Origin of the sequence: Dactylosporangium sp. NPDC051541 (genome assembly GCF_044454505.1) — a bacterium.
Taxonomy (GTDB): domain Bacteria; phylum Actinomycetota; class Actinomycetes; order Mycobacteriales; family Micromonosporaceae; genus Dactylosporangium.
In genome coordinates, this window is record NZ_JBITDU010000015.1 from 137750 (window position 1) to 194549 (window position 56800).

Sequence of the window (56800 nt, forward strand, 5' to 3'; positions counted from 1 at the left end):
CCTACTCCCCTGCGGGGTTGGCGGAAGTCCGATCGAGGTACGTCAACACCGCCGCCACCCGCCGATCCTGCTGATGCGACCCGGCCGGCAGCCCGAGCTTCGCGAACACCGTGTTGATCGAATTGCTGACCGATTTCTCAGTGATATTCAATTCCCCGGCGATGGCGCTGTTGGACCGCCCGAGCGCCATGAGCCGCAGCACGTCATGCTCACGCGGCGTCAGCCCGCCGAGCTCGTCGCGAACCTCGAACAGCTGCCCGACCACATTCGGATCGATAACGGTCCCCCCACCCGCCACCTGCCGCACCGCGTCGGCGAACTGCTGCACCTCCCCAACTCGATCCTTCAACAGGTACCCGACACCGCCCGCACGATCCGACAACAACTCCCGCGCATACAGCCGCTCCACATACTGCGACAACACCAACACCGGCAACCCAGGAACCACCTGCCGAGCCGCCACCGCCGCCCGCAACCCCTCATGCGTGAACGTAGGCGGCAGCCGAACATCGATAACCGAAACATCCGGCCGCACCGCAACAAGCTTCTTAGCCAGTCCCTCCCCCGATGCCAAGCTCTCAACAACCTCAAACCCAAACGCCGCAAGCATCCGACTCATCCCGTCCCGCAGCAGAGCCTGATCCTCAGCAATCAACACCCGCATGACAGCCCCACCGCCTCGACCACCCCGACGACCTTGACGACTTCGACGACCCCGAACGCGGCAAGCACACGACACTCCGCACAGCCTCAACCAACTCGACAACTTCGACAGCCTCACACGCGGCAAGCATCCGACTTACCCCGCCCCGCAGCAGGCCCGGCAGTCCGCGATCAGGACCCGCATGACAGCTCCATCGTGAGGACCGTCGGGCCGCCGGGCGGGCTCGAGACGGCCAGGGCCCCGTCGAACGCCGACAGCCGCCGCTGGATGCCCTGCAGCCCGGTGCCGAGCGATGGGTCGGCGCCCCCGTGCCCGTCGTCCGACACGTCGATCGTCAGCCGCTCGCCGCGGTCGACCACGCTGATGCCGATCCGCCGCGCACCGCTGTGCTTGATGGCGTTGACAAGCGACTCGGCGATCACGAAGTAGGCCGCGGACTCCACCGCCAGTTTCAGTCGTCGCTTCAGCCGCAGGTCCAGGTCCACCGGCACCCGGCTCGTCAGCCGAAGCGCCTCGACCGCCGCGCCCAGGCCGCGGTCGGCCAGCACCGGCGGGTGGATGCCGCGCACCAGGTGGCGCAGCTCGGTCAGCGCCGTCGCGGTGTCGGCCCGCGCCTCCGCCAGCAGCACCTTCGCGTTGTCCACGTTGGTGTCGATGATGTGCTCCGCCATTCCGAGGCTCATCGTGACCGAGATCAGCCGGGCCTGGGCGCCGTCGTGCAGGTCCCGCTCGATGCGCTGCAGCTCCGCCGCCGAGGCGTCGACGGCGCTGGTCCGGGTCGACGTGACCCACTCCAGCCGCGCCTCCAGGTTTTGCCGTCGCTGCTCCAGCAGGTTGACCGACAGAACCGCCTGCCATCGGACCAGAAGCCGCGCGACCCTGGGCAGCACCAGGGCCAGCCCGATGCCGACCGGCACGAGCACCCAGGTCAGCAGCCCGGAACGACCGGTGAGCTCGAACACCGCCGGATCGAACGAGGTCGGCTTCGGCAGCAACACGAGGAGCAGGGGAGCCGCGACGAACTGGATCGCGCAGAGCCACCCGGCCACGACCGCGACGAACGAGCTGAGGCCGAGCGGGAACTGGACGAGCAACCAGGCCATATCCCGCCAGGTCTGGGGTTCCTTCACGGTCATCCGCAGCCAGGCGAGACCGAATCCCGGCGGCGGATCTTTGTAGTAGTTCACGGTCCTCCAACGGCTCGTCCCGAACCGGCCATACTGCACCTGCGCCAGCCATCGCGCCGACAGGATTACACCGGCCAGCAGCAGCAGGCCCAGCCCGCCGGCGAGGCTCAGCGGCCCCGACAGCAGGAACAGCACCAGGAGCGGCGGCGCGGCCAGTCCCAGCGCGGCGCCGACCGCAAGCGATCGCACATCCTGGATGTGCGCCAAAACGCGACTTCTCATCGCATCGAAGGTAGGCGGCGGGGCGGCGGTCGACCAGGGTGCCTGCACCCCGGTCGAATTCAGGTGTCAGCACCCTGGGTCCAAACCCGCCGCCCCCTGCATGCTCGTCCCCAAATCCCGACCGAGATGGAGAGCGCGGATGCGACGAGCACTTGGCGTGGTGACGGGCCTGGCGGCCGGCCTCGCCGCGGCACTGGCCCCGATCAGTCCGGCGGATGCGGAAAACGGGGGTGGGGGCGGGATCGATGTCGCGTTCATCGGCGACGGCGGCGTGGAGCTGCACGGCACCGTGATCACCCCGCCGGGCGCACAGGGCCGCCACCCAGCGATGGTCATGTTGGAGGGCGCGGGTAACCGCGGCCGCGACTACCTGCGCACGGAGGCGGAGGCATACGCCCGCCGCGGCGTCGTCACGCTGATCTACGACAAACGCAAGACCGGATACTCACTGATCCACCGGGACTACTCGGTGCTCGCCGACGACGCCCTCGCGGGCCTGCGGCTCCTGCGCGACCGACCGGACGTAGACCCGGTGCGCCTGGGGATGTGGGCTCTATCCGAGGGTGCCTGGGTCGCGCCGATCGCCGCGAACCGCTCAAATGACGTCAAGTTCCTGATCACGGTGGGCGGCGTGGGCACCACCCCCGACGCTCAGACCGCGTGGGGCTACAACGAGTACCTCCGCCACGCCGGGGTCACGGCCGCGGCCTCGAGTGCGCTGCGCACGGACGTGCTGCCGGCTGCGATCGCGGCGGGCCTCTTCCCGGAGCACGACTTCGACGCGACGCCGGAGTGGCGCCGAGTGCGCCAACCGGTCCTGGCCGAATGGGGCGAACTCGACCGCGACAGCGTGCCCGCTCAGAGCCAGAAGATCATCGGGGAGGCGCTGACGGCGGGCGGGAATGGGCAGTACAAGACCCGAATCGTCCCCGGCCTGAACCACAACCTGCACGTCACCGCCGCAGAGGGCTTCGACCGCCAGCCCCAGGTGCCGGACGACTACGGCAGCGTCGAGACGACCTGGATCGAGACCGGCCAGATGACCGGCTCGAACGTCACTCCCGCGTCGAACTCGTCGGCGGAAACGATCGTCACGGCCCCGTGGTACCACCGGCCGTGGCCCCTGGTCGCCATGACGGTACTGCTCCTAGCCGGCTTCCTGGTGGCCCCCGTCCGCCGACGGACCTCGGTGAGGTACACCAGGAGCCGCTCTTCATCGAGGGCGGCGGCGAGCAGCCTGACCGCGACCGGACGCATCCGACCAGTGTGGCCGCTGCGGACCCTGGCCGTCACCGGGCCGGTGGTTGTTGCGGGCACGCTGCTCTACCTGATGTTCCTGCTCGCCACCGCCGGTAAGGTAATCGGCCCACTCCTGCTCGGCCGGCCGCTCCCCTGGCTGGCCCTGGAACTGCTCACCGTCGCCACCGCCGCGGCGGGCATCACCGCGGCCGTCTCATGGTGGCGCAACGGCCGGCCCGAGCGCAGCCGCGTACGCCTCGGCGTGGCCGTCGCCGCCGCCGTCCTGCTGGTGCCGTGGGTCGCGTCCTGGGGCCTACTGTCGCCGTGACCATCACCTCGGTGCAGCTTCCCGCAAAGCGCGAAGTCCGACGCGCGGAGCCCGACGCGCGAAGCCCGACGCCCGACGCGTGAGCACACGCACGAAGCGCGGAGCCCGACACGCGAAGTCCGACGCGCGGAGCCCGACGCGCGAAGCCCGACGCCCGACGCGTGAGCACACGCACGAAGCGCGAGGTCCGACGCGAGAAGTGCGACGCGCGAAACCCAATGCGTGGAATTTGGAGCGTGAAGGCGGTGCGGGAGGCGGAGAACGCCATGATGAACGACCAGGGCGGTACCGCGCCGCGTGGTGCTCCGGGTCCAGCCGCACGCCCCGCTGCGCGTACAGCTCGTTGAGGACCTAAGCGCGGCGGAGGTCGTGGCCAGAATGCTTACCGTTTGGTCATCGCCGCCGCGGTCGTTGTTGGTGTCGTCCTTGGTGTCCCGGGGCTGCCGAGGCTATGACCATCACTCTGGTGTGGGCCGGCGTGGGTGCGGCGTATGTGCCTTGGCATGAGCGTCGCGGCCTTGGGTTCTGTTGGTGCCGGGGGCGTGTCTGGGCTTGTTTGGCGTCGTGACCCGATCGCTTTGGCGCTGTCTGGCGGGTTGGCGAGCGTTCCGCCTCGGTTTGGACCGTGCCGTCTCGTCCTGGTGGTGCTACGGGTCGCTGGTGCTGTGGGCGCTGGTGCCGTAGTCGCGGTGCTGTGTGGGGGCGTTGGGGATGTGGCGGCTTGAGCTTTGCTCTGGTTGGTCCGGCTGGTCTGGGTGGTTGGGCTTGGGGAGCGAGTTGAGCCCCCTGGGTTGTCAGGCGGACGGGGTCCAGTGGGGGTTGCGGCCCAGGTAGCGGAGCAGGGTTTCGGTGGGGGTGTCGGTTGGGGTGGGTGGGAGTACTGCGGCGTAGGCGCCCCAGGCTCGTAGTGGTTCGACTAGTTCTTGGGCGACCTTGAGGAGGTCGGCGGAGAGGGCGTCGGTCAGCGGGGAAGGCTGGTTGGTTGCGCGGGCGATGTCCCAGGCGTGGACCGCGGCGTCCAAGGCGCATGCTCCGGCGGCCAGCCAAGGGGAGAGCTCGCCCTGCGGGAGCGGGGTTGGGACTGACTGGGCGTCGTGCGGGACGGTTGACCAGGCTGCCTCCGCCGTCTTTAGGGCCTCCTCCACGAAGCCGGCGGGGAGGTCGCCCGTCGGGGCGAACGGGTCGAAGGTTGGGCCGCCGGTTCCGGTGATCGCGGCGGCGTAGCCGAGTTGGTCGCCGGCTGCGTGCTGGAGGACCTGCGCGACGTTCCACTGGCTGCATGGGGTTGAGCGTGCTGAGTCCTTGGGTTGGAGGGGGGCGGTGACGGTGCGGAGGGCTCGGTGAGCTTCTTTCAGGACCTGCCAGGTCGATGTCATGGCTTCACTCTATCAGAACGGAATGCTCCATTCCAATAGAGTGTCTCAATTAAGGAGAGGAGGGGCGGCGGGGTCGCGGTCGTTGGGGTGGCTGTGTGTGGGCTTGACGGCTGGTCGCGTGGCGGTTCGCGGGTGTCCTGCTCGGTCCGGTGGGGTTGAGTGGTGGCACGATCAGGGCATGACCGTTGCATCGGATCTCGTCACCCTCGCCGAGATCGAAGCGGCCCGGGAACTGCTGGCCGGCGTGACCCGCCTGACGCCGGTCGAACCGTCCCGGCCCCTGACCGCCAAGCTCGGCGGGCCCACGTGGCTCAAGTGCGAAAACCTGCAGCGCGCGGGGTCGTTCAAAGTTCGCGGCGCCTACGTGCGGCTGTCCCGGCTCTCCGCTGATGAGCGCGGGCGCGGGGTGGTGGCCGCCTCGGCCGGCAACCACGCCCAAGGGGTCGCCCTAGCCGCCAGCCTGCTCGGGATCAGCAGCACCGTCTACATGCCGATCGGTGCGCCGCTGCCGAAGATCGCGGCGACCCGGGGCTACGGCGCGGCCGTGGAGTTTGCCGGGTCGACCGTCGACGAAGCCCTGGTCGCCGCGCAAGAGTTCGCGGAGCGTACCGGGGCCGTGCTCATCCACCCGTTCGACCACCCCGACGTGATCGCCGGGCAGGGGACCGTGGGGCTGGAGATCCTCGAGCAGGTGCCCGAGGTCAAGACCGTGATCACCGGGGCCGGGGGTGGTGGGCTGATCTCCGGGCTGGCCGTGGCGATCAAGACGCTGCGGCCGGACGTACGGGTCATCGGGGTCCAGGCGGCCGGGGCCGCCGCGTTTCCGAAGTCGCTGGCCCAAGGTAAGCCGGTGCGGCTGGAACGCTTCGGGACGATCGCCGACGGCATCGCGGTCGGGCGGCCCGGTGACATCACGTTCGCGCACGTGGCGAAGCTCGTCGACGAGGTCGTGACGGTGAGCGAGGAGGACATCTCCCGGGCGCTGCTCATGCTGCTGGAGCGCGGGAAGATGGTCGTCGAGCCGGCCGGGATCGTCGGCGTCGCGGCCCTGCTCGCCGGGGCGGTGCAGGTGGAGACGCCGGCGGTGGCGGTGCTCTCCGGCGGCAACATCGACCCGATGCTCATGGTGCGGGTGATCGAGCACGGGCTGGCCGCGGCCGGGCGATACCTGACGTTCACCGTGCGGTGCGGGGATCGGCCCGGGCACTTGGCGAAGCTGCTGTCGTACATCGCGGAGATGGGGGCCAACGTCGTCGACGTCGCCCATCGGCGTCAGGACCCGCGTCTCCAGTTGGGCGAGGTTGAGCTTGGTCTGTCTGTGGAGACGCGGGGTTCCGAGCACTCCGACCGGCTCGTGAACGCGCTGCGCTCAGCCGGTTATACGGTCACGTTCGGCGTGTGACGCTTCGGAATTTCAAGTGGCAACCGGGCACTCATTCGGGTGCCGGGCACCGTCGCAGGGGTGCAGGGGGCGCGGAGCCCCCTGCCCGGGGCGGGAGCGAAGCGGCCTCGGAATCCCCTGCTTCTGCTGTTGTTTCCGGCTTTTGCCCCTCCGGCGTCACCCGCCGAAAGGCTCGAGGGCGAGATCAGCCGCCGAAGGGCTCGAAGGGCGAGATGCCACCGAAGGGCTCGAAGGCGAGATCAGCGCCGAAGAGGCCCGAAGGAGAGATCAGCCGCCGAAGGGCTCGAAGGCGACGATCTTCACCTTGATCGCGGCGCCGCTCGGGGCCGTGTAGGTGACGGTGTCGCCGCGTTTCGCGCCGAGGATCGCCTTGCCCAGCGCGGACTCGGGGCTGTAGACGGTCAGGTCGGTCGTCGCGGCGATCTCCCGCGAGCCGAGGAGGAACTTCTCGGTGTCGTCCTCGTCGTCGTCGAACTGGATCGTGACGACCATGCCGGGCGCCACCGCGTCGGAGTTGGGCGCGTCACCGACGACCGCCTTGCGGAGGAACTCCTTGAGGTACAAGATCCGGCCCTCGGCCTTGCCCTGTTCCTCGCGGGCGGCGTGGTAGCCGCCGTTCTCGCGCAGGTCGCCCTCTTCACGGCGGGCGTTGATCTCGGCGGCGATCGCCGGGCGGTTGGCGATGTGCTCGTCAAGCTCGGCCTGCAACCGGTCATAGGCGTCCTGCGACAGCCAGGTGGTGGCCTGGTTGTCGTCGGTGGTCGACACTGAAGATCTCCTTACGGGCACGCCGGTCAAACCACCAAAGTACCAGTGACCCGCATCACCGCGGCCACTTCAATTTGGGGGCGCGTTTGTCTATTTGTGCACGGGCCCGCAGGCCGGGACCTCGACAGTGACCGGACGGTCACTCGTTGCGAGCCGATATGTGACGTACGCCTCGGCCCCGTCCGGCACGTCGACCTGAGCCAGCCCGACCTCCTCGCCCGCGGCCGAGCGGGCCCGGACGCTGCAGGTCGCCCGCTGGTCGGCGGCCTTGCGCACCACGAAGTCGACGGTGATCCCGTCGTCGGTGACGTTGTAGAAGCGCTGGACCTGCGGCTCGTAGTCCTGCGGACCGTACTGCGTGTAGAGCTGCCAGGCGATCGCCAGCCCGGCCACGGCCACGACGGCGGCGAGGACAATCGTCAGAACGCGGCGGCGCGGCTGCGGCTCCCGGCGGCGCCCGTAGCGCCCCGGCGGGTATTTGTTTGTGGCGTGCGTCTCGTTCGCAGCGGTCACGGGAGTGCGTCCTCGTCGTTTTTTGTCAGAGGTACCGACCACAATAGGGTCGTTACGTTCCGCCGCTTCGCGGTGGGTCTCTCTGGAGGGGAAAAGCTCGTGACCGAGCAGTTGCGGTTGATGGCGGTGCACGCCCATCCTGACGACGAGTCGAGCAAGGGTGCGGCCGCCATGGCGATGTACTCGGCCGAGGGGGTCGACGTCCTGGTCGTGACCTGCACCGGGGGTGAGCGCGGCAGCGTGCTCAACCCGAAGCTCGACCGGCCGGAGGTCTGGGAGAACATCGCCGAGATCCGCCGGGCCGAGATGGACCGGGCCCGCGAGATCCTCGGCGTCCGCCAGGCCTGGCTGGGCTTCGTCGACTCCGGCCTGCCCGAGGGCGACCCGCTGCCGCCGCTGCCCGAGGGCTGCTTCGGCCTCATGGACCCCGAGGTCGCCGCCGAGCCGCTGGTCAAGCTCATCCGCGAGTTCAAGCCGCACGTCATCACGACCTATGACGAGAACGGCGGCTACCCGCACCCCGACCACGTCATGACGCACAAGATCAGCATGGTCGCCTTCGACGCCGCCGCCGACCCGGAGCGCTATCCGGAGGCCGGCGCGCCCTGGCAGCCGCTGAAGCTGTACTACAACATGGGCTGGTCGATGAAGCGGATGACCATGTTCCACGAGGCCATGCTGGAGCTGACCGGCGAGTCGCCGTATACCGAGTGGCTCAAGGAGATGCAGGAGCGCCGCGAGGCCCGGGCCGGGCAGGACGACGGCCAGGAGTGGCCCGACCCGGACAAGCGCGTCACCACCAAGGTGCCGTGCGGCGACTTCTTCGAGGCCCGCGACGACGCGCTGCGCGCGCACGCGACGCAGGTCGATCCGGACGGGTTCTGGTTCGGGGTGCCGCTCGACCTGCAGCAGAAGCTCTGGCCCACCGAGGACTTCGAGCTGGTCAAATCCTTCGTCGACACCACCACGCCGGAAGATGATCTCTTCGCGGGCGTAAGGTAGGCGTATGAGCGCGTTGGACGTTCTGGCCGAGAACAACTTCGGCGACACCCGCTCCGGGGGCCTGGCCGGCCCCATGGGGCTGCTCATCATCGTGCTCCTGGGCATCGCGACGGTGTTCCTGATCCGCAACATGACCATGCGGATCCGCCGCCTGCCGGCCGAGTTCCCCGACCCCGACGCCCCCAAGGATGTCGCCAACAAGGACGGCGCTCCTCCGTCTGAGTAGTCGGACACGTTGATCTGAGTTAGAAACGCATCGCTGGCCACTGTTGTCCCAATCCCGTGTGGCTTAGCCTTCACGAGGTGCGCGTTCGATTTCGCCATGCGCGCACCCCTGGGGGCAGGGAAGGGGGCACGTGGTGATCGCCTTGGCGCGTGCCCACCGCGAGCTGCCGTCCCGGCTGGTCGTCCTCATGGTCACGGTCGCCGGCCTGATCGTCACGGCCGCGCTCATGGCCGCTTCGAGCCTGCCCGAGGGTACCGTCGCGGCCGCATTGAATCGGTTCAGTATCGACGGACTGCCCGCGGTGCCGACGGCCGTGCTCACCGGCGCCGCCGTCGCGATGGTCTCCCAGCTGGCCCGGCTGCGGGTCCGCGCCGGTGGCGGCCTGGCCCGGCTGGCCTGGGGCGAAGCCGCGGTCGTGGTGCTGCTGGCCTTCCTGCCACCGGAGATGGTCCCGCCGATCGCGCTCATCGGCTTCGCCGCCGCCCACGCCGCCCTGCACGTGTTCGACGCCCGCGCCAGCCGCGCCCGCCCGGTCCGCGAGAGCATCTACGGTGTCGCCGCGCTGACCGCCGGCGCCGGCCTGGCCACCCTGGTCATGATCCTCATCTGGGGCAACGGCGCTGACCGGACCGGGCTGCCGCCGCGCTTCATCGTGGCGCTGTGCGTCGCCGCGGCCGTCTACTTCGTGGCCACGTTCGCCCTGGTCGTCCTGCGCATCGTGGCCGCCGGCGGCGACCTGCGGGCCAGCGTCACCACGATGGTCACCAGCTCCCCGCTGATGCTCGTCGGCAACGTCACCGTCGGCCTGGTCGTCGTGTGGGCCTGCGCCACCAGCGGCTTCCTGCTCCTGCTGCTGCCGCCGGTGCTCTGGCTGATGCACCAGTTCTACGCCAACCGCATCGGCGAGGACGACGAGCGCCGCACCTGGGCCGAGTTCGCCGACGTGGCCCGCGACCTCAACCGCCTGGACGAGCGCGACGCCGCCCGGGCCGGCATCACCGGCGCGGTCCGCCTGTTCCACGTCCCGGCCGCGCGGATCGTGCTGGCCGGCGGGCGTACCCACGGGGACCTGCCGCCGGGGCCCTACAGCAGCCGCACGTTGACCGTCGGCACGGTGGCGGTCGGCGAGCTGCACCTGGCCGGACCGGAGCCGCAGCGCCCCCGCGACCGCCTGATGCTGGCCACGTTCGGCGACGCCCTGGCCGCCGCGCTGCACGACGCCATCACCCATGGCGAGCTGCGCGCGATGAGCGAGCGCACCACCTACGACGCCGTCCGCGACCCGCTGACCGGCCTGTTCAACCGGGCCGCACTGCTGGCCCGGGGCAACGTCCAGCTGGCGGCCCGCCCCCAGAGCGACCCGGTGGCCCTGCTCCTGCTCGACGTCAACGACTTCAAAGAGGTCAACAACGCGCTCGGCCACACCGCCGGCGACGAGGTCCTGAAGGTCATCGCCCGCCGCGTCCAGGCGGCCGGCGCGCCCGGCGACGTCCACGCCCGCCTCGGCGGCGACGAGTTCGCCGTCCTCATCACCGACCTGGGCGCCGGCGCCGACGACCTGGCCCTGGCCGCCGCCGTCGAGCGGGCCCGCCGCCTCGGCGCGCAGATCGCCGCCCCGATGGAGATCGACGGGGTGGCGCTGTCGAAGGAGACCTCGATCGGCGTCGTGGTCGCCGCCGCCGGCTCGGCCGACCTGACCGAGCTCCTTCGCCGCGCCGACATCGCCATGTATCAGGCGAAGGACGGCGGCCAGCCGGTCGCCTGGTACGACCCGGCCCGCGACGACGCCAGCACCGACCGCCTGGCCCTGCTGGCCGAGCTCCGCGAGGCCCTCAACGCCACGACGGCCGGCGACGAGCAGCTGACCCTGGACCTGCAGCCGGCGATCGCCCTGACCGGCGCCGCCCCCGTCACCAGCGTCGAGGCCCTGGTCCGCTGGCGCCACCCGCGCCGCGGCCGCCTCCTGCCGGCCCAGTTCCTGCCCGCCGTCGAGGCGAGCGAGCTGATCGCCCCGCTGACCCACTGGGTGCTGGAGCGGGCCATCTTCCTGGCCTCAGGCTGGCGCCGGGCCGGTCTGGCGGTGCCGGTGTCGGTCAACATCTCGGCCCGCAGCCTGGCCGAACGCCAGCTCCCCGAGACCATCAAGGACCTCCTGACCCGCCACCGCTTCCCGGCCGAGCTCCTGGTTCTCGAAATCACCGAGACGGTGATGCTGTCCAACTCCGGTGTCATCGACGACGTCCTGTCGCGGATCCGCCGCCTGGGTGTGCAGCTGGCGGTGGACGACTTCGGCACGGGCTATTCGGCGTTCACGGTCCTGACGAGGCTCCCGGTCCAAGAGGTCAAAATCGACCGCGAGTTCGTGGCGCAGATGCTCGACTCCCCGAAGGCCGCCGCGATCGTCCAGACAACGGTCGACCTGGCGAGGCGGATCGGCCTGCGCGTGGTCGCCGAGGGTGTGGAAAACCCGGACCAGCGAACCCGCCTGGCCGAACTGGGCTGCACCGCCGCCCAGGGCTACCTGTTCTACCCGCCGCTCTCCCCGGACGGCCTGCAGTCCGTCCTGCGCGAGCGCCGCCAGGTCCAGCGCCGCCACCTACGAGCCGAAGGCACCGGCTAGCTCGCGGGCCCGCAGCCGGGCCACCCGCCCGTACTGCGCGCTCGTGACCCGCCCGACGAACACCATCGTCAGCGCGGCGGCCAGCACGAACAGCACGGCCGCCGGCAGCCCCAGCACCAGTTCCCGCCCGAAGAGGTGCGCGGCGAGGGCGTCGTCGACCGGCTGCCCGGCCCAGGCCTGCGCACGCACTTCGCCGATCTCGCCGGCCGTGGACCGCCCGGCCGACCAGGCCAGCAGCCGCGTGACAACGGCCGCCAGCACGGTGCTCCACAGCAGCCACGTCAGGACCCGCATCCGCCGCCGGACCTCGGGCGCCCGGCCGACGCTGTCCACGACCCGCCGCGACCGCACCCCGAACCCCAGCAGGTTGCCGCGGGCCCGCCGGGACCAGCCGCCCCAGGCCACCGCGAAGCCGAGGACAAACCCGAAGAGCACAAGCGCCGCCACCACGCGCAAGGCCGAAGCGAGACCGGTTGTCGCCGGACCCGGATGGTGTACTGCCCGCAGGTCCACAATCGGCAGGAACGCGGCGGCGAGATTCGTCAATGCCGCGGCCGCGACGCACACCATGGCCGCGGTCGCCCACGCCGAGATCCCCCGGATCACGAGCGCGCGGCCGCCATCCGGGGCCAGCCCGGCGCGTGCCGCCGCCACGGCGCGGCCTGCTCCACCTGCCCGGCCAGGGCGAGCAGCAGCAGCTCGGAGCCGGGCGGCCCGACCAGCTGCACCGCGGCCGGCAGCCCGTCGGCGCGCACCCCGACCGGGATCACCAGGGCGGGGAAGCCGGCGATGTTCCACGGCGCCGCATAGGGCGCATACCTGGTGTTGGCCGTCATGTTCGCCGACCAGGAGCGGGCCGACCAGCGGTCCGCGGGCAGCGGGGCGGAGGCCAGGGCCGGGGTGACGAGCACGTCATAGCCGCCGTCGCTGAACCAGTGCCGGCAGCGTTCCCGCCAGGCGGCCCGGTCGGCGTCGCGGACGAGGCCCCGGCGCAGGGCCTTCTCGCCGAGGGCGATGTGGCGGCGGCTGCGCGGCTGGAGGGCGGCCCGGTCCAGGTCGGCGGCGTCGGCGGCGGCCGCGGCGAACCAGGTGGCGAGGCCCCGGGCGGCCAGCGCGGGTGGATACACCGGGTCGGCTCGGACGGCGCCGTGGCCTTGGGCGAGGACGAGCCGTACAAAATCCGAGACGCCCTTTTTCGCGCCGGCATCCGGGAACACGCCGGTGACGGGGCTGCGCAGCGACACGGCGACCCGCAGCCCGCTCGGCTCCGTCAGCGCGTTGGGGGTGCGGCCGGAGAGCACGGCGTAGCCCAGGTGTGCGTCGGCGACGGTGGTGGCCAGGATGCCGTTCTCGGCCAGCCCGTACCAGTCGTTGGAGCCGAGGCCGGCCGGCACCGCGCCCCGGCCCGGCTTCAGGCCCACGATGCCGCAGCAGGCGGCCGGGATGCGGATCGAGCCGAGCCCGTCGTTGCCGTGCGCGATCGGCACCAGCCCGGCCGCGACCGCCGCCGCCGAGCCGCCGGAGGAGCCGCCGGGCGTGCGGTCGGTCCGCCACGGGTTGCGGGTGATGGTCTCCGCGTCGTCGGTCGTGCCCCAGAGGCCGAGCTCCGGCATCCGGGTCACGCCGACCACGACCGCGCCGGCCCCGCGCAGCCGCCGGACCACCTCGTGGTCGCGGTCGGCCACCGGACGGCGCGCGGCGGCCGAGCCGTTCCACGTCGGCAGCCCGGTGACCGCGACGTTCTCCTTCACCGCGACCGGCACCCCGGCGAGCGCCAGGTTGGCCAGGTCCGGCTGGTCGTCGACGATCTCCGCCTCGGCGATCGCGGCCCCGCCGCGCACCTCCCGGAATGCGCCGACGATCCGGTCATAGGCTCGGATCGAGTCGAGGTGGTCGGCCACGACGGCGGTCGCCGAGGTGTCGCCGCGGCGCACCGCGCGGGCGATCTCCCTGGCCGTCGCGCCGACCCAGGCGGTGGAGCGGTGCAGCATCGGTTGACACCTTTCCGGACCCGACGACGGTGCGGTCTTAGTGTGTCAACGAGCGAGGGCTTGCTCCAGATCGGCCAGAAGATCGTCGATCGTCTCGATTCCGACAGACAACCGGACGAGATCGCCCGGGACCTCCAGCGGCGAGCCGGCCGCGCTCGCGTGGGTCATCCGTCCGGGGTGCTCGATCAGCGACTCGACGCCGCCGAGGGACTCCCCCAGCACGAACAGCTTGGCCCGGTCGCAGATGGCGACCGCGTGCTCCTCGCTCTGCGCGCGGAAGCTGACCATCCCACCGAAGCGACGCATCTGCTTGGCCGCCGTCTCGTGCCCGGGGTGGTCGGGCAAGCCCGGGTACAACACCTGGGTTATCGCCTTGTTCCTGGACAGGAACTCGACGACCTTCTCGGCGTTGTCGCAGTGGCGGTCCATCCGCACGCCGAGCGTCTTGATCCCGCGCAGCGTGAGCCAGGCGTCGAACGGCCCGTTGATCGCGCCCATCGCGTTCTGGTGGAAGGCGAGCTCGCCCAGGAGCGCCTCGTCGGTGCCGATGAGCGCGCCGCCCACGACGTCGGAGTGCCCGCCGAGGTACTTCGTCGTCGAGTGCACCACGATGTCCGCGCCCAGATGCAGGGGCTGCTGCAGGTATGGCGAGGCGAACGTGTTGTCGACCACCAGCAGCGCGCCGCGGTCGTGGGCGGCCTGGGCCAGGGCGGCGATGTCGGCGATGCCGAGCAGCGGGTTGGTCGGCGTCTCCACCCACACGATCCGGGTCTTGTCGGTCATCGCGGCCCGGACCGAGTCGACGCTGTGGATCGACGCGGCCGTCCAGTTGAGGCCCCAGCGCTCGGCGACCTTTGAGAACAGCCGGAACGTGCCGCCGTAGGCGTCGTCGGGAATGATCACGTGGTCGCCGGGCTTGCAGACCGTGCGCAGCAGCGTGTCCTCGGCGGCGAGGCCGGAGGCGAACGTCAGGGCCCGGCGGCCGCCCTCGAGCGCGGCCAGGCACTCCTGCAGCGAGTCGCGCGTCGGGTTGGTGGTGCGGCTGTATTCGTACCCCAGCCGCGGGCTTCCGACGGCGTCCTGGGCATAGGTGCTGGTCTGGAAGATCGGCAGCACGACCGCGCCGGTGACCGGGTCCGGCTCCTGGCCGGCGTGGATCGCGAGAGTATCGAAGCCGTGGGTCATTTCAACGACCCTAGTCTTGGATAGTCTGGCCATCGTGTCGGACTGCCTGTTCTGCTCGATCGCGTCGGGCGCCGCGCCCGGGTTCCTGGTGGCCTCCACGGATTTCGCGGCCGCCTTCCTCGACATCCGCCCCGTGTTCAAGGGCCATGTGCTCGTTGTTCCGCGCACGCACGTGGTGACGTTGGTTGATCTGCCCGAGTCGGACATAGCGCTTTATTTCGGGTTTGTGCAGAAGCTGGCGGCGGCCGTGGAGATCGGACTGTCGGCGGGCGGCACGTTCATCGCCATCAACAACCGGGTCTCACAGAGCGTCGCTCACCTGCATACCCATGTGGTACCGCGAACGAAGGGCGACGGGCTCAAGGGCTTCTTCTGGCCGCGCACGAAATACGCGTCCGACGAGGAAGCGTTGTCCTACGCGGAGAAGGTTGCCGCCGTAATGAGCTCATAAGGCTTCCAGCCGGGTTTTTCCCGGATCGCGCGGCAAACTTGAGCCCAGAAGCATCAAGTTTAAGGAGCGGATCGTGTTCCTGCGGTACACCAAGCAGCTTGACCTGCCGACCGCCGAGTCGGCCACCCCCGGGCGCGACACCGAGATGCCCGTAGCCGCGAAGCACACCGTCCTCGGCACCCCGCTGCGCGGCCCCTGGCCCACCGGCCTCGAGGTCGCCTACTTCGGCATGGGCTGCTTCTGGGGCGCGGAGCGCATCTTCTGGCCGATCCCCGGCGTCTACTCGACCGCCGTGGGCTACCAGGGCGGCTTCACGAAGAACCCGACGTACGAGGAGACGTGCTCCGGCCACACCGGCCACACCGAGGCCGTCCAGGTCGTCTACGACCCGGCCCGCGTGTCATACGAGACACTGCTGAAGGCGTTCTGGGAGAACCACGACCCGACCCAGGGCATGCGCCAGGGCAATGACGTCGGCACGCAGTACCGCTCGGCGATCTACACCACAACCTCGGCCCAGGCCACCGTGGCCGAGTCCTCCCGCGAGGCGTTCGCCCCGGTGGTCCGCAAGGCCGGCCAAGGCGACATCACCACCGAGATCAAGCCCGCCGGCCCGTTCTACTACGCCGAGGACTACCACCAGCAGTACCTCTCGGACTCCAAGAACCCGGGCGGCTACTGCAACCACGGCCCCAACGGCATGACCTGCCCCATCGGCGTGGGCACACTGCCCGCCTGACGCCGGCCGGCTCCACGAGGGCGTCCCGCACGGGGCGCCCTTTTCGCGGGCTTACCAGGCAATACGAGCCGATCTCGCGGATTGCCAGTTTTGAGAACCTTTCAGGTACTCCGCTGCTACTTTGAGTGACGTCCCGGATGCTGAGCGCTACCTCTCCAGGGATCTGCGCCCCACCGAGCACTCCCACACCGTGGCAAGCAACGGAGGAGACACTCAAGTGCAAGTCAGAAAACGACTCGGCCGCGCGGCCGTGGTCCTGGGCGTGGTAGCGGCCGGTCTGGTCGCGACATCGGCCCCGAGCTTTGCGGCCACCGACCCGATCACGACGGTCACTCCGGCGCACGGTCCCAGTGGCGGCGGCAACGTCATCTCGCTCACGCCGACCACGTCGAGCAAGTTCAGCGGCGCCACCGGTCCGGTCGCGCAGTTCTCGGCGACGGCGTGTGCCGACCCGTATGACGCCCCGGTGCCCATCGCCTCGTCGGCCGGCACCGTCACCGCGGGTATCGTGCAGGCCACGACGGTCGCCGTCAGCGGCAACAACCTGAACGTCACAGTCCCGTCGTCGCTCAACCTGCCGCCCGACGTCACCGCACCGGTCGGGTTCTACGTCTGCGTCTACGACGGTTCCACGGTCGGCACGACGGCGCTGCTGGCCAGCACGGCCACCGCCGCCTACACGGTGAACCCGATGCTCGTCGCCAGCCCCAGCAGCGGCGCCAGCGGCGGTAGCTACAACGTCGACCTGATCACGGCGAACGCGGCCTTCACCCCGTACTCGTCGAGCTACACGGTGCAGTTCCAGGCCAAGACCACGGCCGGGTCCGTCTGCGCCGCGACGCCGCCGAGCGCCTCCGCCCCGAGTGCGTCGAACGCGTCCACCATCACCGGCGGCGTGATCCAGGTCCCGGTGGCCAATGTGCAGGTGCCGTCGTCGCGGACCATGAAGGTCAACATGCCGGCGACGATGATCCAGCCGTATCTGACGACGCTGCCGACGGTGATGAGCACGGACTTCAACGTCTGCGTGTACGCCAGCAACGCGCTGGTGGCCGAGACGCTGACATCCGGTGCGTTCAACCTGAGCGGCAACGTGGCGCTGAGCGCGGCCACGGGCTCGAGCGCCGGCGGCAACTCGATCACGCTGACCGCGTACGCCCCGATCTTCACCAGCGGCCAGACGTTCGTGCAGTTCCAGAGCACGACGACGGCCCCGGGCCAGTGTGACCAGTTCCCGCAGTCCAGCGGCGCGGTCACGCCGAACGTGTCGGCGATCCGGTTCATCTCGACCTCGAAGATCGCGGTCACGGTGCCGGCGATCGCCGCGAACTCCTACAAGGTGTGCGTCTACGACTCGAGCAACGCGAGCTCCGGCAACCACCTCGTGGCCCAGGGCTACAGCACGTACGTCTCCGGCAACATCCCGGCGATCGTGTCGGTCCTGCCGGCCACCGGCCCGGCGCAGGGCGGCTCCACCATCGTGGTGACCGGCACCAACCTGCCCAGCTCGCTCGGCACGATGACCGCCGCGATCGGCGGCACCCCGATGTCCATCACGGCCCAGACCTCGAGCAGCTTCACGGCGGTCACGCCGCCGCACGCTCCGGGCACCGGCTTCGACATCACGATCACGCTGACGAACGGCACCACCTACACGGGCAAGAGCCTGTTCACGTTCACCAACGGCATCACGGTGACGCCGAACACGGCCCCGAACTCGAAGGCGACCGGCACCGACCTGGACATCCAGGGCGTGGGCTTCCAGGACCTGTCCTTCGCCGCCCCGGGCGTCTACGACCAGCTGAGCACCAAGGCGCACGTGTACCTGGTCAAGGGCACGTACGACCCGAAGGGCTCGGGCACCACGAAGACCGTCGGCCCGACCGCCGAGTGCGCGGACGTGCTCGTCGTCTCCGACACCAACCTCATCTGCACGCTGTACACGATGGGCAACGGCCCGCTGGCGGCCACCACCGCCCGCAGCGTCCAGGGCTGCACCGGCTCGAACGCCGGCACCACGCTGACACCGGGCGGCGCCTGCACGTTCAGCGCGACCGACGTCGGCCTGACGGTGCTGGGCACCGGCATCCCGGCGGCCACGACGATCACCGCGGTCAACGCCGGCACCGGCGTCGCGACGATCAGCAAGGCGATGACGGCACCGGTCACCGGCACCACGGTGGTCAACGTGTACTCGGGCACCGCGGTGAAGGCGCTGACCGACGCGGCCGGCGCCAACAACACCAAGGCGCTGTCCACCACCACGGCGATGTTCGCCGCGACGGACGTCGGCAAGGCCGTCTCCGGCGCGAACATCCCGGCCGGCACGGTCATCACCGCGTTCACCGACACGAAGAACGTCACGCTGTCGAACAACCTCAGCGGCGCGCAGACGGCCTCGGGCAGCCTGGCCCAGCCGATCTACGTGTACGGCACCGGCGCGATCCCGAACGGTACCTACACGGTCACCGTGGTGAGCAGCGGCGCGGTCAACGCGAACGTCGTCTCGGCCACCAACCCGAACGCGGCGAACTACATGCAGTCGATCCTGTCGAGCGGCTCCACGTTCACCGTGGCGGACTACAACTGAACGGCGTAGTCACCGCTTGACCTGAATACACGAACGGCCCGGAGTCGCGGGACTCCGGGCCGTTCGCTGTGCGGGTGAGCATGTGGTGCCCAACAGCGTTGGTATTGGCAGGCGAGGGCACATTCGCGATATATGCGGGGGAACCACGAGTAGTGCCCTCGCCTGCCGGGTGGACCCGCTCGATCCCTGGGGAGGACGCCTGGCCGGAGGCGTTCGGAGCCGGCGGAGGCATGCCGGCAACCGTGTCCGAGCGGGTCTTTGTGTAGCGGAGACTGCATTGCACTGGCGGGGCGCGCTGGAGTCTCCGCTTGGTTCAACGATCAGGTCAGAGGAAGGTTCCTCGGTTTCCACCGGCCCGATGCCAGCCGCCGCGCTTCTCACTCGGGCGGCCGAGGTCGATGCGCCAGTCGGGCATGGTGCGCAAGCTGTACAAGTCGTGACGGGCGGTCCAGGCCTCGTTCCACGGACGGCGGGACGCCTCGGCGGCGTTCTCCGCGAGCCGGCGTGGCGCACAGGGCCACTCGCGCCCGCACCAGAGGCACTGCCCCTCGCCGTCGGACTCGCTGTGCCGACCCAGGATCTGCGCGGCGTCCCGCCACAGCAGACGGTCTACGACGTCTGTTGGCTCGGACTGGTCAACACTGACCAACTTCCCTACCCCCAGTCTCATGAGGTTCCTGAGCACCTCCGGACGAAACGTTAAACAATCGGGCCGGATGGCGGAGCGGACAACGAGTGCGACTCTCTTCCGACCACACGAAAGGGGACGGCGTGGCGCAGCGGATAATGGCCGTCATGGAGAGCCCCCTCTTGCAGCGGATCCGCGCCGCCGTCATCGGAGACGACCAGGTGATGTGGGGGCCCTTCGGAGCCCGCCGCGTGACCTACGCGGACTACACTGCCTCGGGCCGGGCGCTGGACTTCATCGAGCGGTTCATCCGCGACGAGGTGCTCCCGCGATACGCCAACACGCACACGGAGTCGTCCGGCACCGGGCTGCAGACGACCCGCCTGCGCGAGGACGCCCGCCAGATCGTCAACGAGGCCGTCGGCGGCAACGACGAGACCGTCGTGATCTTCACCGGCTCCGGCTCGACCGCGGCGATCGACAAGATGGTCCACATCCTCGGCCTGCGGGTGCCGGCCGGCCTGGACGACCGCTACGACCTCACCGCGCACATCCCGCCGGCGGATCGCCCGGTCGTGTTCATCGGCCCCTTCGAGCATCACTCCAACGAGTTGCCGTGGCGCGAGTCCATCGCGGACGTCGTCGTCATCCCCGAGGATCACAACGGCCACATCGACCTGGACCGGCTGCGCGCGGAGCTCACGCGGCACGCCGACCGGCCGCTGAAGATCGGATCGTTCTCGGCGGCCTCCAACGTGACCGGGATCGTCAGCGACACGCACGCGGTCTCGGCGCTGCTGCACGAGCACGGCGCGCTGTCGTTCTGGGACTTCGCCGCCGCCGCGCCCTACGTCGACATCGAGATGCACGACAAGGATGCCGTCTTCATCTCACCGCACAAGTTCGTCGGCGGCCCCGGCACCCCCGGAGTCCTGGTCGTCCGCCGGGAACTGCTGACCAATCGCGTCCCGACCGTGCCCGGCGGCGGGACGGTGGACTACGTCAACCCCACCGACCACCACTACATCGCCGACCCGGCCCACCGGGAGGAGGGCGGCACCCCGGCCATCGTCGAGTCGATCCGCGCCGGCCTGGTGTTCCAGCTCAAGCGGGCGGTCGGCACCGACACCATCCGGGCCTTGGAGGCGCGGTTCCTGCGCGAGGCCATCGCGTCGTGGCGGACCAACCCCAACATCGAGATCCTGGGCAACCTGGACGCGTCCCGGCTGTCGATCGTGTCCTTCGTCATCAAGAAGCCCGGCGGCCGGTACCTCCACCACAACTTCGTCGTCAGCCTGCTGAACGATCTGTTCGGCATCCAGTCGCGGGGCGGCTGCTCCTGCGCGGGCCCCTACGGCCACCGCCTCCTGGGCATCGACATCGAGCGCTCGCACCGCTTCGAGCAGGAGATCATCGCGGGCTGCGAGGGCATCAAGCCGGGCTGGGTGCGGGTCAGCTTCAACTACTTCATCTCCGAGACGGTCTTCCAGTACATCGTCGATGCCATGCACTTCGTGGCCACGCACGGGTGGGCGTTTCTGCCGCAGTACCGCTTCGACCCCTACACCGGGCTGTGGAAGCATCGCGACGGGGTGGTGGAGCCGCCGCTGCGCCTGTCCGAGCTGCAGTACTCCGCTGATGGTGAGCTGACCTGGCCGGCTCGGCACGAGCGCGCCCCCGAATCCGACTTGTCCGGATATTTGCGATATGCGCGGTCGCTGGTCGAGGCGCTGCCCGTCGCCGAGGAGCCGGACGGTGTGGTGTCGGCCAACTTCGAGGCGCTGCGCTGGTTCGACCTGCCGGCGAAATCGCTGTTGGCGTAATCGCGGGCGGCATGGGTACCGCCGCCGCATTGTTCTTCTGGGCATGGACCCAGACATCGATGCGCTCGACGCGTACAGCCGGGTCGTCTCCACCGTGGCGGCCACCCTCCTGCCGAGCGTGGCCAGCCTGACCGTGCGCAGCCGCCGCGGCGAGGGGGCCGGCTCCGCCGTCGTCTACACCCCCGACGGCTTCACCCTGACCTCCGCCCACGTCGTCACCGGCGCCGACGGCGGCGTCGCCGAGTTCACCAACGGCATCGAGACCCGCTTCGACGTCGTCGGCGCCGACCCGCTCTCCGACCTCGCCGTGCTTCGGATCCGAGAGCCGGGGGTACCGCCGGCGACCCTTGGCAACGCCGACGACCTGCGCATCGGCCAGCTCGTCGTGGCCGTCGGCAACCCGCTCGGCCTGGCCGGCTCGGTCACCGCGGGCGTCGTCTCCGCCCTCGGCCGCTCCCTGCCCGTCCGCGATGGCCGCCACCTGCGCCTGGTCGACGACGTCATCCAGACCGACGCCGCCCTCAACCCCGGCAACTCGGGCGGCGCGCTGTCCGACTCGGCCTCGCGGGTCGTCGGCATCAACACGGCGGTCGCGGGCATCGGCCTGGGCCTGGCCGTGCCCATCAACAACACGACCCGCGTGATCATGTCGGAGCTGATGTCCACGGGCCGCGTCCGCCGCGCCTGGCTCGGCGTCGCCGGGGCCACGGTGCCCCTCCCCCAGCCCGTCGCCGAACGACTCGGCCAGACCAAGGCGCTGCGGCTGGCCGAGGTGGTGCCCGGGAGCCCGGCCGGCGAGGCCGGGCTCTACGTGGGCGACGTGGTGCTCAGTGCCGGCGGCAACCCGATCACCGGTGTGCAGGACGTGCTCAAGCTCATGCTCGGACCCGCGATCGGCACGCGCCTGCCCATCACCGTGCTGCGCAAGGGGGCGCTGGTCGACGTGGTGGCAGTACCGTCGCCGCTTGATTGATCTTTTGGTTTCAGGACAGCCGCTCCAGGACCATCGCCATGCCCTGGCCGCCGCCGACGCACATCGTCTCCAGGCCGATCGACTTGTCGTGCCAGTCCAGCGAGTTGAGCAGGGTGCCGGTGATGCGGGCGCCGGTCATGCCGAAGGGGTGGCCCACCGCGATCGCGCCGCCGTTGACGTTCAGCTTGTCCAGCGGGATGCCCAGCTGGCGGTACGACGGGATGACCTGGGCCGCGAACGCCTCGTTGATCTCGACCAGGTCGACGTCGTCGATCGTCATGCCGGCCCGCTTGAGCGCGCTGCGCGAAGCCTCGACCGGGCCGATGCCCATGATCTCGGGCGAGATCGCGGTCACGCCCGTCGACACGATCCGGGCCAGGGGCGTGATGCCGAGCTCGCGGGCCTTGACGTCGCTCATGACGATGACCGCGGCGGCGCCGTCGTTGAGCGGGCAGCAGTTGCCGGCGGTGACCCGGCCGTCGGGGCGGAACACCGGCTTCAGCCCGGCCACACCCTCCAGCGTCACGCCGGGCCGCGGGCCGTCATCAGTCGACACGACCGTGCCGTCGGGCGTCGTCACCGGCGTGATCTCACGGGCCCAGAAGCCGTTCCGGATGGCCTGCTCGGCGAGGTTCTGCGACCGCACGCCGAACTCGTCCATGTCCTCGCGGGTCACACCCTCGAGCTCGGCCAGATTCTCGGCGGTCTGCCCCATCGCGACGTAGATGTCCGGGAGCTGGCCGTCCTCGCGCGGATCGTGCCAGGCGTCGCCGCCACCCTCGGCCCGCTTCGTGGTGCGCGCATACGCATCCGCGAACGCCGGGTTCTGCCACGGACCGCCGACGGCTGCCTGCGCATCAGGCGGAAGAGCATCAGCATTGCCCCGGGTGTACCGCGAGACGCACTCGACCCCCGCGGAGATGAACACGTCACCCTCGCCGGCCTTGATCGCGTGGAACGCCATCCGGGTCGTCTGCAGTGACGAGGCGCAGTAGCGGGTGGTCGTGGCCCCGGGGAGATGGTCGAACCCGAGCAGCGTGCTCACCACGCGGGCCATGTTGAACCCCTGCTCGCCGCCGGGAAGACCGCACCCCAGATACAGATCCTCGATCGCGCGCGGATCGAGCTGCGGCACCTTGTCAAGGGCAGCACGGACGATGGTTGCAGCAAGATCGTCGGGGCGAAGGTCCCGCAGCGATCCCTTGACGGCCCGGCCGATCGGGGACCGGGCGGTGGCAACGATGACAGCTTCCGGCATACCTCCAGATGCTACTCGGAGGTAACCCCCCACCACCCAGGCCCGCCAAGCCAAAATTGTCACACCGAGTGCAAAAACCCGCCCTCCAGACCACCGCCCGCACTTCGCGCCGCCCGCCCACCAGCTCCATCCCGACCTCGCGCCGCCCCCTCCGTGCGGCCCCCGTCCGCATCCGTGCCGCCCGCGCCGTGCCCGCCCGCGCCGTTTGTGCCGTGCCCGCCCGCGCCGATCGTGCCGTCCGCGTCCGTGCCGTCTGACGCGCTGCCCGCCGCGTTGCGTGAGGCGGCGGTCTTCGACGCGAGCGGGCGGGCGTCACGGGGCGACCGGCGGAGCGGCTAGCTGTAGCGGCAGCGGGGCGACCGGCGGCGCGGCTAGCGACAGCGGGGCGAGCAACGGCGCGGCTAGCGACGGCCCGGACGGCACCGCGGGCGAGCGACGGCCCGGACGTCACCGCGGAACCGTGTGACACGCGACGGGGCGGCTGTGCTGCTACGGGCGGGTGGTGCCGCGACCGGGGGCGGGGCGGGGTGGGGTTGGGGAGGTGGGGGCGGTAGGAGGGAGTGGGGTGGGGAGCTGGTTAGGCGGTTCGGCGGAGGGCGGCGGCTTCTTCCACGGCGGGTAGTAGGGCGTGGGCCCAGACTCGGTAGCCGTCGGCTGAGGGGTGGAAGCCGTCGTGGCAGAGGGTGCCGGCGTCGGCTCGGAAGACTGCGCCTGTGCGGGCGGCCAGGTCCACCACTACCGCGCCTTCGGAGCCGGCGGCGGCGGCCTGTAGGCGGGCTACTCGGCGGCTGCGGAGGCCCAGGAGTTGGCGTAGGGGTGGGGCGAAGGCTCGTAGTGCGCCGAAATCGGGGCAGGTGCCTACCACTACGGGGATTTGGGCGTCCCTCAGGCGGCGGCAGGCGGCGGACAGGTGGTCGGCGGCCTCGCTGACGGCGGTCAAGTGGGTCACGTCGTTGGTGCCGACCAGCACCAGAGCTACGTCCGGTGCCGGGCCGACCAAGGCTCGAGCCACCTGGGTGGCCAGGTCGGAGGAGCGGGAGCCGGCTACCGCGACGCTGGACAGCTCCACCCGGCGGCCGGCTGAGCCCTCGGCCAGGAGGGCGGCCAGCTGGCCGCCTACCGTGTCGGCGACCCGGTCGACGCCCACGCCCAGTGCGGTCGCGTCGCCCAGGAGGACCAGGCGCATCGGGGGTTTGCCGGTGCCGCCGATCGAGGAGCGCATCGCCAGGCGCATGTCGGGCTTTGCGTAGTTGCGTGTGCGGGCCGCGACGGCCTGGGCCGTGAGGACGGCGGCTCCGCCGACCGCACCGGCTGCCACCGTGAAACCCGCCAGCTTGGCCAGGCGCTTCACCACACCCACGCCGTCACCTCCACACCGAGCAACTCCATCGAATCACGTCCTAGGCGGTACGAACAAGGGGCAAATCCGGACGAATGAACCCCGTCACAACGGCCGGCGAACACTTGGATACGCTCGGCACCGGCGCGGTCGCTTGACGTCGCAGGGGTGCAGGGGGCGTGGAGCCCCTTGCCCGACAGGCGACACAGGCCTCGTCGGTCGAGGCGCAGTCGGCCGCCGGCGGCTTCGGCGGGAGCGAAGCGGCCCCGGAATCCTCTGCTGCTTCTGCTTCTGCTTTTGTTCTTTGCTTCGTCACGCCGCCTCCGCCGTCCGGTCGGGGGTTCGGGCGGACTGTTGCGGCAGGCGGTGCCACACCCGGCGACGTAGCTGCGCCCAGCGGCCGCCGGGGCCGCGGTCGTGCCCGGCCACCTGTGCCGCGCTGACCTCGGTGCCGGGACTGTGCGCGGCCTCGACGGCGGCCTGCGGCAGCGTGCGGACACCCTCGCCCGCGGTGAGCGCGACGTCGGCCGGTACGGGCACGCCGGCCGGCTGCGGCGGCTCGGTCAGCGCGGCGACGGCGGTGGGCAGCACGGCCTGGGCCGCGGCCAGATAGCCCGCCCCGGACGGGTGGAAGCGGTCCAGGCTGAACATGCGGTCCGGCTCCGAGTAGAACAGCTCGCCGAGCAGGTCGCCCAGCGAAACCGTGCGCCCGCCGGCCTCCACCACCGCGATCGTCTGCGCGGTCGCCATCTGCCGGCTCCAGTGCCGGGCCAGCCAGCGCAGCGGCGGCTGGATCGGGCGGATCGTGCCCAGGTCCGGGCAGGTGCCGACGACGACCTCGACGCCCGCCTCGCGCAGCATCCGCACCGAGTGCACGAGGTGGCGGATGGCGATCGGGATGCTGACCCGGTGGGTGACGTCGTTGCCGCCGATGCAGATCACGGCGATGTCCGGCCGCTGCCGCAGCGCGACCTCGGTCTGCGGCGGGAGGCCCTTCGACTCGGCCCCGACCACCGCCAGGCAGCGCATCCACACCGGGCGCCGCAGCTGCTCGGCCAGGCCGGCGGCGACCGCGGCGGCGAACGTCTCGCTCGGGCCCTCCGCGCCGTAGCCGGCGGCCGAGGAGTCCCCGAGGACCACCAGGCGCACCGGCTCCCCGCCGAAGTCCGCCCCGAAAAGCCCGTCGGCGCGCGGCGGCGGGCTCACGACCTGCGGGATCGTCTTGCGGGCCAGGAGCGCCTGGCCGAGCACCAACCCGTAGAACAACACGCCCGCCCCGGCCACGCCACCGCCGCCGACCGCCGCCGCCGTTGCTATCCGCTTCACCCGCTCCGACTGCAGTTTCACCGCCCCCGACCTTTCCGACCCCTGGATTCTCGCGAACCCGAGGTTAGCCTCCGCCTCCCAAGTATTCGTCGCGGTTGTCCCGACCCCGACCTGACCTCATCCCGACTTGTCCGGTCCGGCCCGGTGGAGGGTGACCCGGATGAGTACCCGCTGATCCCGGATCATCGCCGCCCGGTAATCGTCCCAGTCGGGGTGTTCCCCTCCGGTTGCCCGCCGGTAGTAGTCGACCAAACCTTCGACGCTGTCCGGCGGCAGCACGATGTCGGCCTCGCCCTCGACCTGAATCCACCGGCCGTAGAACCCGTCGGGCAGCACGCACACCGCCGCCCGGGGGTCGCGCCGCAGGTTGCGCACCTTGTAGGCCGGCACCCGGCTGCTGATCACCACCCGGCCCTCGGCATCGACGGCCACCGTGACCGGCGACATCTGCACGCCGCCGTCCTTGCGGCGGGTCGCGAGCACCGCCTGGTGCTGGTCCGTCAGAACCGCCCGAGCCTCATCGAGATCCATGTCCACATTCTTACTCGGGCACCTGATGACAAGCACCGTTACATTGATACGCAAGGGCAGAGAGGGTGGTCACCATGGCGGACAGGGCGCTGCGACGGCGGTTGGCGTGGACTGCGCTGGCGCGCGTGTTCCGGCCGGACACCCCCGGCGTCGGCAAGCGGATCGCCGCGATCCCCCGCATGATCAAGGCGACCATGAAGGGCGAGTACGACGGCGGCAAACGGCTGGCGATGCTGGCCATGGCCGGGGTGTACATCATCTCGCCGATCGACGCGGTGCCGGAAATGTTCCTTTTTGTACTGGGCATGGTCGACGACCTGGCCGTGGCCGGATACTTCGCCGGCGCGCTGATGGACGAGCTGGAGCGCTTCCTGGAATGGGAGAAGCGGCGCGAGACAGTGATCCCCGGACACGTCATTCGGTAGGCCGGATAGGCTGGCGGCGTGCGCTACTACGACAACGTCGTCGAGTTGGTGGGCGATACGCCCCTCGTCCGGCTCCGCAACGTGACCGCCGGCATCTCCGCCACCGTCCTGGCCAAGGTCGAGTACATGAACCCCGGCGGCAGCGTGAAGGACCGCATCGCGCTGCGGATGGTCGAAGAGGCCGAGAAGGCCGGGCTGCTCCAGCCGGGCGGCACCATCGTCGAGCCGACGTCCGGCAACACCGGCGTCGGGCTGGCGCTGGTGGCGCAGCTGAAGGGGTACCGCTGCGTCTTCGTCTGCCCCGACAAGGTGAGCGAGGACAAGCAGAACGTCATGCGGGCCTACGGGGCCGAAGTGGTGGTCTGCCCCACGGCTGTCGCGCCCGAGGACCCGCGGTCCTACTACAACGTCTCCGACCGGCTGGCCCGCGAGATCCCCGGTGCGTGGAAGCCCGACCAGTACGCCAACCCGGCCAACCCCCGCTCGCACTACGAGACCACCGGCCCTGAGGTCTGGCAGCAGACCGACGGCCGCGTCACCCACTTCGTGGCCGGCGTCGGCACCGGCGGGACCATCTCGGGCGCCGGGAAGTTCCTGAAAGAGGCCTCCGAGGGCCGCGTGCGCGTCGTCGGGGCCGACCCCGAGGGTTCCGTCTACTCCGGCGGCACCGGCCGGCCATACCTGGTCGAGGGCGTTGGCGAGGACTTCTGGCCCACGACGTACGACCGGACCATCTGCGATGAGATCGTCGAGGTGTCCGACAAGGACTCGTTCGAGCTCACCCGCCGCCTGGCCCGCGAGGAGGGCCTGCTCGTCGGCGGCTCCTGCGGCATGGCCGTGGCGGCCGCGCTGAAGGTCGCCCGCGCGGCCGGACCGGACGACGTCGTGGTCGTCCTGCTCCCGGACGGCGGCCGGGGATACCTCTCCAAGATCTTCAACGACGGCTGGATGGCCCGATACGGCTTCCTGCACACCGCCGACCAGACCCCGACCGTCGCCGACGTCCTGGTCGGCAAGGACGGCCGCGTCCCCGGGATGGTCCACATCCACCCCAACGAGACGGTGCGGGACGCGATCGACTACATGCGCGAGTACGGCGTGTCCCAGCTGCCCGTACTCAAGGCCGAGCCGCCCGTCGTCACCGGCGAGGTCGCGGGCTCCATCGCCGAGCGGGACCTGCTCGACGCGCTCTTCTCCGGGCAGGCGCACCTGCACGACATGGTGGAGCGGCACATGGCCGACCCGCTGCCGATGGTCGGCGGGGGGCAGCCGGTGAGCGAGGCGGTGGCGCTGCTGGAGAAGGCCGACGCCGCCGTGGTGCTCATCGACGGCAAGCCGGCCGGGGTCATCACGCGTCAGGACCTGCTGGCCCACCTGACCTGAGGCGAAGGCAGCCGACCTAACCGAACGCTCCGCGGATGGCGTTGACCCGGGCCGCCGCCTCGTCCCGAACCGGTGGCGGGGCGTAGCGGCTCAGGTCGGCCGCGACCACCTGGAGCTGGTCGGGCAGCGCCAGGTCGTTCTCCAGGCGCGGCACGGGCAGCGGCGGGCGGCCCTCGGCCTCGGCGCCGCGGTCGGCCAGCCACTGGACCAGGTCGTGCATGAGGTCGGCGCGTGTGGCCCCGGACAGACCGGACGCCGCCCATCGGGGCGGCGTCCAGTGTGAGACCTGACCGACCAGCTTGCGCACGGCAGTGCTGAGCTGATCTTCGTCGGACATCAGCGGCGCAGGTAGCTCAGCAGGCGCAGGATCTCGTAGTAGAGGAAGATCAGGCCGACCAGCACGCCGAAGGCGCAATACCAGGCGTACTTCTCCGGCATCCCGTAGCGGGTGCCCTGCTCGATGGCGTCGAAGTCCAGGATGAACGTCAGCGCGCCGACGCCGATGATGACCAGGCTGAAGACGATCGGCAGCCAGCCGACCTGCCCGGTGGTGCTGTACTCGCGCAGGCCCAGGTTGAGGCCGAACAGGTAGAACAGCCAGTTGGCGAACGCCAGCACCATGACGCCGATGAGGGCGCCGATGACGAACTTGGTGAAGCGGGGCGTCGCGCGCAGGACCCGGAACTTGTACAGCACCGCCATGACGGCGAAGATGCCGAACGTGCCGATGACGGCCTGCAGGACGATGCCGTTCCAGCGGCTCTCGAAGGAGCGGCTGATGACGCCGAGCGCGACCCCCTGCAGCACCGCGTAGGGGATGATCACGGCCGGGCTGGTGATCCGGCGGAACGAGATGACGAGGCCCAGGACCAGGCCGGTGAGGCTGGCCACGATGGCCGCGAGGTAGGTGATCGCGCTGCTCGGCGGCAGCAGGATCCAGGCGCCGGCACCGACCACACCGGTCACGGCCAGCAGCGCAACGGTGCGGACGACGACGTCGTCCATGGTCATGGCGCGGGTCGGCGCGCCGCTCTCATAACGGGAAGCCCGCGCCGCCTCGCCAAGGCGGGTGAGCACCGGGTTCGAACTCTGCACGATCGGCCTCCATGGGCTCTCATCCACGTGTAGACCCAGGGTACCGCGAAAGAGCGATCGGGAAACCGGCACCATACAGTGCGACGTCATGGTACGGAGAAAAGTTGTGCCCGGGGCGGGGTTCGAACCCGCATGCCTTGCGGCAGCCGCTTTTAAGGCGGCCGTGTCTGCCGTTCCACCACCCGGGCGTTGAACGCGATCTCACGGTAGCCCGTCCGGTGAACTGTCAACACCGACAACGGGTTGGCCGTTACTGTCGTCCGGGTGACCAGCGGCCCACAGACCGACGAGGCCGGTACTGCTCCGGTTGACCAGGCAACACCGGCCAATTCGCCGTTGCGCCGCCGCCGTCCATGGATTAACGACCTGGCCGCGTGCGCGTTCATGGTGCTCGCCGCGGCCTTCGTCACCAAGGGCCTGCTGGCCGATCCGGCGGGCCGCGGCCTCGCCCTCAACCCCGGTGACCAGGCGCTCGACGAGTGGTTCCTCGCCTACGCCACCCGAGCGTATCGCGGTGACTTCACCTTCGTGACCGGTGCCTTGAACGCGCCCGAGGGCATCAACGTCCTGGGCAACGCCTCGCTCGTCGGGCTGGGGGTGCTGTTCGCCCCGCTGACCCTCGCGTTCGGCGCTCCGGTGACGTTCGCGGTGGCGACCGGGTTCAACCTCGCGGCCAACGGCGCCGGCTGGTACCTGCTGTTCGCCCGCACCGCGCGCCTGCACCGCCTGGGCGCGCTCGTCGGCGGGGTCTTCGGCGGCTTCGCGCCCGGCCTGGTGAGCCAGTCCAACGGCCATCTGCACATGACCGCGGCCTGGCTGGTGCCGCCGATCGTCTGGTGCGTGATCACGCTCGCGCAGGGCACGAACACGGTCCGGCGCGGCCTGCTGCTGGGCGGGCTGGTCACCGCGCAGTTCTTCCTCGGCGAGGAGGTGCTGCTGCTGGCCGCGGTCGCGATCGGACTGTTCGGCCTGGCCTTCGTCGCGACCTGCCGGCCGGTGCCGCGGCACGTCCTGCCGTCGCTGGGCCTGGGGCTGGCGATCGCGGGCGCGGTCGGGCTGGCGCTGCTGGCGTACCCGATCTGGACGCAGTTCCGCGGGCCGCAGAGCGGTGCCGGGGCGGTGTTCCGGCCGGAGTTCTACTCGGCCGACCTCAAGAGCTTCACCGCCCTGTCGCCGCTGTCCCTGGCCGGCGGGGCGAGCGCGACCCGGCTGGCGAGCGGGCCGGCGGAGTACACCGCGTTCTTCGGCGCCCCGGTGCTCATCGTGGTGCTGGGGGCGACGCTGTGGATGTGGCGCCGCCCGGCGGTCGTCGCCTGCACGGTGGTGTCGCTCGTGCTGTGGGCGCTGGCCCTGGGGCCGCACATCGTGGTCGGGCACGAGCGGACCGCCCAGTGGGGGCCGTACTCCCTGATCGCGGGGGCGCCGGTCGTGGAGTGGGCGCTGCCGACCCGCTTCGCCCTGGCCACCGTCCCGCTCCTGGGGTTCGTGCTCGCGGCGGCGGTACACGCGGCAATCACACAGACGGAGACCCTCAAACTCCTCGTGCCGGTCGCCGTCATCGCCGCGCTCGTCCCCATCGCGCCGCGGCCGCTGCCCACGACGGAGCGGGCGCCCGTGCCGCGGTTCTTCACCGAGGGCTACTGGCGCGGGTACGCGCCGCGCGACGGCACGATCGTCCCGGTGCCGCTGCCGGACTGGAAGGACCCGCAGTCGATGCGCTGGGCGGCGGCGACCAACGTGTCCTTCGCCACGCCGCAGGGCTGGTTCATCGGCCCGTACGGCAACGGTGGCACGTCGGCCGTCGGCGTCTTCCCGCGGCCGACGTCCCAGCTGCTGCACCGGGCGGTCGCGAACGACAACCCGCCGGTGCTGACCGACCAGGACCGCGTCGACCTGCGCCGGGACATCGGCTACTGGCACGCGTCCTGCTTCGTGCTGGCCGACGGCCAGCCGGGCGCCGGGGCGCTGAAGACCACCCTCGACACCCTGCTGGGCCCCGGCGAACGCGTGGCCGACGTCTGGGTCTGGCGGGCCCGAGGCTAAGCGGCCTTCGTCCGGTCCGGTGAAGAAGCCCGGACCGGAAGCGGAATGGGCTGCGCGACCTCGACGAACGCCTCCCGCGGCTCGTGCAGGGAGCCGAGCGCGACCACCTCGCGGCGCAGCACCAGCTGCAGCGTCCAGTCGACGAGCACCCGGATCTTGCGGTTCCAGGTCGGAATACGGCTCAGGTGGTACGTCCTGTGCATGAACCAGGCCGGGAGTCCGCGGACCTTGATGCCGTACACCCGCGCGGCGCCCTTGTAGAGGCCGAGTCCGGCCACCGAGCCGACGTGCTTGTGCCGGTAGTCGACGGGCTCGCGGCCGCGAACCACGGCCGCGATGTTGTCGGCCAGCCGGGCCGCCTGGCGCACCGCGTGCTGGGCGCTGGGTGAGCACAGCGCCGACGGGTCGGCGGAGGTCAGGTCCGGCACCGCGGCGCAGTCGCCGGCACTCCAGGCGCCCTCGACGACGTTGCCGTCGGCGTCGACGACCTGCAGGGTGGGCTTGCAGGTGATCGCGCCGCGCGGGGTGCGGGGCAGGTCGGTCTGCTCCAGCATCGGGTGCGGCTTCACGCCGGCCGTCCACACGATCGTGTCGGCCTCGAAGGCGTCGCCGTCGGAGAGCTGCACGAGGCCGTCGACGCACGACTCGAGCCGGGTGCCGAGGCGGATGTCGATGCCGCGCCGGGTCAGCTCGACCGCGGTGTAGGCGCCCATCTCCGGGCCGACCTCGGGCAGGATCCGGTTGGCCGCCTCGACGAGCACGAACCGGACCTCGTCGCGCGGGATCTCGGGGTAGTACCGCAGCGCGCCGCGGACCATGTCCTCCATCTCGGCCAGGGCCTCGACGCCCGCGTAGCCGCCGCCGACGAAGACGAACGCCAGCGCCCGCCGCCGGGTCGGCCCGTCGTCGGTGGTCGCGGCCACGTCGAGCCGGTCGAGGACGCTGTTGCGCAGGAAGACGGCCTCGCCGATGGTCTTGAAGCCGACCGCCTGCTCGCGCAGCCCGGGGATGGGCAGCGTGCGCGACACCGAGCCGGGCGCGACGACGATGTGGTCGTAGGCGACCTCGCGGGCCGGGCCGATGATCGGCTGGACGATCGCCACCTTCCGCGCGTGCTCGACGCTGGTGACCGTGCCGGACAGCACGTGGCAGCGCTCGAGCTCGCGGCGCAGGGGGACGACGGCGTGCCGGGGCGAGATGTTGCCGGCCGCCGACTCGGGCAGGAACGGCTGGTAGGTCATGTGGGGCTGGGGGTCGACCACGGTGACCTCAGCCTCGTGGAGGTTGAGCTTCTTGGACAGGCGCAGGGCGGCATAGAGCCCGACGTGCCCGGCGCCGACGATGAGGATTCGCTTCGCAGCCACGACTCAACGCTAGAAGCGTGACGGGGGTCTCTGGAGGCCGGTCACCGTCAATGTAATGCCCGTTACCAAGGGTGTAACCGCGACCACAAGCACACCGCAAGAACAACCCCAGAAGCAGCAGCAGAGGATTCCGGAGCCGCTTCGCTCCCGCCCCGGGCGGGGGGCTGCACCCCCCCACACCCCCGGCTACTGTGATGCCCGCCGTGCCACCAGGTAGGCCAGTGCACCGGCGGCGACCACGCCGACGAGCGAGGCGGCCAGGAACACCGGACCCAGCGTCACCTTCACCAGGAACAGCATCGCGACGCTGACCAGGGCACTCACCGCGACAACGCCGAGGGCCCGCAGCAGCCAGCCGCTGAGCACACCCGGTGACACGATGGCGTCGTAGGGCAGGACCGCGGCCAGGGCGGCCAGCGAGTGCATGAGGTACAGCGTGGTCGACAGCGCGATCAGCCGCGGCACGGAGATGATCTCGCCGTAGACGAACTTGCCGATCAGCCAGCCGAACGCACAGGCGAAGACGGCCAGGCCGACCAGCCGGGTGCGCACGAACACGGCCGGCAGCAGCGCCACGATCCCGGCCAGCACGATCCCGGCGAAGTTGCCCATGACCTCGCGCGGATACGCCAGCACCAGGCTGAGCACCGCGAACACCGCGATCGCGGCCCGGATCAGCAGCGGACCGGCGGCGGCGCGGGAGAGCTGGTCCCGGGCCCGGCCGATCCGGCCCGCGAAGTAGTCCTGGAGCTCCTCGAACATTACGTGGTCACCGTCCGCCCCACCGCCAGCCGGGCCACCCCGCGCAGGACCTCGTCGAGACTGCCGGCCCCGCCCCAGGCGACCACGGGCACGCCGTGTTCGCGCAGCTGGCCGATGATCGCCTCGCGCTCCAGCCGCCACATGCGCCAGGCCACGTCGCCCCACTTGCCGGTCGCGCGGACGCGCAGCACCGGATCGGCCAGGGTGTCCACGGCCACCACGAACCGACCGGCGCGGGCCAGGTTGGCCAGCATCGCCGCGCTGCGCACGTCCAGGAGCGGGGTGAGCACCATCACCAGCGCGTTGCCCTGGATCAGCTGCGGCCCGAACGACGACGGCGGCGGCTCGTCCCCGCCCTCGCCGGCCGCCACGTCGAGCAGGAACTCCAGCGTGGTCATGTAGTGCCGGCGGCCGCTGGCCGCGCGCAGGTGCCGGACCGTCCCGCCGTACTGCAGCAGCGCCACCCGGTCCCCGCGGTGCAGATAGTGCTCGGCGATGCCGGCCGCGGCCCGCACGGTGATGTCGAGCACGGAGGCGCGGCCGTCGATGCCGGTCGAGCGCCCGGCCTCGTGCAGCGCGTCGAGCAGCACCACGACCTCGGCGTCGCGGTCGGACAACGTGCTGACGACGTGGATCTCGCGGGTGCGCAGCGACACCCGCCAGTCGATGCGGCGCAGCCGGTCGCCGGGGCCGAACCGCCGCACGCCCGCGAGCTCGCCGCCCTCGCCGGGGCGCCGGGAGCGGTGGCCGCCGACGTGCCCGGCCGCGCGCGGCATGGCCTCGGCCGCGTCGAAGTGCTCGGTCGCCGGGTACGCCTTCAGCGGCAGCGGCGGCGTCTGCTGGGCCCGGCCGAGCAGCAGCCCGTCGGAGGCGACGGCGTGCGCGGTGACCGGGCCGAGCGGGTGGCGGCCCCAGCGCAGGACCCGGCCCTCCAGGTCAACGCCGGAGATCGTCTGACCCGCGACGTTCACCGCGTAGGGGCGGTCGGTGTGCTTGAGGCGGATCCAGTGCGGTACCACCGAACGAACCACGACCAGGTCGAACCCGGCGGGGTTGGGGTTGCCGATGTTGATCGTGACGCCGAGGTCGGCCCCCTCGACCAGGAACGGCTCCGCGGCCGTCACCTCGACCGTCGGCGCCCGCTTCGGCCGCCGCACCAGCGACACGGCGGTGCCGATCGCGAACGGCGCGGCGATGACCACGAGGTCGAACTGGCCGGTGAGCACGGCGACGAGCACGAGCGCGCCGGCGACCAGCACGGCCCGGCCCAGGGCCCGGGTCGGGTCGAACGCCCGGTTGGGCCAGCGGGTCTCGTTGGACTCAGCCACGCCTTCCGCCGTAGGTCGGCAGCGCCCCGCTGGCCGGCGCCGGCGTCTGGGCCAGCACCTCGCCGACCACGGAGCGCGGGTCGATGCGCTTGAGCCACATCTCCGGGCGCAGCGAGATGCGGTGGGACAGGGCCGGGATGGCGACCGCCTTGACGTCCTCGGGCACCACGTAGTCGCGCCCGCTCAGGGCGGCGGAGGCGCGGGACAGCAGCAGCAGCGCCAGCGAGCCGCGGGGCGAGGCCCCGACCAGCACGTGCGGGTGGACGCGGGTGGCGGCGGTGAGGCTGACGATGTATCGCCCGATCGAGTCCTCCACCATGACGTCCTCGAGGGCCTGCTGCATGGCCAGCAGCGTCTCGGAGTCGACGACGGGCTCGAGGATGGCCTCCTCCTGCCGCCGCGACATCCGCCGCCGCAGCACGTCCCACTCCTCGTCGGCCTCCGGGTAGCCGAACGACACCCGCAGCAGGAACCGGTCGAGCTGGGCCTCGGGCAGCGGATAGGTGCCCTCGTATTCGATCGGGTTGGCCGTGGCCAGCACGTGGAACGGCGCGTCGAGCCGGTAGGTGGCGCCCTCGACCGAGACCTGCCGCTCCTGCATCGCCTCCAGCAGCGCCGACTGCGTCTTCGGCGGCGTCCGGTTGATCTCGTCGGCCAGCAGCAGGTTGGTGAAGACCGGCCCGGCCCGGAACGAGAACTCGTGGTTGCGCTGGTCGTAGAGGAACGAGCCGGTGACGTCGGCCGGCAGCAGGTCGGGGGTGAACTGCAGGCGGCGGAAGCCGATGCCGAGGGCCTGCGCGAACGAGCGCGCGGTCAGCGTCTTGCCGAGGCCCGGCAGGTCCTCCAGCAGCACGTGGCCGCCGGCCAGGATCCCGGCCAGGACCAGCTCCAGGGAGTCGCGCTTGCCGACGACCACCGTGCCGACCTGGTCCAGGACCACCTTGGCGATCCGGCCCACCTCGCCCGGAGCGAGCGTCTTCATAGCGCCTCCACCTTCGCGACGATCGATGCTATGTCCTGCGGGCTGGGCACGCGGGACGGCGTGTAGTGCAGCAGCTTCCAGAGGTCCTCGCCGACCAGCTTGCGGGCCTGCTCGGGGTTGCCGGCCAGGGTGATGCCGTGGCGCTGGCGGAGCCGGGCGTCGACGAGATCGGTGAACCGGGGCACGACGACGGCCGAGAAGCGGTTGGGGTCGCGCTCGCCCCAGACGAACCGGTCGTCCCACTTGGCCACGGCCAGCAGGATGCCGTCGCCGCCCGGGATGGCGTCGCGCAGCTCGCGCCGGCCCGGGGACCGCGCCGCGCCCGGGCGCTCCGGGGGCCGGCTCACCGGCTCCAGGCCGGAGCCGGTCACCGTGGCCGGCAGCTCCTCCGAGCGCACCTGCACCAGCATCTCCCGCATGATCTGCACGGCGATGATGGTGAGCAGCATCAGCGGATATGACACCTGGTAGCCGAAGATGTACAGCACGAGGAAGGCGACGGTGGTCAGCGCGACGGCGACGAAGAGCCGGCGCACCCACCAGCGCCAGTCGAAGGGGCGCGCCGGGCGCCGGGCCGTGCGGGGCGGCTGCTCGCGGCGCGGGACGGCCGGGCCGCCGTCGAACAGCTCGTCGAGGCCGACCACCTGCTCGTCACGGGGCACCGCGCTCACCTCCGGCGGGACGACCGGCCCCGGCGGCCTGGCCGGCGAGCTCGGTGCGGATCTGGCGCAGGGCTCCGATGGCGTCCTGGCGGGAGCGCTCGCCGACCGGGTGGGTGGCGTAGCGGGCTTCGCGGTACACCTCGGCAAAGCCTTCGAGCGTCGGCCGGCTCACCTGGTGCGTCGAGAGCAGGCGGGTCACCAGCTCGGTCGGGCTGTCACCGGTCAGGCGCGGGGTGCCGGCGGCCGCGGCGGCCCGCTCCAGGCGGACCCAGCAGGCGATGACGGCGCGGCGGGGGTCGGTGTCGGTGTCGCTGAGCTCAACGATGCCGGCCTCGACCGCGGCCATGACCTCCTCGGCGGAGCCCTGGGCCATCGGCCGCGGCGCCTCCGGCTCGACGAAGATCCGCGGCTTCTGCTTCGCCGACCGGTTGGCCAGCAGATACCACACCAGGCTCCCGACCAGCACCAGCACCAGCAGGCCGCAGAGCAGCATCGCGCCCGTGATCACCCAGGAGGGCAGCTCGAGGTCGTCGTCCCGGTTGCCGTCGGCGACCGGCTCCGGCACGTCCTGCTGGTCCGGCGCCAGAACACTCGGCGTCGGCTCCGGTACCGCCGGCCCGGGCACGGGCACCCGCGTGATCTCGGGCGAGGACATGGACGCGGCCAGGCCACCGATGAGGAGGACGGCGATGACGCCCAGCACCGGCAACCAGCGGCCGAAGGTGCGGTCCATGAGATCCCGTCGCTCTTAAGTGACCCCGGCGAGCTGCTTCGCCCGGGTGAAGACCTCGTCCAGCATTCCTGGCGTGAGCCGACCGGTAAAGGTGTTCTGCTGACTCACGTGGTAACAACCGAGCAACGCGGGAGCACCTTCGGCCTGCCACAGGGCGCCGTGGCCGAACGGCACCTTCCGCGCCGGTGCTACACCGTAGACGGCGCGGAGGGCGGGCCAGAAGGCGGCCCACGCGAACCCGCCCAGTGCGATGACCACGCGCAGGTCAGGGGTGATCTCCCGGAGCTCCCGGTGCAGGAACGGCGCGCACGTGTCGCGCTCCTCGGGCGTGGGCTTGTTGTCCGGCGGGGCGCAGCGCACGGCGGCGAAGATCCGGGTCGCGGTCAGCGTGAGCCCATCGTCACGGGACGTGCTCGTGGGCTGGTTGGCCAGGCCGGCCCGGTGCATCGCGGCGAAGAGCACGTCGCCGGAGCGGTCGCCGGTGAAGATCCGCCCGGTGCGGTTGCCGCCGTGCGCGGCCGGGGCGAGCCCGAGGATGGCGATGGGCGCCCGGTGCGGGCCGTAGCCGGGCACCGGGCGCCCCCAGTAGTCCTGATCGCGGAACGCGGCCCGCTTGACGACCGCGACCTCCTCCCGCCACGCCACGAGCCGCGGGCAGCGGCGGCACTCGGAGATCTCCCGATCGAGCTCGTCCAGCGCGTCTCCCACGCCCTCGACGTTAGCGGGACGGCGACGGGCTCACCGACGGGGACGGGTTGGGGCTCACCGACGGCGACGAATCGGGGCTGGCCGACGGCGACGGACCGGGGCTCCCCGCGAGGCTGGGCGCCGCGCCGCCGGAGGGGTTGACCCGGCCGATCGGGCAGAGCGGATAGCTGGGCGTCTCCGCGCGCATCTCCCCGGCGGTCGGGTCGACGTGGCAGCGGTAGGGGTCGCCGAGGTTGATCACATTGCCGTCCTGGTCGTACAGCGTCACACCCTGCAGCGGCCGGCCGTTCTGGTCGACCGGGTAGACGTCCACGACGTACTGGTACGGGTTGTTGGAGCCGGAGTCGTAATACGCCTGACTGCCGGAGTAGCGCCACAGGGCCCCCGGGAAGGTGACCGCGATGAACAGCAGCCCGAGCCCGGCGACCGCGCTGACGCCGATGCCGACGGCCCGGGGCAGCCGCGGCCGCCCGGTGGCCCCGATGCGCACGGAGACGACCGCGGCGGCGGCCATGAGCACCAGGCCGATCGGGTCGTCGAGGCGGTCGAGGGGGATGATGTCGAACGCGAAGATCAGCACGACGAGGGCCACCCCGCGGGCGATCCACCAGGCCGGCCGGAGCAGGCGCAGGAAGTCGGTGGCCCGCTCGTAGCCGATGACCCGCCCGGACCGCTCGTCCAGCGTCCGCAGCCGCTGTCGCAGCAGCTCGACGTCGATGCCGCCGCGGGCCGCGGCCCCGGCCCGGCCGGGCTCGATGCCGGCCGCGGCGCGCAGCTCGGCCGCGTAGGCGTCGGGCGGGCCGAGCCGCTCGACCAGCGAGCCGCCCTGCTCCTCCAGGACCTCGGCGAAGTGCGCGGGCAGGTCCTCCATGAGGTCCTCGCGCACATCGAGGGGCAGGTCGGCCAGCGCCGCCGCGACCCGCTCCAGGTAGTAGTCGATCTCCAGGCTGCTGCCACTGGGTGCGGTGGTCATGCCGCCACCTCCTCCCCGATCAGCGAGTGCATCGTCTGCGCGAAGCCGTGCCAGACCTTGCCGGACCGGGCCAGCTGCGCACGGCCGGCGGCGTTGAGCGCGTAGTACTTGCGGTGCGGCCCGGACTCGCTGGGCACGACGTAGGTGGTCAGGGCGCCGGCCTGGAAGAGGCGGCGCAGGGTGCCGTAGACGGAGGCGTCGCCGACCTCGTCGAGACCGGCCGAGCGCAGCCGGCGCAGGATGTCGTATCCATAGCCGTCCTCGTCCCGCAGCACGGCGAGCACGGCCAGGTCGAGCACCCCCTTGAGCAGCTGGGTGGTGTCCACGCCAAGCAGAGTAGTACGCAATGCACAGTAGTATCAAGCGCAGAGGTCCGGACACGCGAAAGGCGGCCCACCAATCGGCAGACCGCCCAGCGAAGAGAGGTTGTGTTACTTGGCGTCGTCCAGGCAGAGGGCGTCGCCGCTGCTGACGTCGGTGCCCTGCCACAGGACGTACTTCGCGTCGGACCAGGCGTCGCAGACGGTGGCCTCGTTCGCGAGCGACTCGGTCTGCGAGACGCCGTTCTTGATGCCCACGACCTTGTACTTCGCGGTCGCGTCGTCGCACTTCACGATCTTGACGCTGACGTCCTTGGTCGTGTTGTCGCCGATCGAGTCACCGGCCAGGCAGTCGCCGACCTTGGCGTTGGACGGGTCCGAGTTCACGCTGTCGACGATGTCGTTCCAGGTGCTGCGGGCGAACAGGAAGATGCCGCCACAGCAGACCAGCGCGAGGACCAGGATGACGCCGAGGATGATCAGGATGATCTTGCCGGCGCTGCTCTTCTTCGGCGGCGGCGGCGGAGCGCCGAACGGGGCGCCGGGGGCACCGCCGGGCGGGCCGTAGGCCGGCGGCTGGTCGTACGGCGAGCCGGACGTCGGCGGCTGGCCGTACGCCGGGTCATACGGGGCGCCCGACGACGGCTGCTGGCCGTACGGTGCGCCGGACGACGGCGGCTGCTGGCCGTAGGGGGGCTGCTGCCCGTACGGCGGCTGCTGCCCATACGGCTGGTCACCGCCGTATCCCCCGCCACCGGGTGGCGGGTAGCTGCCGGGCGGCGGGTACTGATCAGACATGCGTTTCCTTCCGGGGTATGCCGCAAAGATCACCCTAACGGGCAAAAAGACGGTTGAGCTTGGGAAACCGACCTCTGGCCCACTGGAGACGGCTCACGATAGCCGGAGAGGGCCAACCCGCGCAGCACTGAGCGTGCTCGTATTACGGTGTGCGCCGTGACCGATCTGTTGAAACGGCTCGCCGCGGGGCCCGGGGTCTACCGCGGACGCGGCGACGGGCTGGAGTCCGGGCCCTTCGTCGCCCGGATCAAGGTGACCTCGGTGGTGCGCGGCAACGCCATCACGCTGGACTATGAGGCGGTCAGCGACAGCAAGGGACTGCAGCACGTCGAGCACACGATCCTCACCGCGAGCGAGGCCGGCCGGCTGGAACTGCACGTCACCTGCCTTGAGCTGCCCGGCGTGACCCGGTTCGTGCAGAGCGAGCCGGGGATCTTCAACGCCTACGAGGGAGCCCTCCCGGCGAAGATCATCATCACGATGCCCAGTGACGGCGTGCTCACCTACGGCTGGTGGTGGTCCCGGGACGACGCCGAGCCCCGCGAGCAGTCCCGGGCCGAGGTCCGCCGGACGGGGTGACCCTCCGCAGCCGTCGCCGGCGCGGGTTGACACAAATCCGACAGCGCCACGTGATGGTTGACCACGGAAGTTACGCCATCGAGAGGGCGATTCCGTCGAGGATGTCCGATTCGGAGGCAATGACCGAATCGAGCCCGGACCGCTCGACGATCGTCCGCAGGATCAGCGCCCCCGCGCCGATGACATCGGCGCGGCCGGGGTGCATGACCGGGTGCTCCAGGCGCTGCTCGGTGGTGCGGCCGAGCAGGTCGGCGGTCACCTTGGCCACCTCCTCGGCCGAGATGCGGGCCCGGTGGATGCGCTTGGGGTCATACTCGCGCAGCCCGAGCGCCAGCGCCGCGACCGTCGTCACCGAGCCGGCCAGCCCGACCAGCGTGGCCGCGCGGGTGCCGTCGACCGCGGCCAGGGCCCGCTCCACCGACGCCACGATGTCGGCCTCGGCCGCCGCGATCTGCTCCGCGGTCGGCGGGTCGGCCCGCAGGTGCCGCTCGGTCATCCGCACGCAGCCGATGTCGACGCTGATCGCCGCCTCGACGTCGCGCTCCCCCACCACGAACTCGGTCGAGCCCCCGCCGATGTCCACGACCAGGAACGGCGCCTGCGCGGTGAGACCTCGCACCGCCCCGGCGAAGGACAGCCGGGCCTCCTCTTCGCCGGTGATCACCTCGGGCGCGAAGCCCAGCGTGTCGAGCACCATGGCCTGGAAGTCGGCGGCGTTCTCGGCGTCCCGGGAGGCGCTGGTGGCCACCATCCGGGCCGCGTCGACCCGGGCCGCCGCGATCTCGGCCGCGTAGTCGACCAGCGCGACCCGGGTCCGCTCGATCGCGGCCGGGGCCAGCCGCCCGGTCTGGTCGACGCCCTCGCCGAGCCGGACGATCCGCATCTGCCGCGTCACGTCCGCGACGCCGGAGCGCTCGGAGACGTCGGCGATCAGGAGCCGGACAGAGTTGGTACCGCAGTCGATGGCCGCCACTCGCTTCACGGGTCAAAGCCTACAAATGCAGCAGCATGCGGTGGTTGCCCAGGGTGTTGGGCTTGACCCGCTCGAGGTCCAGGAACTCCGCGACACCCTCGTCGTAGGAGCGCAGCAGCTCCTCGTAGACCTGGTGGGTGACCGGGGTCCCGTCGATGGACACGAACCCGAACGAGCCGAAGAATCGGGTCTCGAAGGTCAGCACGAACACCCGCCGGACCCCGATCTCGCGGGCCGCGTCGAGCAGCTCGGTGACGATCCGGTGGCCGATCTTGTGCCCACGCAGGAGCGGGTCGACCGCGACCGTGCGCACCTCGGCGAGGTCCTCCCACATGACGTGCAGCGCGCCGCAGCCGACGATCGCGCCGTCGGCGGTGCGCTCGGCCACCCAGAACTCCGGCACGGCCTCATACAGGGCGACGGTGGGTTTGGACAGCAGCCGGCGGTCGGCGACGTACATCGCGACGAGCCGCCGAATGCCCCGGACGTCGGCGGTTCGTGCCCGCCGGACGGTTACCTCCATGGCGCAAGGGTAGTGGCGCGCGGATGTGGCTTCTGACACGCGATCGGGTGCTCATCCTCACCACGGCCCTGATGACGGTGGCGGCCGGGACGATGACGGTCCTCTACCTCACCAAGAGCCCGCAGCCGATGACCCCGGTGGCGAGCACGACCGGCCCGCCGAAGGCCAGCCCGGGTGCGAGCGTCCGGGGTACAGCCGCACCCGGCACGGTCAAAGCGGCGTACGCGGTGCGCAGCAAATGGAAGGACGGCTTCAACGCCGAGGTGACCGTCACCAACCTGGGCAGCCAGCCGCTCATGGGCTGGACCGTGCGGCTGGAGCTGCCCAAGGACGTCGACGTCACCTCGACCTGGGGCGCCCAGGCCGAGCGGCTCCCCGGCGGGCTGGTGCTGCGCTCGCAGGCCTACAACACCTACCTGGAGGCGGGCGGCGCGATCCGGATGGGGTTCGAGGCGAAAGGGCCGGCTGGAGCACCTACCGGCTGCACAGTCAATGGAGCGGCCTGCTGAGTCATAAATCCGACTGTTTGCGCGTGGTGGGTATCCGGCCCCGCTTCGGCAAGAAGTCTGACGTACCTTCTTGGGGTGCTGACGCCACCGGCCGGACTCCCCGAGGACGCGCTTGGGGTGCTGATCGGCCGAGAGTGGGGCATTCCGGTCAAATCGCTCGACTACCGGCCCGTCGGCTTCGGCTCCCACCACTGGGAGGTCACCGACACCGCGGGGTTCCGCTGGTTCGTGAACGTCGACGAGCCGGCCGACCCGGCGAAGCTCGACGCCTCGCTGCGGGCCGCGGCCGACCTCTACGCCACCGGCCACGCGTTCGTCGTCGCCCCGATCCCGGCCCTCAGCGGCGCCAGCACGGTCCGGCACGAGTCGTTCACGATCGCGTTGTACCCGTTCGTCGAGGGCGCCAGCTTCGACTGGAACGCGTTCACCGGGCCGGCGCACCGCCAGGCCACCCTGGACATGATCATCCGGCTGCACACCGCGCCGCCGATCGCCCGCCGGCACGCCCGGGTCGACGACTTCGCGGTGCCCTACCGTGACGAGGTCGAGCAGGCCCTGCGCGCACCGGCCGAGTCCGCGGGCTGCGGCCCCTACGCGGTCCCGGCGGCGGATCTGCTGGAGGAGTATCGCCGGCCCCTGCAGCGGGTCCTGGCCCGCTACGACGAGCTGGTGCTGCAGAGCCGCACCGAGCCGGTCCGGGCCGTGCTCACCCACGGCGAGCCGCACTCGGGCAACACCATGCGCACCCCGACCGGGTGGCGGCTCATCGACTGGGACACGGTGCTGGTCTCGCCACCGGAGCGCGACCTGTGGCTGATCGAGCCGGGCGACGGGTCGATCTTCGCGGCCTACGCGGAGGCGACCGGGGTGCTGGTGCGGCCGTCCACGATCATGCTGTTCCAGCTGCGGTGGGCGCTGTCGGACATCGCGGTCGAGGTGCGCCGCTTCCGCCGCCCGCACACCGGCACGCAGGACGAGGCCGAGGGCTACGAGATCCTCCGGTCAGTCGTCACCAGTCTCGAGTGACACGCTGTCGGGCGACACCGGCCCCGTCGGCGGAGACCCGGTCGGCCGGTTGACGCACTGTCCTTGAGCCCACCACTCGCCGGCCTTGGCGAGCGTCTCGTCACCGAACGGGTTGACCCCGGGGCCGACGGCCAGAGCGTGGCCCAGGTGGACGTGCAGGCACTTCACCCGGGTCGGCATGCCCCCGGCCGAGACGCCGTCGATCTCCTGGACGTGGCCGACGGCCTCCCGGCGGCGCAGGTAGTCCTCGTGGGCCGCCTGATACTGCGCGGCCAGCTCCGGGTCTTCGGCGAGCCGGGCGCCCATCTCGCGCATCAGGCCGGCCGACTCCAGCCGGCTGCACTCGTGCACCGCGCGCGGGCAGGTCAGGTAGAACAGCGTCGGGAACGGGGTGCCGTCGGGCAGCCGGGGCGTCGTCTCCACGACGTCGGGCAGGCCACAGGGGCAGCGGTGGGCGATCGCCTGGGTGCCGCGGGGCGGGCGGCCGAGCTGGGCCGCGACCACCGCCAGATCCTCGTCGGTGGCCTTCTGGAAGTCGCTCACTGCTTGTCGGCCGCCTCGACGCTGGACCAGAGCTTGTCGTACCAGGGCCGGGGCGGTTTCGGCGCGCCCGGCAGCTCGTCGGGGTCGGCCGCCTGGTTGTTGGCCGGGTCGACGACCACGTAGGGCTTCTCGCCCGGGAGCACCATGTGCAGCCGCTGGCGGGCCTGGGAGATCACGTATTCGGGGTCGTCCCACTTCTTGGCCCGGGCCTGCATCTCGGCGACCTTCGCGGTCTGCCGCTCCTGGCTCTCCTCGAGGGCCGCGATCTCGGCCTGCTGGGCCAGGTAGACCCGCACCGGGTAGGCGTAGGCGAGCAGCAGCACCAGCAGGACCAGGCTGAGCACGACCGCGCGGCTGGTGAACCGGCGCGGCTGCGGGGCCCGGGTGCGCATGGCCGCACCGCCGGGCGAAACCGCCCGCCGGGCCACGGGCCGGGAAGGAGCCCGTCCGGCTCCGGCCCGCGGCGATCCGGCGCGGGACTGACCTCGAGGTGAGGAGCCGCGAGGGCCGCCACTGCGCCCGCCCGGCCGTCTACGAGGCTGCACTTATCCCTCCCCTGTTCTTCGCGGTCGCTTCGCTCCCTCCCCAGCCGGGAGCTCCGCCCACCCACACCCCGGCCACACTTTGGCCGCGGTCGGTGAGCAAGGAGCCGGGAGCTCGTGCGGCGCGGCCCTCACAGACCGCACCGCACGCACTTCACGAAACCAAGAACGGTTAACGGTAGCGCGGGAAGGCGCCGCGGCCGGCGTAGCGCGCCGCGTCGTCGAGCTCGTCCTCGATGCGGAGCAGCTGGTTGTACTTGGCCACGCGCTCGGAGCGGGCCGGCGCGCCGGTCTTGATCTGGCCGGTGCCCAGGGCCACGGCGAGGTCGGCGATGGTGGTGTCCTCGGTCTCACCGGAGCGGTGCGACATCATCGTGCGGAAGCCGGCGCGGTGCGCGAGGTCGACGGCGTCGAGGGTCTCGGTCAGCGAGCCGATCTGGTTGACCTTCACCAGGACCGCGTTGGCCGTGTCGGTGGCGATGCCGCGGGCGATGCGCTGCGGGTTGGTGACGAACAGGTCGTCGCCGACGATCTGGATGCGCGAGCCGAGGGCCTCGGTCATGGCCTTCCAGCCGTCCCAGTCCTCCTCGTTGAGCGGGTCCTCGATGGAGACGATCGGGTAGGCGTCCACGAGCGACGTGTAGTAGGCGATCATCTCGGCGGAGGACTTGGTGCCGCCCTCGAAGGCGTAGGCGCCGTCCTTGTGGAACTCGGTCGCGGCCACGTCGAGCGCGAGCACGATGTCGCTGCCGAGCGAGTAGCCGGCCTTCTCGACGGCCTCGGCGATCAGGTCGAGCGCGGCCGCGTTGGTGGGCAGGCTGGGGGCGAAGCCGCCCTCGTCGCCCAGGCCGGTGGCCAGGCCCTTCTTCTTCAGCACCGACTTGAGGGTGTGGTAGACCTCGGCACCGGTGCGCAGCGCCTCGCGGAACGTCGGGGCGCCGACCGGCGCGATCATGAACTCCTGGATGTCGACGTTGGAGTCCGCGTGGGCCCCGCCGTTGAGGATGTTCATCATCGGGACGGGCAGCAGGTGCGCGTTGGGGCCGCCGAGGTACTTGAACAGGCTCAGGCCGGACGAGTCGGCGGCGGCCCGGGCCACGGCCAGCGACACGCCGAGGATGGCGTTGGCGCCGAGCTCGGACTTCTCCGGCGTGCCGTCGAGGTCGAGCATGGCCTGGTCGACGAGGCGCTGCTCGGTGGCGTCGAACCCGCGGACGGCTTCGGCGATGCGCTCGTTGACGTTCTCGACGGCCTTCTCGACGCCCTTGCCCAGGTAGCGCTTGGTGTCGCCGTCGCGCAGCTCGTTGGCCTCGAACGCGCCGGTGGAGGCGCCCGAGGGGACCGCCGCCCGGGCCAGCGTCCCGTCGTCGAGAACGACCTCGACCTCGACCGTCGGGTTGCCCCGCGAGTCCAGGATCTCCCGCGCGCCGATTGCTTCGATAGTGGCCACTGTCGTGTCACTCCTTGCAGAAAATTTTGTGGTCGGCCGCCACGGTGCGGCACGGACAGTATTTCGCGCTCCCGTTGGTCGCTCCCCAGCGGGGGGCTCCGCCCACCGGCGCCCCCTTGCACACTCTGATCGCCGTTTGCGCGCCGGGAGCCGGCTGCGGGGCTGGTCGCGGCCTGCGCCGGGCGCGCCGGGGAGCGTCCGCGCGAGTCAGTCGAGTCCCAGCAGCGTGCGCAGGTGACGCGGGGGCGGCGAGCCGTGCGCGAGCATGCGGTCGTGCCAGTCGCGCAGCGTGACGCCGGCCGGCCGGGCGTCGGCGATCTCGCGGATCTCGGTGTAGCCCACGAAGTACGTCGAGAGCTGGGTCGAGCTGAGCAGGGCCCGCCGCCACTTCCCGGCCGCCTCCCCGTCCTCCTGGAAGCCGCGGTCCATCATCAGGGCCATCGCCTCGGCCTCGGTCATGCCGTCGCAGTGCACCCGCTGGTCGATGATCGCGTTGATGCTCATCCGCAGCTGCATCTTGAGCTGCTGCAGGCGCACCGGCAGCCCGCCGAAGCCGCGGCCGGCCATGAACTCCTCGGCGTAGACGGCCCAGCCCTCGACGAACGGCCCGCTCCAGCCGATGGCCCGGGCCCGGGTCCGGCCGCGGAACCGCCGGGCGTGGGCCAGCTGCAGGTAGTGCCCGGGCGTGGCCTCGTGGACGGTGAGGTCGCGCAGCATGTGGCTGTTGTACTCGCGGAAGAACGAGTCAACCCGCTCCGGCGACCAGTCGGAGGGGGTCGGCGAGATGCAGAAGAACGTCGGCAGCTCGGCCGGCTCCAGCAGCCCCGGCGGGTCGCAGTAGGCCACGGCGACGCCCCGCGCGAACTCCGGCATCTCCATGATGACGAGCGGGTCGTCGATGAGGGTGATGAGGTCGTGCTCGCGCGCGAACGCGGTCGCCTCGTCGAGCGACACCTTGGCCAGCTCGACGATCGTGTCGTTGTCGGGCCCGTCGGCGGCCGCCTGGGCCAGCGCCGCCCGCACGGTGTCGTCGGTCTCCGGCCCGCCGGTCAGCTCGGCCGCGACCGCGCGCAGCTCGGCGCTCACCCGCTCCAGGTTGGCCTCGGCCCGCTCCAGGACCGTGGCCGCGCCGAGCTCGGTGTCAAGCGTGTGCCAGAGCCGCGCCTCCCACAGCCGCCGCCCCAGCCGCGGGTCGCGGGTCGACGTCTCGAGCCGCCCCCGCAGCCATTCCGCGAACGCGTCCAGCTCGGCCGCGGCCCGCTCCTGCACCGGCGCGATCGCCTCGGCCAGGGCGGGCGCCTCCTTGAAGAGCTCGCCCAGCTCCTCGCGCACGAGCCTGGCCGTACCCCCAAACTGGCCTATCGCCGTTTCGACGTGGACTCTCGGGGAGTCGCCCAACACCTCCCGCGCGGTGGCGAGAGCGTCCGGAATCGCACTCAGCCGGGCCGCGATCGACAGCAGCCGGTCCTCGGCCGGCGCGAAGGGCCGCGAGATCAGCCCGTGCAGCAGCCCGCCCGGGTTGTGCACGAGCGGGTTCCATTCGTGCTCGCGGATCTCGGTGCGCTCGAACAGCATCCGCTCCACCCGCGCCAGCAGCACCGCGTGGTCGACCTGGTCCTGCGGCTCGAGCTCGTCGGTGTCGATCTGCGTCAGCGCCGCGGCCGCGTCCCGCAGCATGTCGACGTCACCGGCCACCCCCTCGGCGGAGTAGTCGGGCAGCCGCGTGTCGAACCGGTGATCCCCGGCGCCGGCCGCCAGCGCGGGCGCACACTCGAGCAACGCATCGGCGATGTGCTCGGCGAGTGGAACGAATTGCTGGGACATGCCCCCGACGGTAGCCGCTCCCCCACCCGCCCACGCCCCCGCCGTGACCCCACCTCGATCCTGCCGGCCCGGTCTCGGGCGTCGCGTACTTACCCCGTCACCATGATCACTCAGCTGCCCCGTCACCTCGGCCGGGTGGAGCGACTCCTGGCGTGTCCGTCAAAGGAAAGGCCGCCCAGACCGGCAACAACTCCACGTCGAAAAGCCTTGACCGGGCGGTTCACCCGATACCGGGCCTGTGCAGACAAGGACTTGTTCGACTCGACCGACGACTTCACCTGACGGCTGCACCATAGACGAAAATGCAGAGCCGCCAAATTTCCCCGCAATGCACGCGGCGTTACGACGAGTTCGAGCCGCTGCCGCAGCTGAGCCCTCGTTGACTGCTCGCACATGATGAGAAGCCCACCGATACGCCGACGCAGGCGATTCGTCAGTCATCGGGCACCACACGTCGAGCCGAGCAGCGTGGCCGGCTCGACCGCGACCACCTCGATCATGGCGGTCCGCGCCAAGTGGCAATCGAGGCCGTCGAGCCGGGACGCCGAAAGAGTCGCAACTTGGGTGAACAATCAAAAGACATATACACGCGGCCGCGCGCATTCAGCGACTTGGGGCCTAATCGATAATCGGAAGTGCGGCTCTTTCTTCGGTGGATACGGCGCTCGAAATGCCTACGGGCAAAGGCGGTCAGAGCAGCGTGGCGAGCTTGCGGACGGCGGTGGCGAGTTCGTGGGGGGTGTGGGCCGCGTAGCCGAGGACCAGGCCGCAGGGGCCGCCCCGGCGGATTCGTAGCGAGGACAGGGCCAGCGGGCCCAGGCCGGCCTCCGTGGCGCGGCCGGCCAGGGCCAGGTCGTCCACGCCGGGTGGGAGTTCTACGACCAGGTGGAGGCCGGCGGCTATGCCGGTGATGCGGGCGCGGGGGAGGTGGCGGCGGACGGCGGCTACTACGGCGTCCCGGCGTTCGCGGTGGAGGCGGCGGGCCCGGCGCAGGTGGCGGTCGTAGCCGCCGCTGGACAGGAACTCCGCGAACGCCAGTTGCTGCAGGGCGGGGCCGCCGTTGTCGGCGTCGTGTTTGGCGTCGCACAGGTCCGCCAGCCAGTCCGGTGGGGCCGTCAGCCAGCCCAGGCGCAGGCCCGGGGCCAGGACCTTGCTGACCGAGCCGACCAGGGCCACGTGGTCGGGGGCCAGGCCCTGCAGGCAGGCGACGGGTTCGCGGTCGTAGCGGTACTCGGCGTCGTAGTCGTCCTCGACGACCAGGGCGTCGGCGCGGCGGGCCCAGGTGATGAGTTCGGCGCGGCGGGACGGGGCCAGGACCACGCCGGTCGGGAACTGGTGGGCGGGGGTGAGCACGGCCGCGCGGACCCTCGTGCGGGCCAGCGCGGCCACATCGAGGCCGTCGGCGTCGACCGGGACCGGGACCACGTCCAGGCCCAGGCGGGTCAGGTGGTCGCGCAGGGCGGCCGGGCCGGGGTCCTCCAGGGCGATCCGGCGGGTGCCTCGGGCCAGCAGGACCCGGCCCAGCAGGGCCAGGCCCTGGGTCACGCCGGCGGTGACGATGAGGCCGTCGGGCGGGATCAGGGCGGCGCGGACGCGGCCCAGGTAGCTCGCGAGTTCGGCGCGCAGGCGGGGCACGCCGGTCGCGTCGCCGTAGTCGAAGTCGGCGTCCAGGGCGCTGGTCAGGGCCGTCTCGTAGGCCCGGCGCCAGGCCGTGCGGGGGAAGGCGCCCAGGTCCGGGACGCCCGGGCGGAGGGGGGCCACGGCGGTGCGGCGTTCCACCACGTCGCCGCGCTGCCTGGGGGCGGGCGTGGTCACGGCGGCCACGACGGTGCCCGAGCCGCGGCGGCTGACCAGGCGGCCCTCGGCCGCCAGCTGCTCGTAGGCGCCGACGACCAGGCCGCGGGAGACGCCCAGGTCGGCGGCGAGGTCGCGGGTCGAGGGCAGGCGGGTGCCGGGCGCCAGGCGGCCCCGCCTGATCGCCTCCCTGAGCGCCCCGACCAGCTGCTCCCCCACCCTGGGGCGGGTGCGGTCGAGCTCGACCAGCGCCTCCCACACCGACACGGAAGTGGCCCCCTAAAAGCCGGACTCGGTGGCACTGTAGCGGGTACCACTGGCGCTCGTAAGGTCTCGCTCATGACCCGGCGCCACACCGCGTACTGCGTGCTGACCTGCGCGATCCTCGGCGGCTCGTTCGTCGTCAGCCGCTCGACCGTCGCCTATCCGATCCTCACCGGCCAGGCGATTCGCTACGCGCTGGCCGCCCTCGTCCTCTTCGCGCTGGTGCGCCGGGAGCCGGTGAAGATTCACCCTTCCGGGGGCGAAATCACCAGGCTCGTCCTGGTCGCGGCGACCGGACTTGTCGCATTCAACGTGCTGCTCCTGTACGCCCTCAAGCACGCCGAACCGCCCGTCATCGCCACCATCGTCGGCGTCAGCCCGCTGCTCCTGGCCCTCCTCGGACCACTGCAGGAGGGCCGCCGTCCGGCGCTGCGCCTGCTCGGCGCGGCCGCCGTCGTCGTCGCGGGGGCCGCGCTGGTCTCCGGGTTCGGGCAGCACGACACCGCCGGGCTCGTCGCCGCGGCCGGGGTGCTGCTGTGCGAGGCCGCCTTCTCGCTGCTCGCCGCGCCGCTGCTGCCGCGCCTCGGGCCGGTGCGCGTCTCGGCGTGGAGCACGGCACTGGCAGTACCACTGCTGCTTGTGCTGTTGCCCTTCTCGGCCGAACGGCCGCGCCGGCCGGACCCGTCGGAGGCGGCCGCGATCGCGTTTCTCGGGCTGATTCTGACCGTTGTCGCGTTCGTGTGCTGGTACACGGGGGTGGCCGGGCTGGGCGTCGACCGGGCCGGCGTGTTCGTGGCCCTGGTGCCGGTGTTCACGCTGATCACGGCCGCGATCGTGGACCGCGCCCTCCCGGGGCCGATGAAGATCGTTGGTGTGCTCCTCGTGGGTGCCGGGTTCGTGTTGGCCGCAGTCGGTTCAGATAAGCGTGTTAAGCAAGATGGATGGAACGCACCGCGCTCGTCCTCGGCGCCGGCGGCATCACCGGTGTCGCCTGGCAACTCGGCATCCTCGTCGGCCTGCACGACCGGGGCCTCGACCTCGGCCGGGCCGACCTGATCCTCGGCACCTCGGCCGGGGCCATGACCGGCGCCCTCGTCGCCGCGTTCGGCGACCCGCGCACCGCCGCCGCCATCGAAGCCCCGCTCGGGCCCGGCGACCCGCCGCTCGACGCCGACTGGAGCCTCGGCCCGGTCGCGTTCGGGCTGCTGCAGGACCAGTCCCTGGACCCGGCCGACATGCGCCGGCGGATCGGTGCGATCGCCCTGCGGGCGGCGGTCGGGCCACCGGAGCCCTGGCTGGCCGCGTTCGGCCGCCGGCTGCCGATCGAGGGCTGGCCGGAGCGGCTCACGGTGACGGCGACCAACTGTGAGACCGGTGAGCCAGTCGTGTGGAACGCCGATTCGGGGGTACCGCTCGTGCCCGCGGTGACCGCGAGCTGTGCCGTGCCGTGCATCTTCCCGCCGATCCCGGTCAACGGCGCGAAGTACATGGACGGCGGGCTGCGGTCGCGGACCAACGCGGACCTGGCCGCCGGCTACGACACGGTGTTTGTCCTGGCCCCGCGGATGCCGCTGCTGCAGCGCGACTCCCTCGACCCGCGGTTCACCGTCATCGAGCCGGACGCGGCCGCCACCGAGGCGATCGGCGGCAACGTGTTCGACGGCGGCCGCTGGGCCCCGACCCTGGCCGCGGCCGAGCGCCAGGGCCGGGAGCTGGCCCTACTTTGAGGCCTTGGCCGCCATCGGCCGGTAGTAGGCGTCCTGGGCCAGCGACGTACGGAAGGCGTCCAGCGCACCGGGGTCGTCGGCGAGCATGTACTGGTTCGTCGGGCCCTTGTTGTCGGTCGGGTCGGACTCGAAGTAGAGCACCGCGCGGATCTGCGGGTTCACCTTGAACGTGGTCGAGGCGGCCCGCAGCCACGCGGCCCGCTGCGCCGTCCCCCAGCTGCGGGCGATGCCGAACTCGCCGATCATCACCGGCTTGCTCGGGTGCTTGGCGCAGAATTCGAGGAACGGGCGCATCAGGGCGCCGATCTCGCCGTACTTGGTGCCCGCGTAGACGTCGACGCAAGTCCAGTCGACCTGGTCGTCGCCGGGGTAGAAGTCGGCCGCGTAGCCGCCCTGGAAGCCCTCGGCCGTCGGGCACCACACCCAGGAGGCGTTGGTCGCGCCCTCCTGGTTGAAGATGGCGCGCACATACTTCCAGGCCGCCACGTAGTCCGCGCCCGACCACATCTGGGCGCGCAGGTTGGGGCGGTCCATCTCCCAGCGGTATCGCAGCAGCACCGGATGCCCGAACGCCTTGAGCTCCTTCGCCCGCTGGCGGATCAGGTCGTCGTAGCGGCCCATCGTGATCAGCCGGGTGTCGCCGCCGGCCCACGACAGCATCATCGTGCTGCCGCGGGCCGTGAACGCGCGATCGGAGTCGTTGATGAAGTTCTCGTCGAAGCGGCGGTAGGTGTTGACGATCGCCATCTTCCGCCCGAGCTCTTTTTCGTAGGCGGTCATCGCGGCCACCCGGCCCGGCTCGGTCAGATGGTCGGGCCGCACCCACGCGCCCAGATAGGAGCCCTGCTTCGGCGGGCCGACCGGACCGGCCAGGAAGGGCCCCTCCGACGTCGCGATGGCCGGCGGCCCCGTCTCCTCCACTGTGGACGACGGGGCGGCCGACGGCGGGCGTTCAGGCTGCCCGCGCCGCAACACGATCAGGGTCACCGTCGCGGCGACCGCGACGATCACGGCCACCACGACACCGGTCAGGACGATCCGTCTCACAGGACACTCCTACTTGGGAATTCTCCTTGCTACATAGAGAACGTCCGTTGCCACCCCGGAGAGACGGCGTGAGCGCGTGGCGAGATCGTCGGCCCGGCGGGCCATCGGGCGCAGCCACTCGCGGCGGTAGGCACCGGCCGGGAACACCGCGAAGCCGCGGCGGTCGATGACCTCGAAGCCGTGCCGGGCCAGCAGCTGCTCGACCTCGGCGTGCTGCAGCTCGGCGAACCAGGTGTTGCCGCGGTGCCGGCGGTGGCGCAGGTGCCGCAGCGACGAGCGGTTGCCGTGGTTCTCCACCACCAGCAGCCCCGAGTCGGCCTCCGGCAGCAGCCGGGCCGCGAACGCGATCGCCCGGTCGCGCACGTCCTTCGGCGCGTTGAGCAGCAGCCGGAACACCGTCACCAGCGCCGGCCCGTCCGTGGTGGCCGGCTCCGGCACCGGACCGTCCTCGGACACCTGGTGCAGCTTCGCGTAGACGCCCGCCTCCCGGGCCTTGGCGAGCATCTGCTCCGAGGAGTCGTACCCGTGCGCGGCCCGCACCACGCCGTGCAGCAGCTTGATGGCCCGCCCGGTGCCGCAGGCGAAGTCGTGCTGGATGGGCCGCCGGGCCGTGAACTCCCGCCGCACCAGCCGGCGCAGGAACGCCCGCTGCCGCCCGCTCACCGCCGTCGCGTACGTCTCCGGCGCGTACACCACCTGCTCGTACTTCTCGACCGCCGCCTCCGACTGGAAGACCTCCGCGTAGTCCGTTCTCATCGTCCTCGCCCCCCTTGCATCAGTACTGTTCTCAAGCGCACCGCCGCGTAGCAATACGCGACGACGCCCGCCCCCGTGGCGGCAAATTTCAAGCCGATTCCTGGGTGTACTGCCCACAGCACCAGCTGCGGGACGGCGAAGCACACGGTCGCCATGGCGGCGGCGACCAGCGTGGCCCGGCCGAAGGGGTGCAGTCCCAGCCCGCGCACCACCTGCACGAGCGGGACGAGGTTGTTCACGAGCACCGCGGCCGCGAGGCCGACGGCCGCGCCGAACGCGCCGCTGCGGGGGATGAGCAGCGCGTCGACGCCGAGCATGACGAGCAGGGCGAGGCCGACGTTGGCCAGGTTCCACCAGGTCCGCCCGGCCATGGCCAGGACCACGTCGACCATGCCGCACGCGGTGGCCACGAGCATCGCGGCCGCGAGGACGCGCACGACCCCGACGCCGTTCTCGTAGTGCTCGCCGAAGAGGCTCAGGTACAGCGGGGCGTAGGTGAACACGAGGATGTACAGCGGCCAGCAGCACAGGACGACCCACGCCGTCGCCTGCCGGTAGAGCAGGTTGGCGCCTTCGGTGTCCTTGACCGCGAGGCGCTCGGCCAGCCGCGGCTGCACCGATTGGGAGACGCCCTGGTTGACGAACTGGCCGAGGATGACGAACCGGCCGGCGACCGCGTACATGGCGGCGGGGACGAGGCCGGCGAGCGCGGCGACCATGAGCACGTCGACGCGCTGCAACGCCATCTGCGCGAAACTGGCGATCGCTCTCGGGGTGGTGAAGTACCAGAAGCGCTTCGGTGTGAAATCGGATGTGTCCGATATGTCGGTCTTGAGGGTACGGCGGAGCCGTTGGAGCGAGTAGCCGGCGAGCAGCGCGGTCGGGATGTACGGCAGGGCCCACAGCGCGGCGAACAGCTGCTCACCCCCGCCCGCGGCCCAGACCAGCACCAGCAGCACGAGCTGCGCGGCCGGGCGCATCACCCGGTCCAGCAGCACCGTCGGGCGCATGGCCCGCAGCCCGCGGGTGGTGGACAGCAGCACGTCGGTGAACGCGGCCGCGGGCAGGAACAGCGCGAGCGCCCGCACCAGGTCCGGGCGCCCGGGCAGCAGGTCGGCCGCGAACCACAGCCCGGCCGTGATGCACAGCGCGGCCACCGCGACCGGGGCCATCGCGATGCGCAGGCACTCGCCGAACCGGGACAGGTCGCCGACCGCGCGCATCCGGGCCGGCCAGTAGACCAGCGACGTCTGCACGCCGAGCTTGGCCACCGTCACCCCGAGGCCGAACGTGGCCGTGGCGGCGAAGAACGCGCCGGCCGCGTGCGGGTCGAGAGCCCGCGCGGCCAGCCACGTGACCCCGACCCCGGCCAGCCCGGTGCAGGCGGTGCCGGCCAGGTTGGCGATCCCGCCGCGGGCCGCACCGCGGAGCATCCCGCCGGGCGACTCGACGGCGGGCCGGTCGAGCGTCGACGTCACCGCTGCATCCAGGACGGTTTGTGCCCGAGGAAGGTGGCCAGCCGCTCGTCGTAGGGCTCGTAGTGCGCGGCCAGCTGCTGGGCGATCGAGTCATCGAGGCGGTTGCGGGGCCGGGCGTTGTGCCGGTCGAACAGCGGGTAGGAGTTCACGTGCGGCAGGCCCAGGAACTCCACGACGGCGTCGTAGACCGGCTCCGGCCGCTCGAAGAACTCGCTGCTGTCGATGACGTGGATGCGGTCCCGGCCGAGCAGCTTGGCCATCGGCTCGATGTACTCGATGTACTCGCCGCGGGCCCGGTAGGCGTGGTGCTGGTGCGGGAAGCTGTAGGCGAACGGGTCGGCGATCAGCTTGTCGCGCTGGCCGTCGAGGCGCTCCCGCTCCAGCTCCAGGGCCTTGGCGAAGTCGACCTCGGGCTCGAAGCCGCGGGCGACCTCGTGGGCGTGCTGGGAGTAGGCCCGCTCGACCGGGTCGCGCACGAGCACGACGAGGCGGACGCCGGGCAGGTCGGCGGCGATCCGGGCCAAGGCGTGCGGGTGATACATGTAGTACGGGCTCGACTCGAACGTCTGCGCGGGCACGCCGAACTCCGCCCGGACCCGTTCGGCCCGGCGCTGCAGGGGGAAGTGGCCGCGGTACCAGCGAAGGCCGTGGTGGTATCCGACGTCGAAGTAGTGCACTCCCTTGTGCAGCACCGCCTTGATGACCGCGGGGTGCGCGGCCAGGGCCCGGTAGAGGGAGGTCGTGCCGCACCGCTGGCCGCCGCAGATGAGGAACTGCGGCAGCATCCGGCGGCTGGCCGTCAGCTGGCCGTAGTTGCGGGATCCGAAGTGGACGATGCGCTTCATCGTCTCGGGTACCTGCACGGGCATGGTTACAGCGCCTCCACTCGCGCGACGAGGACGGGCAGCAGCCAGCTGCCGAGCACACCCAGCCGGGCGCCGGCCTCCGCCTGCCGGTCGGTGACGTACCGGGTGGCCAGGTCGATGAGGTACAGCAGGGCGGTCACCTCGACCGCCTGCCGACCGGCCACCCCGAAGGGCAGCAGCAGGTCGGGCGCGGCCGCGACGAGCTCGTTGACGGCGTCGCCGGCCGACGGGGCGCGGGCGATGCCCAGCTGCAGCGCGTGGTGCAGCCCGTCGTAGCCGATCGGGACGCCGGGGGTGAACCGCTCCCAGTCCCAGACCAGCACCGAGCCGGCGACACCGGCCATGTTCCACGGCGACCAGTCCCCGTGCCAGGAGCCGAACCGCAGCTCGACGTCGCCGGCGGCGCGCACGATGCGCTCCGCGGCCGCGCGCAGGGCGGCCCCTTCGGCGTGGGCGGCGACCGCGTCGAGGCGGGCGCGCAGCCGGTTCCAGTAGCCGCTGCCGTCGAGGCGTCCCTGGCTGGTACCGCAGCAGCGCGCGACCTCCAGCATGGCGGCCGCCAGTTTCGAGGCCGGCAGCGTCACCCGCGGCTGCCACACCGGCAGCGCGGACTGTACGAGGACCTCGTGCTCGCCCCACGACCCGGCGTGCAGCACGGCCGGCACCTGGACCTGGGTCAGCCCGGCGGCACCGACGGTGGCCAGGGCGCTCGCCTCGGCCCGGACCAGCTCCCGGGTCAGTGCCGACGTGCCCAGCTTCGCGAAGGCGAGCGTCCGCCCGGAGTGGTCGAGCAGCTGCAGTACCGGCTTGCGGTTGGCCCGCGCCGGTCCGATGTGGACACTGAGCCGCAGCCCGGCCCCGAGGTGGCGGCTCAGATAGGCGTCGATGCTGTCGGCACCGGGCCGGACCGTCAGCCGGTCCCGCAGCAACATCCCGGACACG

General features: G+C 71.4%; 54 protein-coding genes and 1 tRNA gene (1 of these 55 only partly in view). 18 read left to right on the forward strand and 37 right to left on the reverse strand.

Translation table 11 applies throughout. The features are described from left to right. Position 1 precedes the first annotated feature (1 nt). Together ACIA8L_RS44675 and ACIA8L_RS44680 are read right to left on the reverse strand one after the other, a co-directional pair. A complete protein-coding gene (locus ACIA8L_RS44675) occupies positions 2-664 on the reverse strand; it encodes a LuxR C-terminal-related transcriptional regulator (RefSeq protein WP_395914515.1) in 663 nt (220 codons plus the stop codon). Positions 665-834: 170 nt separating this feature from the next. Continuing rightward, positions 835-2073 (reverse strand): sensor histidine kinase, encoded by a 1239-nt coding sequence (locus ACIA8L_RS44680; protein WP_395914517.1) that lies wholly within the window; start codon positions 2071-2073, stop codon positions 835-837. Positions 2074-2212: 139 nt separating this feature from the next. On the opposite strand from ACIA8L_RS44680, the gene ACIA8L_RS44685 reads away from it, so the two are divergent. Beyond that, the gene (locus tag ACIA8L_RS44685; RefSeq protein WP_395914519.1) at positions 2213-3640 is read left to right on the forward strand and encodes an alpha/beta hydrolase family protein; all 1428 of its coding nucleotides are present in this window, start codon (positions 2213-2215) and stop codon (positions 3638-3640) included. A gap of 794 nt (positions 3641-4434) precedes the next feature. Here ACIA8L_RS44685 and ACIA8L_RS44690 read toward each other — a convergent pair. Next, the gene (locus ACIA8L_RS44690; protein ID WP_395914521.1) at positions 4435-5016 is read right to left on the reverse strand and encodes a TIGR03086 family metal-binding protein; all 582 of its coding nucleotides are present in this window, start codon (positions 5014-5016) and stop codon (positions 4435-4437) included. 178 nt (positions 5017-5194) lie between these two features. Between ACIA8L_RS44690 and ilvA the strand changes: the two genes are divergently transcribed. Further along, entirely contained in the window at positions 5195-6418 is a 1224-nt protein-coding gene (gene ilvA / locus ACIA8L_RS44695) for a threonine ammonia-lyase (RefSeq protein WP_395914523.1), read from the forward strand. Positions 6419-6685: 267 nt separating this feature from the next. On the opposite strand, the gene greA is transcribed toward ilvA, so the two are convergent. Next, on the reverse strand, positions 6686-7186 hold the full coding sequence (gene greA / locus ACIA8L_RS44700) for a transcription elongation factor GreA (protein WP_395914525.1): 501 nt from the start codon (positions 7184-7186) through the stop codon (positions 6686-6688). 90 nt (positions 7187-7276) lie between these two features. Next, a complete protein-coding gene (locus ACIA8L_RS44705) occupies positions 7277-7699 on the reverse strand; it encodes a DUF4307 domain-containing protein (RefSeq protein WP_395914526.1) in 423 nt (140 codons plus the stop codon). A gap of 99 nt (positions 7700-7798) precedes the next feature. Here ACIA8L_RS44705 and mca point away from each other — a divergent pair, with 99 nt between their 5' ends. The 3 genes from mca to ACIA8L_RS44720 all read left to right on the forward strand — a co-directional run bounded on the left by mca (position 7799) and on the right by ACIA8L_RS44720 (position 11547). Further along, complete coding sequence (gene mca, locus ACIA8L_RS44710) at positions 7799-8701, forward strand: mycothiol conjugate amidase Mca (RefSeq protein ID WP_395914527.1); 903 nt, start codon at positions 7799-7801, stop codon at positions 8699-8701. Between the two features lie 4 nt (positions 8702-8705). Beyond that, entirely contained in the window at positions 8706-8927 is a 222-nt protein-coding gene (locus tag ACIA8L_RS44715) for a hypothetical protein (RefSeq protein ID WP_395914528.1), read from the forward strand. Between the two features lie 130 nt (positions 8928-9057). Continuing rightward, positions 9058-11547, forward strand: coding sequence for a putative bifunctional diguanylate cyclase/phosphodiesterase (locus tag ACIA8L_RS44720; RefSeq protein WP_395914529.1), 2490 nt, complete (start codon positions 9058-9060; stop codon positions 11545-11547). On the opposite strand, the gene ACIA8L_RS44725 is transcribed toward ACIA8L_RS44720, so the two are convergent. From ACIA8L_RS44725 to ACIA8L_RS44735, 3 genes are read right to left on the reverse strand one after another with little or no spacing between them, the layout of a single operon-like run. Next, the gene (locus ACIA8L_RS44725; RefSeq protein ID WP_395914530.1) at positions 11524-12201 is read right to left on the reverse strand and encodes a hypothetical protein; all 678 of its coding nucleotides are present in this window, start codon (positions 12199-12201) and stop codon (positions 11524-11526) included. The two genes, ACIA8L_RS44720 and ACIA8L_RS44725, sit on opposite strands and share 24 nt — an antisense overlap. Next, positions 12150-13538, reverse strand: a complete 1389-nt coding sequence (locus ACIA8L_RS44730) for an amidase (RefSeq protein WP_395914531.1) — start codon at positions 13536-13538, stop codon at positions 12150-12152. Before ACIA8L_RS44730 ends, ACIA8L_RS44725 begins: the two co-directional genes overlap by 52 nt. Before the next feature lie 45 nt (positions 13539-13583). Beyond that, the gene (locus ACIA8L_RS44735; protein WP_395914533.1) at positions 13584-14723 is read right to left on the reverse strand and encodes a cystathionine gamma-synthase; all 1140 of its coding nucleotides are present in this window, start codon (positions 14721-14723) and stop codon (positions 13584-13586) included. Positions 14724-14757: 34 nt separating this feature from the next. Here ACIA8L_RS44735 and ACIA8L_RS44740 point away from each other — a divergent pair, with 34 nt between their 5' ends. The 5 genes from ACIA8L_RS44740 (at position 14758) to ACIA8L_RS44760 (ending at position 21927) form a co-directional block, all read left to right on the forward strand. Further along, positions 14758-15174: an HIT family protein gene (locus ACIA8L_RS44740; RefSeq protein ID WP_395914535.1), complete on the forward strand. Its 417-nt coding sequence runs from the start codon at positions 14758-14760 to the stop codon at positions 15172-15174. A 73-nt stretch (positions 15175-15247) separates the two neighbouring features. Further along, a complete protein-coding gene (gene msrA / locus ACIA8L_RS44745) occupies positions 15248-15913 on the forward strand; it encodes a peptide-methionine (S)-S-oxide reductase MsrA (RefSeq protein WP_395914537.1) in 666 nt (221 codons plus the stop codon). A 217-nt stretch (positions 15914-16130) separates the two neighbouring features. Beyond that, entirely contained in the window at positions 16131-18503 is a 2373-nt protein-coding gene (locus ACIA8L_RS44750; RefSeq protein ID WP_395914539.1) for an IPT/TIG domain-containing protein, read from the forward strand. Positions 18504-19298: 795 nt separating this feature from the next. Continuing rightward, positions 19299-20954, forward strand: coding sequence for an aminotransferase class V-fold PLP-dependent enzyme (locus ACIA8L_RS44755; protein ID WP_395914541.1), 1656 nt, complete (start codon positions 19299-19301; stop codon positions 20952-20954). Positions 20955-20997: 43 nt separating this feature from the next. Continuing rightward, entirely contained in the window at positions 20998-21927 is a 930-nt protein-coding gene (locus ACIA8L_RS44760) for a S1C family serine protease (protein ID WP_395914543.1), read from the forward strand. A 10-nt stretch (positions 21928-21937) separates the two neighbouring features. Here the strand turns inward: ACIA8L_RS44760 and ACIA8L_RS44765 are convergent, their stop codons facing one another. The 4 genes from ACIA8L_RS44765 to ACIA8L_RS44780 all read right to left on the reverse strand — a co-directional run bounded on the left by ACIA8L_RS44765 (position 21938) and on the right by ACIA8L_RS44780 (position 26381). After that, a complete protein-coding gene (locus ACIA8L_RS44765; protein WP_395914545.1) occupies positions 21938-23185 on the reverse strand; it encodes an acetyl-CoA C-acetyltransferase in 1248 nt (415 codons plus the stop codon). Positions 23186-23762: 577 nt separating this feature from the next. Then, a complete protein-coding gene (locus ACIA8L_RS44770) occupies positions 23763-24545 on the reverse strand; it encodes an SGNH/GDSL hydrolase family protein (protein WP_395914547.1) in 783 nt (260 codons plus the stop codon). 291 nt (positions 24546-24836) lie between these two features. Next, positions 24837-25871: an SGNH/GDSL hydrolase family protein gene (locus ACIA8L_RS44775; protein WP_395914549.1), complete on the reverse strand. Its 1035-nt coding sequence runs from the start codon at positions 25869-25871 to the stop codon at positions 24837-24839. Positions 25872-25967: 96 nt separating this feature from the next. Further along, a complete protein-coding gene (locus ACIA8L_RS44780; RefSeq protein WP_395914551.1) occupies positions 25968-26381 on the reverse strand; it encodes a PPOX class F420-dependent oxidoreductase in 414 nt (137 codons plus the stop codon). A 74-nt stretch (positions 26382-26455) separates the two neighbouring features. Between ACIA8L_RS44780 and ACIA8L_RS44785 the strand changes: the two genes are divergently transcribed. Further along, entirely contained in the window at positions 26456-26806 is a 351-nt protein-coding gene (locus ACIA8L_RS44785) for a YkvA family protein (RefSeq protein WP_395914642.1), read from the forward strand. 18 nt (positions 26807-26824) lie between these two features. Beyond that, on the forward strand, positions 26825-28189 hold the full coding sequence (locus tag ACIA8L_RS44790) for a cystathionine beta-synthase (protein WP_395914553.1): 1365 nt from the start codon (positions 26825-26827) through the stop codon (positions 28187-28189). Positions 28190-28205: 16 nt separating this feature from the next. Here the strand turns inward: ACIA8L_RS44790 and ACIA8L_RS44795 are convergent, their stop codons facing one another. The 3 genes from ACIA8L_RS44795 to ACIA8L_RS44805 form a co-directional block, all read right to left on the reverse strand. Next, the gene (locus ACIA8L_RS44795; protein ID WP_395914555.1) at positions 28206-28526 is read right to left on the reverse strand and encodes a hypothetical protein; all 321 of its coding nucleotides are present in this window, start codon (positions 28524-28526) and stop codon (positions 28206-28208) included. Then, positions 28526-29284, reverse strand: coding sequence for a Bax inhibitor-1/YccA family protein (locus tag ACIA8L_RS44800; protein ID WP_395914557.1), 759 nt, complete (start codon positions 29282-29284; stop codon positions 28526-28528). The genes ACIA8L_RS44795 and ACIA8L_RS44800 overlap by 1 nt, the downstream gene beginning before the upstream one ends. Before the next feature lie 107 nt (positions 29285-29391). Continuing rightward, positions 29392-29472: transfer RNA gene (locus ACIA8L_RS44805), tRNA-Leu, on the reverse strand. A gap of 76 nt (positions 29473-29548) precedes the next feature. On the opposite strand from ACIA8L_RS44805, the gene ACIA8L_RS44810 reads away from it, so the two are divergent. Further along, complete coding sequence (locus ACIA8L_RS44810) at positions 29549-31327, forward strand: hypothetical protein (RefSeq protein ID WP_395914559.1); 1779 nt, start codon at positions 29549-29551, stop codon at positions 31325-31327. Here the strand turns inward: ACIA8L_RS44810 and ACIA8L_RS44815 are convergent. From ACIA8L_RS44815 to ACIA8L_RS44860, 10 genes are all read right to left on the reverse strand, one after another. Next, the gene (locus ACIA8L_RS44815) at positions 31324-32691 is read right to left on the reverse strand and encodes an NAD(P)/FAD-dependent oxidoreductase (RefSeq protein ID WP_395914561.1); all 1368 of its coding nucleotides are present in this window, start codon (positions 32689-32691) and stop codon (positions 31324-31326) included. The two genes, ACIA8L_RS44810 and ACIA8L_RS44815, sit on opposite strands and share 4 nt — an antisense overlap. Before the next feature lie 186 nt (positions 32692-32877). Next, positions 32878-33453, reverse strand: a complete 576-nt coding sequence (locus ACIA8L_RS44820) for a hypothetical protein (protein WP_395914563.1) — start codon at positions 33451-33453, stop codon at positions 32878-32880. Then, positions 33453-34781, reverse strand: coding sequence for a DUF58 domain-containing protein (locus tag ACIA8L_RS44825; RefSeq protein WP_395914565.1), 1329 nt, complete (start codon positions 34779-34781; stop codon positions 33453-33455). The genes ACIA8L_RS44820 and ACIA8L_RS44825 overlap by 1 nt, the downstream gene beginning before the upstream one ends. After that, on the reverse strand, positions 34774-35763 hold the full coding sequence (locus ACIA8L_RS44830; protein WP_395914566.1) for an AAA family ATPase: 990 nt from the start codon (positions 35761-35763) through the stop codon (positions 34774-34776). The genes ACIA8L_RS44825 and ACIA8L_RS44830 overlap by 8 nt, the downstream gene beginning before the upstream one ends. Then, on the reverse strand, positions 35760-36425 hold the full coding sequence (locus tag ACIA8L_RS44835; protein WP_395914568.1) for a hypothetical protein: 666 nt from the start codon (positions 36423-36425) through the stop codon (positions 35760-35762). The genes ACIA8L_RS44830 and ACIA8L_RS44835 overlap by 4 nt, the downstream gene beginning before the upstream one ends. Further along, entirely contained in the window at positions 36415-37158 is a 744-nt protein-coding gene (locus tag ACIA8L_RS44840; RefSeq protein WP_395914570.1) for a DUF4129 domain-containing protein, read from the reverse strand. The genes ACIA8L_RS44835 and ACIA8L_RS44840 overlap by 11 nt, the downstream gene beginning before the upstream one ends. A 15-nt stretch (positions 37159-37173) precedes the next feature. Further along, positions 37174-37866: a uracil-DNA glycosylase gene (locus tag ACIA8L_RS44845; RefSeq protein WP_395914571.1), complete on the reverse strand. Its 693-nt coding sequence runs from the start codon at positions 37864-37866 to the stop codon at positions 37174-37176. A 10-nt stretch (positions 37867-37876) separates the two neighbouring features. Then, complete coding sequence (locus ACIA8L_RS44850; protein ID WP_395914573.1) at positions 37877-38839, reverse strand: HAAS signaling domain-containing protein; 963 nt, start codon at positions 38837-38839, stop codon at positions 37877-37879. Further along, a complete protein-coding gene (locus ACIA8L_RS44855) occupies positions 38836-39165 on the reverse strand; it encodes a PadR family transcriptional regulator (RefSeq protein WP_395914575.1) in 330 nt (109 codons plus the stop codon). Before ACIA8L_RS44855 ends, ACIA8L_RS44850 begins: the two co-directional genes overlap by 4 nt. A 105-nt stretch (positions 39166-39270) precedes the next feature. After that, positions 39271-39957: a hypothetical protein gene (locus ACIA8L_RS44860; protein ID WP_395914577.1), complete on the reverse strand. Its 687-nt coding sequence runs from the start codon at positions 39955-39957 to the stop codon at positions 39271-39273. A 156-nt stretch (positions 39958-40113) separates the two neighbouring features. On the opposite strand from ACIA8L_RS44860, the gene ACIA8L_RS44865 reads away from it, so the two are divergent. Next, complete coding sequence (locus ACIA8L_RS44865) at positions 40114-40536, forward strand: hypothetical protein (protein ID WP_395914579.1); 423 nt, start codon at positions 40114-40116, stop codon at positions 40534-40536. Positions 40537-40606: 70 nt separating this feature from the next. Here ACIA8L_RS44865 and ACIA8L_RS44870 read toward each other — a convergent pair whose 3' ends face one another. Together ACIA8L_RS44870 and ACIA8L_RS44875 are read right to left on the reverse strand one after the other, a co-directional pair. Beyond that, positions 40607-41509, reverse strand: coding sequence for an exopolyphosphatase (locus ACIA8L_RS44870; RefSeq protein WP_395914643.1), 903 nt, complete (start codon positions 41507-41509; stop codon positions 40607-40609). A 19-nt stretch (positions 41510-41528) separates the two neighbouring features. Continuing rightward, positions 41529-42032, reverse strand: a complete 504-nt coding sequence (locus tag ACIA8L_RS44875) for an amino-acid N-acetyltransferase (protein ID WP_395914580.1) — start codon at positions 42030-42032, stop codon at positions 41529-41531. Between the two features lie 23 nt (positions 42033-42055). Here ACIA8L_RS44875 and ACIA8L_RS44880 point away from each other — a divergent pair, with 23 nt between their 5' ends. Next, positions 42056-42541, forward strand: a complete 486-nt coding sequence (locus ACIA8L_RS44880; RefSeq protein WP_395914582.1) for a cellulose binding domain-containing protein — start codon at positions 42056-42058, stop codon at positions 42539-42541. A gap of 75 nt (positions 42542-42616) precedes the next feature. Then, complete coding sequence (locus tag ACIA8L_RS44885) at positions 42617-43567, forward strand: phosphotransferase (RefSeq protein ID WP_395914584.1); 951 nt, start codon at positions 42617-42619, stop codon at positions 43565-43567. On the opposite strand, the gene ACIA8L_RS44890 is transcribed toward ACIA8L_RS44885, so the two are convergent. The 5 genes from ACIA8L_RS44890 to ACIA8L_RS44910 all read right to left on the reverse strand — a co-directional run bounded on the left by ACIA8L_RS44890 (position 43544) and on the right by ACIA8L_RS44910 (position 49987). After that, entirely contained in the window at positions 43544-44110 is a 567-nt protein-coding gene (locus ACIA8L_RS44890) for a DUF501 domain-containing protein (protein ID WP_395914586.1), read from the reverse strand. The genes ACIA8L_RS44885 and ACIA8L_RS44890 overlap by 24 nt on opposite strands. Next, a complete protein-coding gene (locus ACIA8L_RS44895; protein ID WP_395914588.1) occupies positions 44107-44502 on the reverse strand; it encodes a septum formation initiator family protein in 396 nt (131 codons plus the stop codon). The genes ACIA8L_RS44890 and ACIA8L_RS44895 overlap by 4 nt, the downstream gene beginning before the upstream one ends. A gap of 322 nt (positions 44503-44824) precedes the next feature. Beyond that, positions 44825-46102 carry a phosphopyruvate hydratase gene (gene eno, locus ACIA8L_RS44900; protein WP_395914590.1) on the reverse strand — a complete coding sequence of 426 codons (1278 nt, stop codon included), beginning with the start codon at positions 46100-46102 and terminating at the stop codon, positions 44825-44827. Between the two features lie 207 nt (positions 46103-46309). Then, the gene (locus tag ACIA8L_RS44905) at positions 46310-47926 is read right to left on the reverse strand and encodes a DUF885 domain-containing protein (RefSeq protein ID WP_395914592.1); all 1617 of its coding nucleotides are present in this window, start codon (positions 47924-47926) and stop codon (positions 46310-46312) included. Positions 47927-48616: 690 nt separating this feature from the next. Next, on the reverse strand, positions 48617-49987 hold the full coding sequence (locus ACIA8L_RS44910; protein ID WP_395914593.1) for a PLP-dependent aminotransferase family protein: 1371 nt from the start codon (positions 49985-49987) through the stop codon (positions 48617-48619). A 72-nt stretch (positions 49988-50059) separates the two neighbouring features. Between ACIA8L_RS44910 and ACIA8L_RS44915 the strand changes: the two genes are divergently transcribed. Continuing rightward, positions 50060-51040, forward strand: coding sequence for a DMT family transporter (locus ACIA8L_RS44915; RefSeq protein WP_395914595.1), 981 nt, complete (start codon positions 50060-50062; stop codon positions 51038-51040). Next, positions 50926-51711 (forward strand): patatin-like phospholipase family protein, encoded by a 786-nt coding sequence (locus ACIA8L_RS44920; RefSeq protein ID WP_395914597.1) that lies wholly within the window; start codon positions 50926-50928, stop codon positions 51709-51711. The genes ACIA8L_RS44915 and ACIA8L_RS44920 overlap by 115 nt, the downstream gene beginning before the upstream one ends. On the opposite strand, the gene ACIA8L_RS44925 is transcribed toward ACIA8L_RS44920, so the two are convergent. The 5 genes in view from ACIA8L_RS44925 to ACIA8L_RS44945 are tightly spaced (at most 9 nt apart) and all read right to left on the reverse strand, a layout consistent with a single transcriptional unit that may run on beyond the window. After that, the gene (locus ACIA8L_RS44925; protein ID WP_395914599.1) at positions 51703-52758 is read right to left on the reverse strand and encodes a glycosyl hydrolase; all 1056 of its coding nucleotides are present in this window, start codon (positions 52756-52758) and stop codon (positions 51703-51705) included. The genes ACIA8L_RS44920 and ACIA8L_RS44925 overlap by 9 nt on opposite strands. A gap of 9 nt (positions 52759-52767) precedes the next feature. Then, positions 52768-53514 carry a methyltransferase domain-containing protein gene (locus ACIA8L_RS44930; RefSeq protein WP_395914601.1) on the reverse strand — a complete coding sequence of 249 codons (747 nt, stop codon included), beginning with the start codon at positions 53512-53514 and terminating at the stop codon, positions 52768-52770. After that, complete coding sequence (locus ACIA8L_RS44935; protein ID WP_395914603.1) at positions 53511-54992, reverse strand: polysaccharide biosynthesis C-terminal domain-containing protein; 1482 nt, start codon at positions 54990-54992, stop codon at positions 53511-53513. Before ACIA8L_RS44935 ends, ACIA8L_RS44930 begins: the two co-directional genes overlap by 4 nt. Next, a complete protein-coding gene (locus ACIA8L_RS44940) occupies positions 54989-55861 on the reverse strand; it encodes a sulfotransferase domain-containing protein (RefSeq protein ID WP_395914605.1) in 873 nt (290 codons plus the stop codon). Before ACIA8L_RS44940 ends, ACIA8L_RS44935 begins: the two co-directional genes overlap by 4 nt. 2 nt (positions 55862-55863) lie before the next feature. Beyond that, positions 55864-56800, reverse strand: partial view of a hypothetical protein gene (locus tag ACIA8L_RS44945; protein ID WP_395914607.1) — the 3' portion only. Its footprint extends 272 nt past the window's final position; the window shows 937 of its 1209 coding nt (coding positions 273-1209); its start codon lies off the right edge, out of view — the gene reads right to left on this strand; its stop codon occupies positions 55864-55866.

Coding starts and splice junctions, on each gene's coding strand:
- ACIA8L_RS44930 (WP_395914601.1), bottom strand. CDS start 53,514: ATGAGAACGGACTACGCGGAGGTCTTCCAGTCGGAGGCGGCGGTCGAG.
- ACIA8L_RS44880 (WP_395914582.1), top strand. CDS start 42,056: ATGTGGCTTCTGACACGCGATCGGGTGCTCATCCTCACCACGGCCCTG.
- ACIA8L_RS44830 (WP_395914566.1), bottom strand. CDS start 35,763: ATGAAGACGCTCGCTCCGGGCGAGGTGGGCCGGATCGCCAAGGTGGTC.
- ACIA8L_RS44675 (WP_395914515.1), bottom strand. CDS start 664: ATGCGGGTGTTGATTGCTGAGGATCAGGCTCTGCTGCGGGACGGGATG.
- ACIA8L_RS44820 (WP_395914563.1), bottom strand. CDS start 33,453: ATGTTCGAGGAGCTCCAGGACTACTTCGCGGGCCGGATCGGCCGGGCC.
- ACIA8L_RS44765 (WP_395914545.1), bottom strand. CDS start 23,185: ATGCCGGAAGCTGTCATCGTTGCCACCGCCCGGTCCCCGATCGGCCGG.
- ACIA8L_RS44920 (WP_395914597.1), top strand. CDS start 50,926: ATGGAACGCACCGCGCTCGTCCTCGGCGCCGGCGGCATCACCGGTGTC.
- ACIA8L_RS44850 (WP_395914573.1), bottom strand. CDS start 38,839: ATGACCACCGCACCCAGTGGCAGCAGCCTGGAGATCGACTACTACCTG.
- ACIA8L_RS44680 (WP_395914517.1), bottom strand. CDS start 2,073: ATGAGAAGTCGCGTTTTGGCGCACATCCAGGATGTGCGATCGCTTGCG.
- ACIA8L_RS44715 (WP_395914528.1), top strand. CDS start 8,706: ATGAGCGCGTTGGACGTTCTGGCCGAGAACAACTTCGGCGACACCCGC.
- ACIA8L_RS44905 (WP_395914592.1), bottom strand. CDS start 47,926: ATGTCCCAGCAATTCGTTCCACTCGCCGAGCACATCGCCGATGCGTTG.
- ilvA (WP_395914523.1), top strand. CDS start 5,195: ATGACCGTTGCATCGGATCTCGTCACCCTCGCCGAGATCGAAGCGGCC.
- ACIA8L_RS44760 (WP_395914543.1), top strand. CDS start 20,998: ATGGACCCAGACATCGATGCGCTCGACGCGTACAGCCGGGTCGTCTCC.
- ACIA8L_RS44735 (WP_395914533.1), bottom strand. CDS start 14,723: ATGACCCACGGCTTCGATACTCTCGCGATCCACGCCGGCCAGGAGCCG.
- ACIA8L_RS44690 (WP_395914521.1), bottom strand. CDS start 5,016: ATGACATCGACCTGGCAGGTCCTGAAAGAAGCTCACCGAGCCCTCCGC.
- ACIA8L_RS44875 (WP_395914580.1), bottom strand. CDS start 42,032: ATGGAGGTAACCGTCCGGCGGGCACGAACCGCCGACGTCCGGGGCATT.
- ACIA8L_RS44860 (WP_395914577.1), bottom strand. CDS start 39,957: ATGTCTGATCAGTACCCGCCGCCCGGCAGCTACCCGCCACCCGGTGGC.
- ACIA8L_RS44685 (WP_395914519.1), top strand. CDS start 2,213: ATGCGACGAGCACTTGGCGTGGTGACGGGCCTGGCGGCCGGCCTCGCC.
- ACIA8L_RS44780 (WP_395914551.1), bottom strand. CDS start 26,381: ATGGATCTCGATGAGGCTCGGGCGGTTCTGACGGACCAGCACCAGGCG.
- ACIA8L_RS44730 (WP_395914531.1), bottom strand. CDS start 13,538: ATGCTGCACCGCTCCACCGCCTGGGTCGGCGCGACGGCCAGGGAGATC.
- ACIA8L_RS44895 (WP_395914588.1), bottom strand. CDS start 44,502: ATGCGCACCCGGGCCCCGCAGCCGCGCCGGTTCACCAGCCGCGCGGTC.
- ACIA8L_RS44795 (WP_395914555.1), bottom strand. CDS start 28,526: ATGTCCGACGAAGATCAGCTCAGCACTGCCGTGCGCAAGCTGGTCGGT.
- ACIA8L_RS44915 (WP_395914595.1), top strand. CDS start 50,060: ATGACCCGGCGCCACACCGCGTACTGCGTGCTGACCTGCGCGATCCTC.
- ACIA8L_RS44785 (WP_395914642.1), top strand. CDS start 26,456: ATGGCGGACAGGGCGCTGCGACGGCGGTTGGCGTGGACTGCGCTGGCG.
- ACIA8L_RS44940 (WP_395914605.1), bottom strand. CDS start 55,861: ATGCCCGTGCAGGTACCCGAGACGATGAAGCGCATCGTCCACTTCGGA.
- ACIA8L_RS44755 (WP_395914541.1), top strand. CDS start 19,299: ATGGAGAGCCCCCTCTTGCAGCGGATCCGCGCCGCCGTCATCGGAGAC.
- ACIA8L_RS44840 (WP_395914570.1), bottom strand. CDS start 37,158: ATGGACCGCACCTTCGGCCGCTGGTTGCCGGTGCTGGGCGTCATCGCC.